Origin of the sequence: Aliiroseovarius crassostreae, assembly GCF_001307765.1 — a bacterium.
In the GTDB taxonomy this organism is placed as follows: Bacteria; Pseudomonadota; Alphaproteobacteria; order Rhodobacterales; family Rhodobacteraceae; genus Aliiroseovarius; species Aliiroseovarius crassostreae.
Genome location: NZ_LKBA01000008.1, coordinates 54,606 through 101,234 on the forward strand (window position 1 = coordinate 54,606; position 46,629 = coordinate 101,234).

Sequence of the window (46,629 nt, forward strand, 5' to 3'; positions counted from 1 at the left end):
GGACCGCCACAGGGTCTACACCATGTGCCCTGTTCACACTGCGGCAGCCCTTCAAGCTTACTCTGATGCCAAAGGGTATAACCAGATGTGGATGGCCATTGACGATCTGCTGCGTAATGCGGAGCTGTACGGCCCTGAGGGCGCTCAGTAGGCCGCTACCGCGCCTTAGGGCCGTTCACGCCTTCAGGCGCCCTCTCAGGCCCTCTCAGGGCGTTTCCGGGCCTCTCGGGAGGTGTGGGTACATTCAGGTTATCGACGGCCTCTACTGACGCTGCTGAAGGCCTCATCATCACGCCGGAACGTCCCAGCTGTCTGCGGCCATAGCTATCTACCGCAGTCCGCGCAGAAGCGTGTCCAAGAAGCGCCGCAGCTCCACCCGTCACCGTACCCAAATTCGCCTTGGCGTCTGCCGCTGCCTGATGCCTGAAGCTGTAGATCGTCAGCTTTAGAAACAGCCTTTGAATGATCCCATTTTCGACCAGTTCCAAAAGGCAGTGATCAAGCTCGCGCCTGAGCCCTTTCTGACACCTTTTCCAAGGCTGTTCTTCTTCGTATTCCAAGAGCTCCCGGATGTCTGCCAGAAGCACTTCGGCCTCGTCTTCTTCGGCATCAAAAACCAACTCACGATAAGGCCCATTTCCACGCCTCGCTGTGGGCATGGTAGACCTGCTGTTTACAGTGCCCGGAGGAACGTATTTCCCATTCACGACGCGCAACCGAAAAGGCTCACCCGTAGGCAGCAAGATCGAGGTGTCAGACCACTCCTTCGGCCTCAAACCAGTTGCGAGTGTGCAGCATAAAAGCACAGCGAGGTGGCGGCTAAATTTGCGCTTCGACCGATGCGCCGTTTCGATCACGGCCGATCCGACATCGGGAGGAACAAACTTCAGCACATGCCGCTTCCTCGGATCAGGACGCTCCACCCCATCCAGCTCAAAGTCGAAGCTTCTTAGCGCTTGGTCATTGCCGCCGTCTTCGAGGCACCACCGGATTGCGGAGGCATACTGCTTAAAGCTTGCCAGCCCCAAATCGCTCTCGCCTAGACCAGCTGCGAGGGCTTGCCCGAGGGAAGGGCTATCATCTTCGCCGTTAACCAACTCACGAGCCTGTTCGAGACGATTGGCAAAGATGACCCGATATTTTTCCGCCGTGTCCGAGGTAACTGTTTGTTCCGATTCCTCAAAAAGATCATCCATGCCAAGTCTCCGTTGCGGGCCATCTGCCACCAATTCTCTCACCGCTGCTAACACCATCGCTATCACTACACCCCAGCGATACACCCTCGAAATGTCCGTTAAACTGTATGTGAGCCACAAACCAGATAACGGGAGCGCGTACCGCTGGGGGATGTCAGAAGTGCTAACACCTATGCTCTCATTACGTTGACACGCGGAATTCGTAAAGTATAAGGTAGAAACAACCTTTAACTTAACGGATGATCACCATGCACAAGCTATCTCGGGTAACATTCCTCATCCTCGCCGCTGGCTCCCTTGCCGCGTGCGCTGGCAACTACAACCCCCATCGCCCTGGCGACCTCGTGAATACGGACACCTTTGTTTCGAATGTTCTTGAGGAGCACGGTGTGATCCGTCGCCAGAACACGAAGCCCATTCCTGGCACCAGCACTGACGAAGAAGAAGTGCCAACAAGCTAAGCGAAGGGCGTCCCAATGATAGGACAAAAAGGCGTCATAATTCTGTGGTCGGCGATCATTGGAACCCTCTGGGTGTCTACCGTGATTTGCGTGCTGGTCATCAGAAGTGAGGCCAATGCGCTCATCGAACGGGCGCGTTTAACTGACCCCAGCATTACGGAACACACTGCGCTCATCTCAGGAAACGGAGGGTTGGGGAAGTTCCTTCTGATCCGTCTCGACGGACCAGTGACAGAGGTGTTCGAGAGGTGCCCAGGGCTGATCGAAAATGCCATCTGCATGAGGCTGAAATGAGAGCCGTTTTAATCCCCTTCGACTTGGCTCGCAAAGCCACATCCTGGGCCGTCACATCACCTACCGAACAGGACATCTGTGCCACCGTTTTTTGCGCTCAGATCATCAGAGGTTTTGACGGCCGGAAAGACATGGACCCCGAGCACTATTTTGTCGGGAAAGATGTCACCCAGATTTCACTCGATGAAGTGTTCACCGTTCGCTCTGAAGACGCGGTTCCAGAGCAACGCAAAGGGGCGCACTTGTCACTCTTCAATGAGATCCGTTCAGCAGAATTTTCAGCTCTCCTCACACACCTAGTTCATGACGCCATGGTGACCGAGGATGTCGCCCTAATCTTCCCCGATGCAGTGAGCTTTGAGTACGGTGATCCGGCTACCTTCATCGCGGCGAATTCTGTCAGTTTGAGGTTGGATGCTGATCTCAATCCTCTGGGTGAACCCGTCAGCCCAGATCGCTTCACAGTCTTCGGCATGGGCGAGTTACTTCTGCTCGATCATGTGCTTCAGGTCTGGGATGACATTCCTGATTGCGCCGCGCCAAATGAGGATATCTGCGGTAGCGACTTTGGAAAGGTTCTGACCGCTCGTGTTGTCACTCAGGGGCACGAAGAAGGAGAGAGAACGGTCTCGCTTTTCGAAGTGACGGTTCTCGAAAACGAAGTTCAGATTTCGATGACAGAGAAGCCCGAAATCGTTCCGACTGAACAGGCGGTCGGCGGGGATGAAGACATCGTTCTGGTCCCCTCGGAATTTCGCGAAGACGGGCAGGTGGTGACCACAGACGGCGAGGTTTTGAACCCGCTTCTCGGTCTCGCAAAAAACAATCTCGCAGGACAAGACGAGCAACAAGAAAACGGAGGCGGCGATGACAGCAGCGGGCAGACCACCCAGCAGTCAAACGAGTTGGATTAAGGTGCAGGAATTTCGCTTTGATCCGAACGACAGCAACGACAAGAGCTTGGCCGTTTTTTTGCGCCAGGCTCCGAAGCGCGGCGTTCGCAGCCGCATGAAGGAGCTGATGGTTATCGGATACCGCCAGCACCTTTTGGCAGTCGAGAAAGAAGTCGGAGAATATGACGAGCCCAAGGGCCGTAACAAGATTGGGGTGATCGGCAAGTTCTCTTTCGATCGCACAGACCCCATTGAGCGCGATTTGTACGAGTACCTTAAGCGGACAAAGAACCGTCGGATGATGGTGAAAGATCGAATGCAGACTTTCATCCGAGACGGCTTCGCTGCGCGCCATTCCACCAAGAAACCCACGCAACAGACTGACGAGGTTAAGTCATGATTCAAGGAACCCTTAAAACGGTCAGCGCAGTTTTGTTGCTGATCACTGTCGCAACCGGTGCCACGGCGCAGTCCACGCCGCAGCAGCCCTTACCAGTCGATATCCGTGATGTCGTAAACCGGCCAACACCGGAGTTCGATCGCAATGATATCGTCAACCCCGACAGCCGCTTTTACCAGAACAACGGGACATTCGCTGCGAGTGGTGCTCGTCGTACACTGATTGAAAATGCTGCCCGTGGGGTTGGTATTCGTGCAGGCTTTGCAGCTGAAGCAGAGCAGATCAATGCGATCGTGATGCAGAAATGGCGTCGGATTCTTGACCAGCACTACAATTTCCGGCCGCTGCTGATGCAGAATGGTGTGGTCGTGCCGCCCGTCATCACCCGTATTCAAGGTGTGCGGGAACTCCCCAGCTCACGACTGCTCTACAGTGCGCAGATCCAATACGAGATTGTCAAAGAGCCCCGGCTGTCAACATTGCCGCCGTCGTGGATGGATTATGCCTTGCTGCCAATCCGCGACGTTCGTCCTCCGAACAACGTCTCGTTCGAGAACAACGCCGAGAAGGATCTGTGGCGCTCTGCTGCGCGGGCTGGTTGGGACGAGGGTGTAAGGGAAGCGCGGCTAGCCTTCGTGGATGCCTTCAATGTTCTGGCGCGAGACTATGCTGGGATGCAGCTCTTTCACGAGCTTGCTCGTAGTGGTTTCGTAAGCGTTCCTCGTGTGGACATTTCGCGTCAGGCAACGCGCATCGACGAAAACGGTCGTCGGGCCTTCGTCAACGAGCAGGCCGTGCGCCTGGTCGCGGGTTCGCGTTTCCGGCTCAGAAACTGATGCCATCTTTCTCCCTTGCATCAATCACGAATGAGGACTTGAGTAATGTTAGACGGTAAGCGCGACGATCACGTCTTTGATAGGCACATTCAGAATTCGGATGACCTGAAGGCGTTTCTCAATCACGCGATCCGGACACAGGTGTCGGATGTCTTCATCCAGGCAGGGAAGCGGATCAGAGGCCAGGTGCATGGCCGTCTGGTCTTCCTAACTCGCTACTCTGTCCAGATCGACCAGATGAACCTTCTTCTACGGCTGGTCATCGGGAGCGACGAGATCCGGACGGCGCTGGCGGCTCAGCGCGACTATGATGCGGCGTTCTCAATTCCAGATGAGACAGAGACGGATGGTCACGGTGTCGCGAAGAAACACCGGTTCCGCCTCAATGCTACAGCGGTATTCAATGTTGGTGCGGACGGGGGACAAGTCGTGTTGCGGCACATTCCGTCCGAACCGCCTTTGCTGAGTGCAATCGGCTTTCCCGAACACCTGATCCCTGAGTTCACCCTTCAGCAGGGGGCTTTCATTATTGCTGGCGAAACCGGGTCGGGGAAAACGACGACGTTTGCTGGCTGCATCCGTTATGTGCTGACGAACGACACGCCCATCAAAGGCAACATCGTAACCTATGAGTCGCCGGTAGAATATCTGTTCACGGGCATCGAAAGCGATCACTGTATCATCGCCCAGAGTGAGATACCGCGCCACTTGCCGACTTTCGAGGATGGTGTTCGCAACGCAATGCGTCGGAAGCCAGCGCTTGTGGTTATCGGCGAAATGCGGGACGCCGAGACGATCCAAGCCGCCGTCGAGGCAAGTAATACCGGTCACCCGGTGTTTGGCACGGTTCACGCCTCACACTCTGGAATGATTATCCAGAGGATGGTTCAGCGTTACCCGTCTTACGCGCAGCACCAAGCCTTCACCGACATCGTACAGATCAACCGCTTGTTGATGAGCCAAACCCTTGTCCCGCGTGTGGGGGGAGGGCGTGTCTGCTTGCGCGATTGGATCGTCATTACACCGGAGCGCCAAGAGGAGCTTTTGGCAGCTGGATACGAAGGACACGCCAGGCTGATGAAGGAATGGATGCAGAACGGCGACCACGCCCAGGACATGCTCACAACCATCAGCAAGGAATTTATCGCGGGCACCATTGATGAGGTAACTCGGGATGAGGCCCTGAAACGCTACGGCGGAACAATCACAACGAGGAGCTGACTGCCAGTCGCTGAGGAGAACACACTATGCTTAACCGAAGAGCTTTCATGACTACCGGGTTGGCCGCAGCTACAAGTGCGTTGGCCGCCCCTGCTATTGCACAAGTCGCATCGTTGTCGGGCCGAAAGGTCGGTCGCGACAGGATATGGATGCGCCGGGCTGGCATCGGTGAGGAAATCTCGATCCGCCTGCAGCATAGGACTGTGCCGGAAGCTCAAGCGGCGATGGCAGAACTCAGCTGGTTTTTCAGGGATTGGAAAGACGATGATAGGGCTCTCTGGATTGATCCGGATCTCATTCATCTGATTTCTGGCATCCAGGTTCGGGCGACACGGCTCCATGGATCTGAAAGGTGTGTGATGCTGACCAGTGGTTATCGGACACCAGAGCGCAACGCCACACTGGAAGGTGCTGCTTTGAACTCGTTTCACCTGAAAGGGCAGGCAGGAGACATCTACTTCAATGGTTTCAATTCACGCCAGGTTGCGCACATGGCCCGTCTTTCCGGGGCAGGGGGCGTCGGCACGTACACAAGATCCGGTTTCACTCATGTCGATACCGGCCCACGTCGAAATTGGGGAAGCTGAGGAGGCTTTACATGAACAATGAATACCACACGATGTCGGATGTTGACTGGCGCTGGTCCAGTCAAAGGGTCAAGGTGTTTGGCCTCGATCCGACGGTCTTGCTCGTTTTTCCCGTCTTGATCCTGTCGGGGATCAGCACTCTTTCGATGGTGTTTTGCGCGTTATGGGTGGCCTTTCTCGTCTATATTGCAGTCCGGACAAAACATGGTTCTGTTGTTGGGTTCCTGGCTGAAAGCCGCACACGTTATTTTCAGAGGAACAAATGGGAAGTTCTTTAACCCAGACCGACCACTTGGTTGAGCTGACCGGTCGCGCGGTCAGCCTGATGACCGTTAGGCACTTTCGGAGTGAGGCCAGCGTAACGATGTTCCGGGCAACATTGGCACGGGAATTTGTCCGGCCAACCGCTGCACAATCACTGACGGCAAATGATCGATTTCGGAGGACCATTTTTCCGTTCAAGGTGGAAGGGGATCGGATTCAGGATGCAGTCAACCCGATTTGGAGCAACCCGGCATTCATCTTGCCTGCGGTTGCTTCCTTGGCCTGGCTGTTTGACGCGATCCTGTCTCCATCGCGCCACGCCACATTCCGGCCGGTTGTCGAGCCCAGCGCGGACGCCCTGTACAAGAAGAGGCTGACAGGAATTGAAACAGGTGATCGATTTAGCGAGGCACGTTTCAACATCATGATTTCGGGAGCAGCAAAGGCCTATCTTGGGGAGCCTGATTTTTTGACCCTTTCACGATGGGCTCTCGCAAGTCTCAACTCAGAGGGTTCCGCGCCTTCTCTCGATCGGATGGTTAGGGATGCTGGGTGACAAACATGGCGACCGTCTTTTGCAGATGTACTCGGAGCGCGTTTGTGTAGCTGAACCTACTGTACAGAAATCGCCCATGATCGGGCACAATAGGCCCCCCAAAGACGTTAAAAAAAAGGGGCCTCAAGCAAGTAAGCTGTTCGGTTTGAAAGCGGCTTGGCTGCGATTTGCAAAAGAGAGAGAGTTGGCGCGTCTGGCAAAGCTGCATGTACGCATTGAACTGAAAGAACGGGCGCTTAAGGATCTGCGCGCAGAGCGCACCATGATCATGAACCGCTGTATTCGGCGTATGAGGCGATCAGCTGGAAAGGACTGACGCCCGTTCACGACTTGTCACCAAGTCCGACCTAACGATAAGACATCTCGTCAAAGTGTAGATTAATAACTAACTATCTGGTAGTTACACTGTGTTTATTCACACGCTGTAATCGCTAGGGGCACCAGGTGGGCTCCGAAAGGTCGGATCGAGGAACCAATGAGAGAAATGAGATATGGGGTAACAACCCGTGTTTTGGACAACATAGACGATACCAGGGTACAAAAACTCCTGAACCGTTACGGCATCGATCCTGACCAAGAAGACAGTGAAATCAAAGAGGCTTTGACCTCTCTTCCCGAAGACGAGTTCAACCGACTTGGTGAGGATTTTCGCCGGACTACGGAATCTGACCTCATTGCCGAGATTTCGCTCAAGATCGAGGATAAGGCGAAAGCTCTTTGGGACCGTCAGATACGAGATCTCGACGACAGGTCTGCGACTCTTCGCAACAAGACGATTCCCGACGCCCTAGCGCTTTACGACAAGGGTGATCGACCTGCGTTCGAAGAGGCCTTGAAAGACATCGATGCTGAATCGGTTTCGATCGTGACTGATGTTCATCAGCAGCGGCTTAATGTCCGAGAGGAGCTTCGCCGGTATGCGCTCGAAATCTCGCCTCACCTCTCACGCCCAGAGCGCAATCAGATCGTGAATGAGAAGGCGAGCGCCGAAGATCTGGCGAACACTGCCTTGTATACGCCGCCCTCGTCTCAACAGCAGGCGCGTGCAGTCGCGGAGCTAAAGCGCAACATCAATCGCCGAGATTTGGAAAGCGACCAGGATATCGATCTGCAGATGGCTGCGAGACGGTCTCACGACCCCAGACCGTAGCAATTCCTTAAGTTAAAAGTTCTTTTGACTTTTAACTTAGCATTGACACTCTGAAGACCCTACAGTTAAAAATGAAACCAGACATTAACTTTTGGTTTCAGGAGAGAGCTGTTGGCCTCAGAGACGATCGCACCCGCCGAGACGGGACACTTCCGCACCTTCGCAATTGCGCTGTCAGTTATCTCTGTCGCGGCCGTCACCGGTCTGACGGTGGTTTCAGTGTCAGCGCTCCGTTCGCCGGCAGGTGAGCCTACCTTCCAGCTTGTACAAGGGGCATCAGTTCCGCAGGTCGCGCAGGGACAACAACCACGCATTGTTCAAGAGCCTTATGTTCCGGCTGCACAGCAACCTCAGCAGGCCGCTATCCCCACACCGCCGACCGTCACTGGTCCGTCTGTCGAGGAGATGGTGCGTGCAGCGCAGGCAGCCGCGATTGCGGCGAACCCGAATGCTGGTGCCAGCGGCGCAGCACCTGAGTTGCAGCCGGTTGTCCAGGCTCAGCCGACCGGTCCAACTTTGTCCGATCTTTTGGCTCACCCTGAGAGTGGTCCTCAGATCGTCGATTCGCTCAAGCTTGCTGCAGGTATTGAAGCGCCAGGAGAGATCGACAATGGCACTCCGATATTTGCCTTCTTCGATCCACGGTGTCCGTACTGCCATGCGGCCTATGAAGACCTGAACGGGAAGTATCGTATCAAATGGCTGCCAACTCTCGCCCTTGGAGTTACGCCAGAGGGTGAAGCAACCATCGCCACCCTGTTGGGTGTGACCGAAGCGGCGATGGAGGGGGATCGGATGATGGCAGCGTCGTTATCCGATGATGATCAGCGGCTCGAACGTCTGAATGCCGTTCTTTCTGGCGGTCGGCTGGACGGTGGGGAAATTACCGAAGCCCAGCGCTTTGTGATCAATGATAATCTGCAGATCGCGTTGCAGCTCTACGAATATCACAATGAGCCATTTGGCGTTCCGACGTTCATCATTCCGAAACCTGATGGCACGGCTGTCTTGGCTCGCGGATGGGATGCGCGCAGCACTCTTGAGACCATCAGCTCAGCATATGGCACTGGCTCATGAACCTTTTCGGACTTGGCAAAAAGAAACAGGTCGCGGTCACACCTTTCGGTGGTGAACTGCGGCCACCTGTCGTTGCCCCGCAACGTGCCATTTCCGGATTTGCTGTGCGCGAGTTCATCATTCTTCTGATGTTGGTCATAGCAATCGTACTGACCATTCTGAATGTCGGACTTGCCTTCATCGCCCAATCAAGAGCGGACGCCACACCTTACGTCGCCGACGGTTCACCGTTCGGTTGCGAAGTCCAGGAGATGCGGCAGTGATCAAGGGGCTTACCACCATTACAATGACTATGGCGGTTCTCGGGACCGTCAGTGCGGCTGTCATGAATTGGATTGCTCTCTACCAGCAAGATCCGGTTGAATACACATGGATCACCACTGGTGACGACGGCAAGCAGACCGTTGCTTGCCCCGCTGTCGTGCTGGATAGACCGATCATCAACAATGCCTCGATCACGGCATTTGCACGAGACGCTGTTCTTTCTATCAACGACTTCACATACCTCTCTTGGGATGTGACGCTGCCAGATGCGCTTGAAGCATATTTCACGCCATATGCAGCCAAGCTGTACCTGCGCGACTTTGAAGCTTCGCGACTACTGACTGCCGTGCAGCGGAACTACTACCGCTCGTCAGCGCTTTCGACGCACCCGTCGGTCATTGTGGAAGAGCTTGACACCTCAGGGCGCCGGGAATGGCTCGTCCAGGTTCCCGTCATCATCAATTATTCCACCGGCAACGTACGGCCAACCGATGACACAGCATCTCGGCGGACGGCTGACAGTCGTTCACGTCGTTCAACATACCGGATCTATACCGTGCGGCTTGTCGAGCAGAAGCCCACGCACCGCAATTTCAGAGGGGTGGCCGTGGTGGACATGACCTCTGTTTCGGTGCGTGGGCCACAAGAGTTCTCCAAGCCCAAGAACCAACTCAACGTCATGGGAACACGTCTATGAAACTTCAAGCTGACATCGACGTTGAAATGCAGGTCTCAGATTCTCTGGCGAGAAACCAAAAGGTTGTATTCGGCCTTTCTGTCTTCCTGCTGTTTGTCGTCATCATCGCCAATATTCAGGTTGCTTCGGCTCTCCTCAATCGGTTCCCGCTTCGGCAATACATCTACACTCAGAACGCTGCGGCCGTTTGCACCTTCGCGCCTGTGGAAGAGCCGGGCATCGTCACAGATGCGATCGTGACGAATTTCGCAGCGGGGATTGCTCTGGAACTGAACTCGTTGGATTTCGCTAACTGGCGGAAGGACATCAACGACATCATGGATGCTTCTTTCACGAAGAGGGGGCGACTGGCGTATCTGGAAGCGTTGGACGATTCCAGCATTCTCAAGACTGTTCTGCAGGAACGGTACGCAATGGCGTCAATCATCCGCGAAGATGAGATGGTCGTTGTCACCGCCAAAGGCGTCGATGGTGGCCGTTATGTCTGGCGGGTCACTGTGCCGGTCACGATTGGTTACGCCACAGACAAAGACTACCGCCCAGAAAACCGGGATCTGGAAATCATCGTCGTCCGCGCTCCGGTGACCGCAGACAACCCATATGGACTGCTCATTGATGCAGTCTTTTCAGCACAAACACTCGCAAATGATAGCGATCGCGCCAGCCTGGCCGTCACCGCTGAACGCGATCAACCGTAAGGAGTCCGCCATGCGCAAATTCATTATGTTGGCTTTGTTGAGCGCCACCGCCATTCCGGCAATGGCCCAACAGGGGGAACAGCTCACACCGGAAGAGCTGAAGACCCTTCGTGAGTTGGCCGTCCAGGCACAGGTCGAGCAGACCAACACCCCGACTGAAATTGAGCAGGTTCGCATCCCTCAGCTTGAAGAGGAGCGGGCGCGAGACACTATCGGCTACCAAAACACGACTCGCCGCGTTCTGCAGCAACGCTCGGTACACATTGTGTCTGGTGGGCCAACAGAGCTCTATCCCATCCAGCCGATGACGCTTTGGCAGGGGACCACCTCATCAGTGGCGTTTTTTGATCATCGTGGGCAACCGTGGCCGGTCCAAAGCGTCTCTCACGAGCGTCAGCTGGTCAGCGTGAATGATGGTGGGTGCGCCGGAAACGGCGGTGGTGATGGCGAGATGCTTCAGGGTGTAGACAACATCATCACATTTACGCCCTGCAGCTTTTGGACCACCACCAGCGCCCAGGTCGTGCTTCGTGGCGAGACCAAGCCGATAGTCTTTGATTTGTCGTCGGGTTCCGACGCCGAAGAGGTCTATGTCGATTCCGGTCTCTCGGTATCTCTGCAATCGTCTGTCGGTCGGCCCTTCGGGCGAACTCATTCGGGCGACGTGGATCTGAGTTGGATTCAACCCGCCGCTCGCGCGCTTTCCATTGATCCGATCGACACTAGCCGCGACCGAACCGCCAATGCGATCGTGCTGGCTCGCGATGTGACGACGGACATTTCGTTTATGGACAGCCGTCGAACACCGTGGCCGATCTCCGAAGTTGTTTACACGAAGGGTATCGTCGCCATTAACGGGGATTGCGCCGACGAGGTTGGCGGGCTCGCAACCTATAAGCCTGAAGAGGGCGTATCGACGTTCTGGGCCACACTTTGCAAGCCAACACGCAACACGATTGGCGTGAAGCTCGAAGGAAGGGCAGGGGCGATCTCGCTTCTGGCCTTGAACGCTACCGGTCCAAGCCGACAGCCGGATGGCACTCTTTCCATCACTGTAAGCGGAGCGTCACCTTCGACCGGGCCGTCGTCTGCAGGTGAGGCGGCAGTTGCCGGGGCTCCTAGAACATCAGCAGCCTTCAACCCGGATGCCGCTCTGGACGACTTCCTGTCTGGCGCACCGCTGGAAGGCTCGCAGCGCGTTCGCATCGGCGGTGGTGGCGATGCAATCCAAGGCTGGATCTACAACGGAGCGCTCTATGTGCGCGGCGCATTCTTCGTCGTGAACCCCGCATACGATGGGACGGCTCGAAGCACGGATGGGACCATGCGGGTCTGGAAATTTGATCCCCCTGTTTCTCGTCTGCTTGTCCAAAACGCACACGGCGCTGAGGCCGTGCTCAGCATTCAATACTGATCGGAGGACATCATGAATATCAAACTGATGCTAGCAGCCGTGGTCGGGATTGTTCTTTCGGTCGGGATTACCGGTGTGGTCCTGGTCACGAGCAAGGACGCCAAGACCAATGAATATGCTGCGATCGATCTTCCAGATGTGAAGGTCAATGAGTACGCGCCGAACTCCAATATTAACCCGATGACGCCAGTGGAAGAGGCGGAGGCTGATCGTCGGGCGACATTGCACGGCGAAAATGCGGATCTGGCTCGGGAAGTGGCTGCTTCGGACGAAACGAAGACAGCCGCTTTCGTTGCAACTCCCGTTGTCGAGAATGTTCTGTCTCTCGGCCAACCAGGTGATGCGCTTGGCGGGAAGCTCTTCGGCAATTTGTTCACACCGGAGCCGGTCGAGGAAGAGATCGAGGTCGTTTTGCAAGAGCCCGAACCCGAGCCGGAACCTGAAATTGAACTTGTCGAGGAGCCGAAAGTCGAGGAGGTCGTGGAGGCGCAGCCTGATCCCCGGCGCGATCTTCTCGTACGCGGTTCGAAGATGATGGAGCAGCTGCAGGTTGCTCCGATGGACTATTTGCCAAACCCTACGGTCAGGATGCTTGACGAACACTCGTTCAACATCCCCGCCGAGTTGCTTGGTCTGGAGTTGGATCAGTTTGCCCGCACGTCTGTTTTCGATGACAGTCGGGCTTATCTTGTGGCCGACGGTACGAACACGATCAATCTGACTGATCCAGTGGTTGTGCCACCACCCTCCTATACGACGGACATCTACAACGGCCTCAACCCCGATGAGCACTCACCGGCTCGGCCCCAGCATGTGGTGGTTGAGCCAGGTGGCACTTATGCCCGCAATGGCTTGCCTGGCCTGCCGCGTTCGGATCGTCAGCTCAGTGGAACGCTTATTGAGTTTGGCGAGATGCGCTTTGCGTCTCTTTCCTACGGTTTCAACAACAAAGAGCCTTTGGGTCTGCCCATCATCGCCACCATGACCGACTATGACGCGAACGGTCGGCCCGGTCCTTTTGATGGCGCAACGCTGCGCGGTGAGGTCCAATACTCAGAGCTCAATGCAAGCATCGTATTTGATACCGCACGGCTGAAGACAGGCGAGGTGTATTCCATTGAAGCGATTGCCGTCGCGGGTCGCAATGGGACAACCGGTGTTGCCGAACGGGTGAACAAGCACACGCTCGCGCGATACGGCAGCCTGTTTCTGGCCGGTCTGATTGAGGGCATTGGTGAAGCGTACCAATTCCGGCTTTTGAACGATGCTGAAAATAGCCCGGTCATCGTTGTTGATGGAAGCGGCAACACCATTGACGCTTCCAACAGTGATGAGCCGACGGACGGCGAGATCCTCGCGGGCGCATTGAGACCGGTAGGACAGAACCTGTCCAACGCAGCGGCGCAGGGCTTCAACAGGCGTCCGACGATCTCCGCAAGGGCAGGTATGCCGTTTGCAGTCGTCTTTGTTGAGACAGTTACCGTTGAGGACATCCAGCGGTGACACTCAGCGAGCTCATAGAGCAATGGACAGGTTATCTGTTTCAGGCGGCTAACCTGGTCCTGATCTTCGCTGGGTTCATTGGCGTGCTCTTGGTCGTTGTTTCGATGCAGCGAGCCTACGCGGACACGCGCGACGGGCGCAGCCCCGTTCGCCATTACATCGCAGCCGGGATTGCCGGGGCCATCACGGTCCTCGGGGTCATTGTCGGATTAATCAGCAATTTAGTCGTGGGATAGTTATGGCAGCAACTGAAGTTTCTTTCATGGCCGGAGGGCTTTTCTCGCAGAAAGACGGAACGGTGACATCTCGGAAGTTCACCTCGGAAGAGCGGGAAGACATTCGGACAATGATGCGGGAGCTGGCAAAGACCGCCCCGCAACTTGCGCGAGCAATGATCGAGCAGCGCATTGTGCTGGCCAATCATGCGGTAGCTGCGAGCTTGTCCAGCGAAGGCGGGAACAATTCGTTCACGGTGGCGGGCCAGAAAGACGATGTTCTGGAAGGTCTCCCATATCTCGAAAAAATTGATGACCTGGTGGACGAGCAGACGATGGAACTGCTCGACGCTGCGGCAGATGTAGGAGTTCACTAATGGCAAAATCTGTCGCTCAATACTGTGATATCGCGGGCATGTCCTTTGCGGCCGATAAGCCGTGCTTTTTTGCTCACGATGGATCGACCTGTTCGCTTATCCGGGTACACGGCACCCCCACGATCCTCGCTGAAGACGAGCTCAAGGAGAAGCTGATCGATTTCGCTGACCTGATTGGCCCACAGCTGGGCAAACGCGGTCACGGGCTCACTATCAGCTACGAACGCAGTGGCAACATTGCCGAAGATCTAGATCGGTTGTTTGATCCACTTGCGCAGGCCTCAGAGCGGAAGGGGCTCAAGATGGAGGCGGGCCTGCGTGAAACCAGGGCTGTGCTTGAAGGCGAGGCCATCGCTGAGCGGGTATTGATTGCTGTCTGGACCTATCGGGAAGCTGCTGTGCCGGAGCAATTCAGAGAGGAAGCAGCACAGCGCCGTTCCAAGATGGGATATCTGCCGGTCTCTGATTTCATTCAGGATGGTGAAGGTCCGTATGAGGTGATCGAGGCCACACATTTTGCGGCCGTCAATTCTGTCCTTCAGGGGCTGAAGACTATCGGCATCATGGCAAAACTGCTTGGCGAAGGGACCAAAGAGGGTACTCGCGAAGATCTGGCAGAAGTGCGCCGGGGTATCCTTTTCCACGAAACGCCGATGGCATGGCAACCGCCGACAGCACCTTCGTTTCCGATGGTTAAGAAGAAGCAGAGCAGCGACGTGTCCTCGCTGTTTGCACCGTCCATCAACAGCGTTCTTATGACTTCCGCAGCGCGTGCGAGCAATGACCTGCGGACCATCTCAATTGGTGGTCGGAGCTATGCGATCGCACAAATGACGATGTTCCCGCGTGAAATGGATCAGTTCGGCAACCTCATCAAGTCGATTGGGACGGGGATGGATCGGAACGCCAAGATGCCATTTCGCGTTGCCATGCACTTCGAAGGCGGGGCTAAGGTGAACGGCTTCAAACAGGCGATTGCCACGATCCTTTCGGCCCTCGGAACGGCCAACAAGAACATCTACCGAAACCTCGAAGCCATCGGCAAGAAATTTGCGCAGGATCAGGACACGTTTGTGAATGCGCGGCTCATTGCAACAACGTGGATCGAGCCAGGAGAGCTGGAAAGCACCCTGAATGATCGCCGTTCGACGCTGATGCGTGCAATGACATCATGGCGTGGCCCTACAATGGCGGACAGCGCCACAGACCCGATGCGGCTTCTTTCGGAAACAGCGCCGGGAATGACGGCCGTGTGCCGCTCCGCCCCGGCAGCCATCGCTCCGATCAGGGAGCTGTCTTTGGCGTTCCCGTTCGGCCGTGATGCCGCGATCGAAGATCAAGGCGAGACGATCTTCATGACGATGGACAGTAAACCAGCTCCATTTCGGGCGCACTCACCGTTGCAGACTTCCTGGCTGAACCTGATCTGGGCACCGCCTGGTTCCGGTAAGTCTGTCCTGATGAATGCGATGAACGTGGATTTCGCCGCGTACCACAATTCAGCCAAACTGCCGTTCATTGGTGTGATCGATGTCGGGATCTCCTCGGACGGGTTCATCAAAACGCTTCGCGCGGCCCTGCCTCCGGAGCGCGCAAAGGAAGTCAAGTACATCAAGCTTCAGAACGAAGCCAACGCCCGCGACTATTTCATCAACCCGTTCGATATCGGTTTGGGCCGGAGAAAGCCGCTCTCGCGCGAAGCTGCTTTTGTGAGCAACTTCCTTGCTGAGATTCTGGGTGCAGTTTCAGATCCAAAAGTTAGCGCTTTGATCGATGCCCTCATCGCCAATCTTTATCGGAACTTTTCTGACCTTGAGGTCACCAATAACTGTCGCCTCTGGCAGCCTGACAAGGACTCTGAGCTGGATGACGAAGTGCGCGGTCTCGGCATTGCGCTCCATGACCACAAGCCATGGTGGGAGATCGTTGACGAGTTGATGCTTGCTGGCCGTCCAGACATCGCCGCGCGCGCACAGCGCTATGCGATGCCCACTCTGAACGACGTGATCACGCTCCTGGTTGAGAAGACTTTGCGGGATCGCTTCGGGGATCTCTGCGAGACCTGCAAGGTTCAGGTCGAGTCCGCGGTTAACCGTTACCCTCTCTTTTCGAACGAAACCCGACTGGATATCGGAGAGGCGCGGATCGTCGCTATCGATCTGGAAGCGGTTGTTCAGAAGTCACCTAACAGTGATGCAGACCGACAGCGGAACACCCTGATGTTCCTGACGGCTCGCGATTTGTTCGTGCGGAAGGTATCCGGATCATCTGACGAGATCGATGCGATGGATCTTCCTCATGATCCGAAGCTGAGAGACCTCTACAAGAAGTATTGGGCGCAGGTCTTCAGCGAAGTCACAACGATCCGGAAAAGGTTCTGCATCGACGAATTCCACATCACGGGTGCGTCGTTGCCCATGGTCAACCAGATCAACCAGGATGTTCGGCACGGTCGAAAGTGGGGATTTGAGATGATCCTTGCTTCCCAGCTGGTCGAGGACTTTTCGAACCTCATCGACATGGCCTCCAACGTGTTCATCCTCAAATCGGATACCGAACAGTCGCTGACTGAGATGGAGCGGATCTTGAACATCTCCTCAGCTACCAAAGACGCCGTGCGTAAACACGTCAACGGGCCTTCCGCAAATGGCTCAACGATCTTGCTGGGGCGCCGGACCAAGAACGGCGACAGCTGGCTCTTGCTGAAGAACAAAATTGGCCCCGTTCGTCTATGGGCCCTGACAACCACATTTGAAGACATGCGAATCCGCGACGCTTTGTACTCGCACACTGGCTCTGTGGATCTCGCTCTCGAAATTCTCGCCCAAAGGTTTCCCACGGGGACAGCCGTTACTCACTGGAACGAAGTCACTTCCAGATCCAGCGCGGGCGAGGATGTACCGGTCAAAATAGCGACCGAACTACTCCTGCAGCACAATGCTCAACAACACCGGGCTGCGTGATGTGCTGTTCCCAAACCAACTGAACTGAGAGGAAAGATCATGTTCAAAACAACCAAACGTGCCCTGGCTGCCATCGCTGCAATGCCTCTGTACGCAACCACCTACGCGATGGCACAGGTCGCAGACGTTCGCGGTGCTCTGGAAATCAACCGGGACGCCTTGGACGAAGTTGCAGCATCCCAGATCAATGAAGACGGTATCGAAGGCGGCATCGTCGCCATCGGTAACATCGTTCTGATCGCAGCGGGCTGTATCGGTGTCATCATGGCTGCGTTCGGCATTTCCAAGCTCTACGCACACTACAAAGAAGGCGAGCAGGCGCGTGGTTCCACCGTCGGCTATTGGGCGATGGTCGGTATCGGTGGTCTGATGACCATTGTTGCTATCGTCACTGCCTTCGTTCCGACCCTGTTCCTCGACGGCGTGTAATGCGTCCTTCGTGGTCCAAGTTCCTCGCCGCATTCGCGGCGGGGATCGCATCACTGGTGGCGGCTGCAGCTTCGGCTCAGTCGCCGCTTGATGTCGTCTTAAATGGGCGTGCTGCAGCGGATAGCACAAACATGACTGAAACAGGCATCACAGCCTTGCTTACAAGCGGTGGGAACCTGGTTCTTTTGGGTGCCGGCCTTTTGGGCATCATCCTTGGAATGGGCGGTCTTCTCACCATTTATCGCGGTCACAGCGATGACGACGATTCCAAAGTTCGAGCAGGATGGATCATGACAGCAATAGGAGGTTGCGTAACGGTTCCGGCCATTATGGCGGCAATTGTGCCGTTTGTGATGGGCGTGTAGGGTAGATTTGAAAATTAACCTTTGAGGGCAACATGACCAGCAAAAAAAAATCCGCCAAGGAAAGCTACCAAGCGCCTGAGGAGTTGACGCGAGAATACTATGAAAGCCGAGGGCTGGAAGAGCCTGAAGGCCGTCCTGGTGACCTTCTTAAGTTCTGCCTTCAGCACACTTATGGCGTACGTGGATATCAAACGGAGATTTCCGACTACCTTACGATCGTTCGCCAGACGGTTTACCAATGGATCAAGCGCGGGATACCGCCAGAGCGTTTGGAAACGGACAAAAACAAGGACGAAAAGCAGTTTGCTGATTTCGTTGCGGACAAGAAAACACGCTTCCAGCTTCCAGAGAATGTCACCCTGAGCGACTTCGAGCGACCTCGGGAAGAGAGTTCCAGGTCTTCGGTTGCGAAACGTAATCAGACCCTGATGAATTTCTTGGTCGATATCGTTGCCTATCGCGGTGATGATGGGAAATTCGGTGTCGAAACTCTCGAAACAATTTCCGTGCGAATGAAGAACGTGACCTCGCCGCATCTGTTCTGGAAGTGGGCGTACACGGATGGTGGCATTCCAGTGACTTATATCGAGGAATGGCTGCGATATGCCATTGAGCTCGAAACCTATCTCATCCTTCCGCCAAAGTATCATGACTCGCAGGTCTTCGGAGCGCTCGTGCGCCGCAAGATGTGCGTGGATGAGGACTACTACAAAGAGTTCTACAAAATCGACGAACAACCGGCTTCGGAGGCGGCGCAAGCGCCCGTCACAGCTGAAGCGGGATAAGTCAGCAGCTTAAGAGGAACAATCATGTCCAACCCCAACGGGTCAAACCAATCTCAGTCTCCAACTGTTGCCATCATGATTGGCATGGGCATGATCATGTTCTTTTGTACCGTGCTGTGGCTTGCCGCACGTCGCCAGATGGCCAACATCTATGGCCTGATAAGGTCGGTGGAGTTCCCTTTCATCTGGGAATATCTGCCCGCAAGCGCAAACTTCAAAACGGAGATCCTTCAGGCGGGGCATAAACCGAGCTTCGCGACGATTTACCTGCATTCCACTTATATCGGCATGTTTTTCCTAGCGATGATCGCTGTCATTATGCTGTTAGCACTGATCCGGTTGGAAAAGTTTGGGATCAAGAAGCATCTGGATATCAAGAGCCCATACGGTCTTTCCCCAGACGATGTGATGACCATGTATGCGGAGGTTGAGCCCAGCGTTCAATTCTTCAAGGATTACCCGTTGTTGGAACTATCGACCACCAGAGGGGACGGTCGTCAGCCAATGAGAGCAATGGAGGTGATCGAGGCAGCCGGGGCTCTGAAGGGCTTGAAGGAAGACTTTGCGTCCGGCGAATTGCCGACACTCAAAGTTGACGAAGGGGCAATGCGGCAGTGGTTTGTTGACCGGCTTGGACCGGAGAACCCGTTTATCGATTTCGAAATCCCCGCCCTGGAAACCGCTCCGGCCGTGGAAGCTGCGATCGACAAACTGCCATGGACCGCCGTGCTCATCCTGTACCCTGCGATTTGGAAGAAGCACTCATTCATTGTCGATTCAAAGGATGGCTTTGATTTAACAGTAGACTTGGTTGACGGCTTTATCGCGGACATCTGGAAGGATCTGAACGCCCTGAAGAGACGGGAAGGGGATCGCCTGGTTCTTGGGTTTGACGACGACGACGATCGAGCCATCAAGAACAGTCTCTATCTGGAAGGTGGTAGCGGGAAAAAGAAGCGGCGCAAACCCAAGAAGGGTGCAGAGCGTCAGGAACTGATCACCTTGGGTGAGTTGCTTGAAGACGAGGGCGCGAACCTTCCTTGCGTTAAGACGGCCACAGAGGGCCTGAAACGCATACTCACACGGCACCTCGGCCGCGACACGAACGAATACCCACTGAGAGAGGGTAGCGACGGTCTGATTGAATATGGACCTGAAGCAAAACAGGCCTCGGAACAGGCCTATATGGAAGCCACTATAAAGAAGCTTACTTTGGCCGCGAAAACGATTTCTTCGGAGACATTGTTTGCGCACCAGTATCTCTATGGTCTCGTTGGTGCTTCCCTTGAGGCGGTACGGAAAACCGGCATCATGCCCGCTCTGAACTTTCGGTGGCTGCGGTTCTACGACAAGCCATTCTGGTACTTTGTCGAAAACCTTGGAATGCCGTCGGCCTTTCCTGAGAATGCCGGGGCCTATGAGCACTATGCGGCCGAGCGCATTGCGAAGATCCGGCTGAGCGTTCCGTACATCGAAACCGCTATTAACGGGTTGCGTATCGAGGCCGAAAAATACCTGGTCGATGAAGAGAAGTCGCGCATTGCCGAGGAATACGGCAGTGAGGCGGTTCGTCGTCGGATGACCGATCTGGATATCGACGGCAAACTGGTCGAGGGATTGATGGGAGCTGCGTCAGGAGGCGTTGGCAACAGCCCTCTGAGCGCTGATGTGGCCGAGGCCGCAGCAAACCACCTTCGCGAAGTCGTGCACGCTTCGAACACCGGCTCAGACGGTGCGGTTGAGGTGGATGACGGTGATGTCTTGGTCGGCGACCGTGGGGTCGATGCCCCCGATCAACCGACAAATGAAACGGCGGAAGAAGCCATGATGCGGGACGCAAAAAGCGGTCTCGGTAAATTCTTCTGATGGGAGCATAACATGAGTGATTGGCAGGAACGGGAACAAGAGCGGCTGAGAGAAGAACAGCGGAAAAAGCAGGAAGAAGACCGGCAGGAGGATCGACGCCGCGAGGCCGAGGCCGCGCAGCGGCGCAAAGCCGAAGAGACTCAGCGCTTTGCAGCTGAGGCCGAGCAACGGCGCAAGTTTGAGGACGAACAACGTCGCAAGGCCGAAGAAGAACAGCGGCGGCGTGCTGAAGAAGAGCGCAAACGTCAAGCTGCAGAAGATCGCCGCAAAGAGGAAGAACAGCGTCAACGACTTGAAGCTGAGGAGACCCGTCGCAAACAAGAAGAAGATCGGCGTCAAGACGCGGCTAAGGCCCAAGAAGAAGAACGACGGCGCGCTGCGCAGGAAGACCAACGCAGACAGGCAATGGCCGCAGCCAACCGATAATTCGTATGTAGTATTAAAGAGGTTTTGAGATGCTGCATGAGGTAGACGTTCGAGTAGGAAAACGTGTCCGCCAGCGCCGCTGGCAAATGGGAATGACACAGCACGATCTGGGAGAAAAGACAGGTGTCAAGTTTCAGCAGATCCAAAAATATGAGACCGGTGCGAACCGCGTGAGTGCATCCCGGCTTTGGGATATCGCATCGGCGCTGGACGTACAGATCACATATTTCTTTGAAGGGATGGACGGGAAGGCAGCCAACCAAAACGGTGAGCCGTGCCTTCCTGATTTCCTTGAAGACAAGGAAGCGATTGAGCTCGTGAGAGCCTACTACAGTATTCCAGAGCCGAGCAGGCGGAAGCTGTACGATTTGGCGAAGGTGCTAGGAGCCTAGCTCAGCAAGGTCGATGGGTTCCAGATCCACCCCTGCTTTCGTGTGCAAGTCCAGAGCAGTTTCGATGGTATCGACGACAACCGGGAAACTGCCAGCATGATTGGCTAAGAAAAACCCGAGATCATCACGACCGGTCAGGATGTAGATCCCTCTGGCTCGTGTGACTTTTATTTGTGGAGCAGGGACCGGTGCCGCGCCGTTTCCAATGTGCGTGTGCATGGCAAACTTGAATGCTGATGTCTTGCGAACCTCAGCGCGCAGTTTGGGTAGTTTGCGCGTGTGCTGGATTGCCGAGCTCGCCCAATAGTCAAAGAAGAGACGACCATCTACGTTGACGAGGAATTGACCACCGTCGCGCCGATCCGCGCGTACATGGGTTTCACCCAAGCCCGGCATCATGACCTTCCAGACACCACCGCCAGTCGTTTCATGATCGAACACTGGTGGCGCGCTGGTATGAGAGAAGCCGCCGTTCAGTTTTGTGAGTTCCGCACGCTGCAGCTCCTTGCGCAGGGCAGTCAGCTTTTCGAGGGTGGTTCCGAGGGCATAGAGGAAAACACCGCCGCCCAGGATCAGAGTTGATGCAATGGCCGCTACATCTGACCGGCCAATGACGAAGCAAAAGATAGCCAGCGGGATCATCGAGCAAACGGCCAGCCCAATCGGGGATTTTACGAAAGCATTTTCGATGCGATAGCGCCGGATTTTGTATTCAGCTTCGTCTAGGAGATCAGGTGTGGCGGGATCTGGCATTCAAGTTTCCTTCCTCAGAAAATTCTACGAGACTGCCGCTTCCTCCCAACAAATGCGAATGTGACCACGGCGCTTAAGAACAGATATAGCGGCAAATAGCCCAAAGTCCTAAACACTGTGTTGCGAGATGACATTGATACTTCTTCGACCAGGACAGCGAAGGTTTCGGCTTTTGCCATGCTGAGCTGTTCACCTGTCTCTCCAACAACCCCTGAAAAAGATGTCGCAACCGACCGGACAACCGGCATACCGAGTTCCATAGAACGGATGCGATGATACTGGTTCACCAGCTCGGGCCCGGCTGTCGTGCCGAACAGAGCTTCGTTAGATAGATTGAGCATCCATTGGCTGTCCCCAACAGCCCGCTGTACCGGGCCGGAGAGCAGGCCTTCAAAGCAAATAGTGATCAGGGCAGGGGGAAGGTCACCTATCCGCACAGGAACAAGCCCCGTGCCTTCTGCCAGGCCACCTGGTGGACCGCCAAGAACGTCATACCCAAGAATGCGGAAGATCCACGGCATGTATTCTCCGAAAAGGACGAGGTGCGATTTCCGATAGCTCCAAATTATGCCGGAACTGTCGAGTAGGTGTACAACATTGAAGGTCTGCACATCGAGACCGGTGTCGATTTCGCCATGGATCTCATATTGTCGCGAACCTGTCAGAAGATAACGACCCTCCGGGATGATCTGAGCGATCTCCGCTGTCAGTTCCGGTTCTGCTGCAAGATCGTCCAGGAATGCGCTCTCAGGCAGCACCACGAGATCGACACCCTTGTCGAAGGCCGTCCGGATAGCATGGATATTGGTAGCAATGCTCTTTTTGTTAAAGTCCTCCCCGGATGGGCCAATGGGTGGGCGAGCGTTTGTTTGGACTGCCGCCAATTTCACCGTGGCAGGGGTGATCTGGTGGTCATCAGCGTACGGGACAACGAGACAAGCTGCAGCAACTGCCGCACTGCCAAGAGCCTGAGGAGTGAAACGGTGCTCACTGACCAGCCTCGCGGTCTCAGCAGCGATCCACACAAGTAGAAATGTGCATCCGTGCAGGCCAATCACTGAATAGATGGGCTCAAACATGGTGCCGGTGATAGACGTACCGAGGACGCCTAGCGGGATGCCATAGAAAAAATCGCTAAGGGCGAGGTCTGCCAACGACCAGAAAGTAGCAAAAAGTAGCGGATTCAGGGCGTTCGAATCAGTTCTTTTCCGACGATATATGTTTATCAATTTGAACAGCAGAACAGCGCCCATCCACCACGGGAAAAAGATAGCTGTGATGCCGATCGAGCCCCATACAGAAAGCCAGGTGTAGGCCGAATGATCAACTGTCAGGCTCTCACCGATCCAATGCAGCGCAATCAGATAATACACGAAACCGGACAACGCGGTTAACCAGAGGCTTTGACTTATTTTTTTGGTACTTGAAAGAACGCTGTATAACAGCGCCATCCCTATGAATGTAAGGGCTAAGCCAGTGACTTCTTGCCATCCAGAGAGGGAGTAGAGACCGCCCCAGCGTGTCTGAGAAAGGTGCCCAGAACCCATGAGCAGTGAGGCCATCAGCACGAAAAAATTTTTGGTGGTCATTATATGTTTAACCCTAACGTCACTCTGTTTTTAATTCTAAATACGATTGACATAAGGAACAAGTGTTATATGTTTACCTCCGACGAAGAAAGAATGATAAGTTGATCGCAAATGAACGCTCTGTGGAGAGAACCAGTGTTACCCAAGGACTATGCCGTTTACGGCGCGATCGATGCTTTTGCAGAATTTGTTGTTTCAACCAGCGCTAAACCAGGTTGGCAGGGCAGGGTTGCCCAGCGGTGGGATCGAGAGATGGCCCACCTGATTGAATATCAGACATCGAAAGGCGGATTTGCGGGCGACCGTACGGCTCTCAATTACGTTTATGGCTTCCGGACCAAGGCTCGGGATCTTCTAGAAGAGCTGCCGTCAGGTGATCCGCGTCGGAAAGTTATCGACGATCTGGACAGCCGCCTTGCAACTCCACAGGTTTTCACGAAGGCCGACGATCGTATTCCGCTCAACCAGTCACTGAAGGAGTTTGCCGAAGAGGCAGCTCGGCTTGTCATTCGCGGATGGAAGAATTGGCTAGATGATCTTGATGCAAAGTGGGTGCTCGAACGAGCTGCCATGAGCACTAAGGCTGAGACGACGCAGAAAAACTACATCTCCCGGTATCGCAAAGCGATCGAGGAAGAGTTCGAACGGAACGAAGATGTTCCTGAGGGCGCGCTGGATGAAGTTTTCAAAGTCGTCAAGCACATCCCGAAAGTGACCAAATCAGTCAATAACGACTACGGTACAACCGTTCGGAAGCAGGTCCGGAACCTGCAGCTGATCGAGAACTGGAAAGAGCTCGTCGAAGTTTTCAACGGGTTTCTGGTCTCCGACAATCCCCGGCTTCGTTTGATCGGCCTGATGGGAGTGACCGGTCGTCGCTTCTTTGAGGTCTGCGTGTCAGGTGACTTCAGTCTTGAGATCTTCGAGTACCCAGAGTCGCATGTCACCGTCAAACAAAAGTGGGTTCTCCGGTTTATCGGGCAGGCGAAGACAAAGGGCCGGGAAGGTACAATGTCCGAAGAGACATATAACATCCCGTGCCTGGCGCCGGCCAAAGATGTTTACAATGCCTTTCAGTGGCTGCGTAACTCGCCTGAAGGCGAGGCATGGAGCCAGATGAATTCCCGCGAGCTCAATGCGCGCGTGAACAACCAGATCAATCGGTATCTCCGGAGCCATGAGGATGTGCAGCGCTTGTGGCCCAAAGGGGTGAAACTCACCACGAAGTGCCTTCGCTCGCTGTACGCGGAGATCGCCTACAAGGTCTTTGCGCCTGGCACCATGGCAAAGGCTCCGTATTTCGCCCAGATCCTCGGCCACAGTGTTGAGGATCTGAACACGGCGCTCAGCTACATGGATTATGTGCTCGACTCTTCTGACGAAGAGGCGGCTCGCAATGACATGCAGGCACTGATCGACGCCACAAACGAACGTGATGCAGCCTATGGCAATCCTTGGTCAGGGAACTTGGACGAGGATGATGACCTGAAGATGGCTGCGAAGGTTGCCGGTGACGGAATGGTCATCGACGACGACGACACCTAGCAAGGGGTTATTCTCATGTCTCCTCATGATGGAAAATTCCGGGTGTCGTTGGAATGGGGAACATCTCCCCGAAACAGCTCCGCGTGCGGGGCATTATCCAAGTCATCATTCGAGAGGACATGACCGTGAATGAAGTAAAATCACCCAACACCTGGACCCTGCGCGGCCGTCTGACTGACGACGCACGGAGCAACGCTCGCAAGCAGGGTGCCGGGAATATCACAAACTTTCGTCTGGCGGTGAACCAACCGGTGTTCATCGGCGGCGAGATCGACAGTCGCGAAAACTATTTCAACGTGACAGTCTATGACGCTGACAAAGCCGACGTGGCCGCTGCCCTGCAGAAGGGCGACAAGGTTGAAGTCATCGGCCTGGCTCAGCTGCGCAAGTCCGAGTGGACCGACCGCGACAGTGGCGAGGCTCGCGAACGCTGGAACATGGAACTCCATGTGACCGAAGGGTTCTCGGAATTCGCCGTCACCCTGCTTGAATCCAAAGCCGCTGCGAAAGATCCGGAACCAGCCGAATAAGCGCAGCGGCAAGCCGCTCCCTCCCTGGCGGCTCGGCCCCCCAATCGCCCCTGGTTGGGGGGCCATATTTTCCAAACCAGTTTCGGAGTCAGAGAAAATGACCGCAACAGCTACCGAACAGACTACCCCTCATATCTCTGAGCAAATCTGGGACATGAAATACCGTCTGAAAGATGCAGAAGGCAAACCCATCGACCACACTGTCGATGACACCTGGCGTCGGATCGCTTCAAGCACGGCCGAGGCCGAAGAAGATCCGGAGCATTGGGCTGATGTCTTCTATGATGCTCTGGCAGACTACAAGTTTTTACCTGCAGGCCGGATCACGGCCGGGGCAGGGACGGGCCGTACCGTCACTCTCTTCAATTGCTTCGTCATGGGCACGGTGCCAGACTCGATGGCAGGCATTTTCGACATGCTGCGCGAAGCAGCTCTGACGATGCAACAAGGCGGGGGGATCGGTTACGACTTTTCGACTATTCGACCAGCTGGTGCGCCGGTAAAAGGCGTGGCCGCTGATGCCTCAGGCCCTCTCTCGTTTATGGATGTGTGGGACGCGATGTGCCGTACAATCATGTCCGCAGGTAGCCGACGCGGCGCGATGATGGCGACAATGCGTTGTGACCATCCGGACGTTGAACAGTTCATTACCGCCAAGCAGGACACCGCCCGCCTGCGGATGTTCAATCTCTCTGTGCTCATCACAGACCCGTTCATGGAAGCTGTGAAGAGCGACGGGAAATGGGAGCTGCGGTTCGACGGTCGCGTTTACAAAACAGTGAAGGCTCGCGATCTTTGGAACTCGATCATGAAATCCACCTACGACTTTGCGGAGCCGGGTGTGATTTTCATCGACCGTATCAACAAGATGAACAATCTCGGATATTGCGAAACCATCGCTGCTACCAATCCTTGCGGCGAGCAGCCGTTGCCTCCGTATGGTGCTTGCCTTCTGGGATCAATCAATCTGGCGCGGCTGGTTTCGAATGCTTTCGAAGACACCGCGAAAATGGATCTCGACGCACTGGATAAGCTGGTCGCTACAGCGGTGCGGATGATGGATAACGTCATTGATGTTTCGAAGTTTCCACTCGAACAGCAACAGCAGGAAGCGCGGAACAAGCGTCGTATTGGGTTGGGCGTTACTGGCCTGGCCGATGCCCTTCTGATGCTCAAGCTGCGATATGGCTCGAAGGAAGCTGCAGCTCAGACGGATCAGTGGATGCACGCGATCGCGCGCTCCGCCTATCTGGCTTCTGTTGAGTTGGCGAAAGAGAAAGGTGCGTTCCCGTTGTTTGACGCTGAGAAATTTCTCGCGTCGGGCAATATGGAAGGAATGGATGAAGATGTCCGGAGTGCGATTGCAGAGCACGGAATCCGAAATGCGTTGCTCACCTCGATCGCGCCGACCGGCACGATATCCCTCTATGCGGGGAACGTGAGTTCGGGCATCGAACCCGTGTTTGCATACGCCTACACTCGGAAAGTCCTGCAGGACGATGGCTCCAGGTCGGAACAAGAGGTCGTCGATTACGCGGTAGAACTGTGGCGGGAGAAATTCGGTGACAAGGAACTGCCGGACTATTTTGTAAGCGCCCAGACCCTCACGCCGAATGATCATGTTGTCATGCAGGCGGCGGCACAACGATGGATCGACAGCTCGATCTCGAAGACGATCAATTGTCCTGAAGATATCAGCTTTGAAGATTTCAAAGAGGTCTACATGACCGCTTGGGATAGTGGCTGTAAGGGTTGCACTACCTATAGGCCCAATGATGTGACGGGCTCTGTCCTGAGTGTGTCTGAGGGGTCTGATACCGCCCCGGAGGCGGATTCCGGAGCCGAGGTGATCTATCTGGCTGAGCCGCTTGAGCGCCCAGAAACAGTCGAAGGGCAAACCTACAAGCTCAAGTGGCCGGAAAGCGATCACGCGATCTACATCACGATCAACGATATCATTCTTGGTGGGCAGCGTCGGCCGTTTGAAATCTTCATCAACAGCAAAAACATGGAGCACTTTGCGTGGACGGTGGCGCTCACACGGATGATTTCCGGGGTGTTCCGTCGCGGCGGCGACGTGAGTTTTGTGGTCGAGGAGCTGAAGGCTGTTTTCGACCCTCGCGGCGGAGCCTGGATGAACGGCAAGTACATCCCTTCGATCCTTGCGGCCATTGGCGGCGTGATCGAGCGGCATATGGTGGCCATTGGCTTCCTCAGCACCGAAGGAACAGGGCTGAAATCTGATCCTGCGGCAGAGTTGAAAATCGCTGTTGGGGAAGGTGCCAGGCTTCCTTCATGCCCGGCCTGCGGTCAGCCCTCGCTCATCAAGTCTGACGGTTGCGAGCGCTGCACCTCTTGCGAGTACGACAAATGCGGAGGTTGACTGCGATCCGGACGACTGTCGCCGTCGGCATGGCCTTTATTGGCACGTTGGTGAGCGCACAGTCATTGATTGAGCGTCCCTTCGAGGGGGCCGCTCGGTCTGTTAATGTCTCTGTTGCCGGGGAACGGGTGAACGTGAATTGGATCTATGGCAGATCCTCGGATGTTGTCCTGACGTACAGGTCAGCGGCGAACATTTCTGATCAAGCGCTGCTGAACGCAGTGTACCAGGCCACAGGGTGCGTGGGGTCCAGTCTCAAGCCATTGAGCCGGTCATCGCAACAAGTGTCCCAGATTTCACGAGCGAACTGCAGAACACGTTGGGGAGATGGGAAGCCACGGGCCATCCAGATCGCCACGTTTCAGTCCAACCGTGCCGCACAGGACTTGTTTTTGCAGCTCAACATCTCGGACGTGCCAGCCGTTGTTTCTCGGCAGCGTTCGGGCGGAAGAACCTACTACCGCGTCACCACGAACAGTTACCAATCACCCAGCCAGGTCGCGGAGCTCTTGGCGTTTGTAAAAGGCATGGGGTTCAGGGACGCATTTATTCTCGATTAGGAGCGCATCGCGCATGAGGTGAACCAATATGGACGGTAGCCACCCTTACACAATCGGAGGAATTAACTACGGGCAGGGCAGCGAAGAACTGCCCCACCTTATCGAAGCAGAACAGCAGCTGCTCGGAGCGCTGCTCACTAATAACGACGTGTTTGACCGGGTTGATGGGATGCTCAAGACAGAGCACTTCTATGACCCGGTACACGCACGCATCTACGACACGATTGCCCAGCGCATCAGGTCGCACCGACTGGCTTCGCCAGTAACGCTCAAAGCATTCATGGAAGATGATGAAGGTTTGAAGGAGTTGGGCGGACCAGCCTATCTGGTTCGCCTGGCCGGTGCCGCGATCTCAAGCTTTGCAATTAAGGATTATGCGCAGCAGATCGTCGATCTCGCTACCCGCCGAGAGCTCATTCTTTTGTCTGCTGATCTTGCCGCGCGAGCTGCAAAGTCGGAAGTGGATGAGACCCCGAAAGACCTCATCGTGGATACCGAGCAAAAGCTCTACCAGATGGGCGAAAAGGGCGAGACTGGACAAGCTTTTCAGAGCTTCCTCAAATCCGTGACTGGCGCGGTGAATATCGCGAACGCAGCGTATCAGAGGGATGGCCAGCTATCAGGTATCTCAACAGGTCTTGTGGATCTCGATATGAAATTGGGCGGGTTGCATCCGTCTGATCTACTGATCCTCGCTGGTCGGCCGTCAATGGGCAAGACAGCGCTTGCCACGAACATCGCCTTCAGCGTGGCGAAGAACTATCAAAAGGGCCTAAAGCCCGACGGGACAGAGGGCGCAGTAGAGGGGGGCTGTGTTGGGTTCTTCTCGTTGGAGATGTCAGCTGAACAGTTGGCTACGAGAATCCTCTCGGAGGTGGCTCAAGTGCCGTCAGAGAAGATCCGCAGGGGGGACATGACAGAGAACGAGTTTCGAAGGTTTATCGAGGCTGCCAAGGATCTAGAAGCCTGCCCGCTGTTTATCGACGACACACCGGCACTGCCGATTTCGCAGGTGGCGGCGCGAGCGCGGCGCTTGAAGCGAACGCACGGCCTGGACGCGGTGTTTGTTGACTACCTTCAGCTCTGCAGAGGTGTATCTGCGAAAGACAATCGAGTGAATGAGATTTCTGAGATCACCCAAGGATTGAAGGCCATTGCAAAGGAGTTGGAGATCCCCGTAATTGCTTTGTCGCAGCTGTCCCGCAAAGTTGAATCGAGAGACGACAAAAGACCCCAGCTTTCTGATCTGCGCGAGTCCGGTTCGATCGAGCAAGACGCGGATGTTGTGATGTTCGTCTACCGTGAAGAGTATTACCGAGAACGCGAGAAACCAGGCGATGATGACCTTGAGGCTATGGCGTCATGGATGGACGACATGGACCGCCTGAAGGGCAGGGCTGAGGTCATTATCGGCAAGCAACGGCATGGGCCCATTGGTACGGTCGATATGGCATTTGAGGGTGAGTTCACCCGGTTTTCCAACCTGGCTCGTAATTACCAGGCCAATCAGCAGAGAGCTTGACCAGAGTGTCTTTGCGTCAATTCGACCAGCGTCCGTTGGCTCATTCTCTCGTCCCACCTGGCTGAGTTCAAACGCCAGCAGGCGATCACGAACATAGCGAGAAGAGTGCAGAGGACTGGACCTGGTGCGATCGGGACAACCCCAAAGAGCCAAGCCGTCGCGAACGCTAGTGAGCTGATGAACAGCGCAAGCACTGCAATCGCCCAATTCCGCGACCGTTGCTTTAGTGCGGAAAGGCGTTCCCGCTTCTGGTTCAGCATTTCGATGACGACATTGCTCATAGTTTGCCCTCCTGATCCTCGTGTTGCAGTCTGCCAATCCGCGTCACTTGTGGCAAGGGCAGGGGCCTGAAGGATCAGTTTGTTGGCAATTCCACTCCGGGGATCTCGACCACCAGGTCTCCAACTTGGATGCCGAGCTCTTCACTAGCGCCACCGGAGATTTCCAGCACAGCGATCACAGGCGACGGTGACGGGCGTGGGGTGAGCGAAAGCGGCCTAGCGTTGGCAGTGATGCCGACGATCCGGCCGGTTTCAGAGATCCAGATCATGTCGAGGGGAATGAGGGTGTTCTTCATCCAGAATGCAGTGCTGACTGGTGTCGGGTAGGTGAAGATCATTCCAGACTGGTCCGGCAGCGCAGTGCGGTGCATCAGACCAATCCGTTGTTCTTCGAACTCATCCGCGACTTCAACTGTGATGGTTCGGATGCCGTTCTCGGTTTTGATCCGGACAATCTCATTTGAAAAAGCTGACGACGCCGCCCAGATCACGCCAGCGGCAATCAAGGCGCTTGCGGCGAACCAACGACGCCGTATTTTTCGACCGAGGATGTTCATTTAGAACTCAAGCTCGACACCGGTAAGTTTCTCGACCTGTTTCTTCATGAAGCCTTTCGCCAAAGCTGAAGCCACTGCTTTCACGTTCTCGATGCCGAAGTTGCCAACGGTATTCATCGTTTCTTTGGTCTTTTCCCAGATCTTGTCGTCGCGCACCGTTTCGATGAACTCGTGACCGTCCCAGGTGATCCTTTCGACCATGATCATTGGTTGCGTTGCCATTGCCTCGACGGCTCTCCGTTCCTCGGGATCAGTGGCCAACAAGATTGTGGATCGGGCGTCGGTGCCGAGGTAGGTGCCGCGCTCACTTGCATTTTGTGCGACTTCCAAAACGGTGCTGCCATCGACACCCCGCAAGTAGTCTGCGTCGAAGAGCAAGCGAAGGTGGTACTGAACTTTGCGCAGATCTTCGTCCGGAACGCCGAAATCTCGATCGGTGATCGTAAAGTGCCCATTGATGTTTTCGTTTGCCTCAATTTCGAGCAGGAGGTTGCGAATAAGATCCATGTCACGTTTCATGCGGGTTTCACCTCTCTATAAAGTTAATAGTAGAACTAATAATATACTTACGATACGATAGAAGCGAAAGCTACAGCGCACTGCATTTGCAAGGTGATTTGATCGACGGAGGCAGCCCATGAACCAGTACACTTCACCTGATGAGTTCCAGCTGCCCGCTGTCGTCCCAGCCCCGTACCTGCCCAAGAGTGAAACAAAGCAACTCAGTGCTGCCGAGGCGGACACACTCAAGTCATTGGCAGAGGGCCTGACCATGAAAGAAATAGCCTACTTGCATGACGTTTCTGAGTCGGCGATCAAGCAGCGGATTTTCCGCGCCAAGAAGAAGCTATCCGCCCGAACAACAATGCAATGCGTGGCAATTGCTGTTGGGCTTGGTCTCTTCCTGTTCAAACCAGCTCAGTAATGCCCGCCATGACAATACTTGCCCCTGTCCTGTCCGCGCTGCCTGCATCAGCTGGTCGCGTTTCGGCGATCGAAGCGAACTGGTGTGCAATACGTGGCGCGGTCGAAATTCATTTCTACGCCTCGGAGAAATTAGTTGCGTCTTGGCTTCTGTTTCAGCGGCCGGAGGACGGTTTGATTGACTTCATGATCGAGCAGGGCAACCCCTATGAACATTTCCGGGCGCCGGTCGCACTCTACGTTGAGTGCCAGAAACAGCACGTCGCGCCCAGCGCGGTCGTGGCACAATTGGAAGTCGCGATCAGCCTGATCTTCGATATCCAAGATCGCAAAAAGCATTGATCTAGAGATGGCCGGCCATTCCACTGAGAAACGCCTGCCTTGCTGCGTCCCTGGATGCAAGAGAACGACCAAAGCAGATGGGAAGTTCGATGAATGGCTATGTGCGGTCCACTGGCCCACGGTTCCTCGAAAACTGCGGGACAGGTACTCAAAAGCCAAGAGACTGCGCAGGAGACGCCCCAGCAGGGCGATGGCGAGGGTTTGTAGCCAAGTGTGGGTTCGGTGCGTAGACGCGGCCCTCTGCGAGGCCTTTGGCCTTGGAAATGCGGACCAAAGACGGAGCTAGCACCATGGCGCAAAACTTGTCCTCTGCGGTCATGCAGCAACGCAGTGAACCCAGCACGTCTTTTGACTACTTTGGAACGCCGCCATGGGCGACACGGGCGCTTCTAGAGCGCCTTCAGATACCCCGCCAGTCGGTTTTATGGGATGCAGCGTGCGGCCGAGGTTTCATGACCAGGCCAATGAGCGAATATTCGGACCATGTGATCGGCTCCGATATTCAAGATCTCGGCTTCGGCCGTGTAATCGACTTCCTGGCTGAAAACGCCAGTGCGATGATCAATGCAAGAAGCAACTGGATCATCACAAACCCACCCTTCAAGCATGGTGATGCCTTTGTGCTTCGTGCATTGGAGTTGGCAGAGGATGGTGTCGCGGTTCTCGTACGGTGCGCCTTTGCCGAGGGCAGAGGCCGCTACGAGAGATTGTTCCGTGATAATCCTCCGACCATGCGGCTTCAGTTTGTCGATCGAGTGGTCATGCACAAGGGTGATCCCCCTGATCCTGATATCCCGTTGCCGGTCTGGGACAAGAAAAAGCGCAAATACGTTATGCGGAAACCGAGCACTGCCACGAGCTATGAATGGATGGTTTGGGACAAGTCCCGTGCTGGCCAAAAGACTGAAACGGATTGGCTCGATACAAAGAGGGCGGAGCTGACCCGTCCTGGTGACTACGATGCACCGAAACTGCCGCTGGCCGCGTGATCAAATCACCAGAACCGATTACAGTAGCCACCCGCTATCAATTGGGCCGCGAGATCTCGGCCGTCTTGCAGCCTACAGTTCCCAATCTTCCTGTCATGGCTCTGGCGGCCGTTTAGATAGCAAGTCAGCGACTGTCCGGACGTGAGGTCTCTCACGCGGCCTGTTGCGGTGCGCCCAGCAGAAGTATCGCGCTCTGGGCAGTCCAGAGATCCAAAGCGGATGGGTGTGCCATTGACTTCAATCGTGTCCCCATCTCGGACTCGTGTGACAGACCCCCATACTCGTTCTAGGCTGCTGATTTCTACAATGGGCCCGGTGAACTCTGGGAACCGTTCGGCAGCCATGAAAAGAAAAAACCCGGCCGCGCCCAGCGCGACCAGGATTGAACGGAAGGGATAGCGTCGTCGTCTACTTCTCAACGCAGATCCCGATGGGCTTGTTGTGGTCACCAGTTTCAGCGGCGAAGGCCTCGATCGCGGCTTCGCACTTTTCCAGTGATGTGAACTCAGCGGACATTCCGCCGCCACCTGGTACGAGCATAAGGAGAACAAAGAGTTTCATGGGATTCCTGTAGTTAGGCGGGGCTCATCCCGCTGTCATATTGTTTGCCCGTGCTAAGAACAGGGGCTTTCTTCATGAACGAGCTTGGCCGCTGTCGCGCAAACTCGACAAGTTGCCGAACATCCTGCAACACAGCAGCGTCGTCATCGGTAATCTGCACAATCCCAAAATCGTACCGCGAAGTGAGATCAGCAAGCATTTGGTTGGCTTTTAATAGAGCGCCAGCGGGAGTTTTCGGATCATCGCTGTGGGCTGTCTTGTCCATGCCTTCGGCGACAAGAGAAAGATAGGTGGCAGCCTTGTCGATGTTACGGACATCGCTTTTGTTTGGCGGACCTGGTTGAAAAGTATGAACCGCTTTTTCCAGGTTCACACTGGCTCGGATTAAGAGATTTTGGTTGGACTGAATAGTTGGCCCATCAAGATCAACTGTGGTGACGCTTTGAGAGGTGTTGGGTTCATCAGAGAAATCCCGTTCAGCAAGGGCAATCACCTGCAGAAGATCTCGATAGGGCAGATCAACCTCAGTCGTCTGTTTGCTGAACAGATCATTATCCCACCAAGTCAAATATGCCGTGTGGGGTTGGTCGGTGGATACGCGCCCTTCGTTTTCGCCGTAAGTGTCGAAAGTCGGCCTGAAGCTGAGCTGGGCCTGTTCGCTGCCACGGCCATGCCAATACAATCCCTGATGCTCATCGTTGAACTTCCATCGGGCATCAGATCGGAACTCTTTGAACGCATCGCGTTCCAGATAGTCGAATAGGGCAAGATGAAACCGTTCGCCAAATACATAGTCGTTTGGGTCGATCTCTGTGGGGCTATCGTGCAATTTGTATGGCATCGGTTCCTCCTTCACATGGATAGCGTGCTGGAAGCGTCAAGGCGCTTCTCACGCGGTTTGGGGTGCTCACCGGCTGTACGCGCGCCTAAGAGGCTGCTGGTGGCGCTGCTGAGCTCATTCAGACGGTTTACGGCAGAGGCCAACAGGTCGCCGTCCTGACGGCTCTCCCCCTTTATTCTGTCTCGGAGGGTGATGAGATCTTCGCGTAGTTGACCTGTTCCGAGATTGGGATCGGCCGAGATTTCTGGCTGGGCCAGAAGCTGAGCTTGATAAAAGCCTTCAGCAAACTCATGGGCGAGCCCCATCTTTATCCTGCGTTCGGCTTCGTCCTGGTAAGTCCACGAGCGAATTTCGCGCCCACCAAATTCGACACGTACCTCATCAACATCGTTGTCGATGACTTTGGTTTTGGTCGCGTCTTGGTCCAGCCATTTTGCTTTTTGTTCTTGACGGGGCTCCGGTATTTGTCCGACGGGGTGACGTTCTCGGAAGAGGCGGCGAGCTGCCATCAGAGAGTTGCTGTTGCTATTCTCAACGCCGTCCAGGAGCTGTGCAAGCTGGGGGTCGGTCTGTACTTCGGTTTGCAACCAGTTTTCCAGTTTCTCGTGCTCAGCTTCAGTGAACGGCCCATAGAGATCGTTTTCTGGAACACCGCAATGTCGAGTATTCCAGCGATCTTGGGCTTCCTTGTATCCCCGCTCTAGGAGCAATTCACGCACGCGCTCGATGTCGAGCTGCAGCATGTCCGTTGTGACCGGCAGTGGTTCACCGCCGCGCCACCGCGCTTCGACTGTATCCATGACCTTCGGATCGATAGGGTGACCTTTGGGATCGGGCAATTTATATGGCATCAGTTTTCCAATCGTTTTGCAGTAGGTCAGGTCGGCCTTACATATCAGGCCCGTCATCACCCATCAGTTTGAATGGCTTCTTCTTTGGTTTATCCGGTTCTTGGGCCGGTGTCGCGGTTTGGGTTGCAACCAGCTGTAGATGCGGCTCAGGCTCTTCCAGCCAATCGAAATCTACATCAGGGTGAACGACCCGCAGGGCGTTTGCTACTTCGGAGGCCTCTGCAAGCGTCAGGTTGTCCCATTCGCGGTAGAGCGGGTGATCTTCGATATGGTCATGGGTTTCAGCATCGCGCACATGAAAGGCTACGTCGTAAAAGTCCGCCTTTTCTCCGAATGTGTCAGCGCTGTTGATCAGGCGGGCATTCCCTTCGCCATCCTCGATCATCGGGAAAACCTGAATTTCGGAGTAGTAGCGAACGCCTTCCGCTGGTTCGACCTCCTTCAGGTCCGCGTCCAGAGCATCGCCTGCAGCTGCAGAGGCGAGCCTGACGGCGGCTGTCCTGTCTTCCTCGGGGATGGGTTCAAGAACTTCATCCGTCGCCTCCTGCAAGGGGGCAGGGACAACGTGGCCGCGTAGAAAGCCTGCCATACTCTTGATGGTTTCCTTGAAGTCGCGTGCCGCTTCACCGAAGCCGATCACTTCTCGATCGTCGTTGTCGATCAGCTGGACCTTGGCATCTATGATCTTGTCTTTTGCCATTCTGAAGAGGCCAGCAACAGACGCGCCCAGCGCTTTGATCCGATCATGGGTATGTTCGTCCCAGAGATGGAGATGAACGTGCCGATTAACGATGTGCTTAATCTCTGAGGTATGTTCGCCGAATTGCAGCTGACGCTCGGCAATCTTGCGGCGGATGTCGGCCACATCCCGGAGGAGATGCGAATCCTCGGGCAAGATGTCTTCTAGAGCGGGGTTAGTTGCTACCAGTGACAAAACCAAGCTGGTTTCATCCATTTCGGCAATCGCCCTGGTGAGGTTGTCTTCTTCCCGGCGTCGATCGAGGATGGCTTGAGCTTTGTCTTCAATGTCGAAGCTGCGTTCGCAGATGTGCGCGCTGCTATAACCCTGACTTCGCATCCGTCGGATGATTTTCTGTATCTCTGCAGATAGCGGATCAATCTGATCAGGCTCTGGTGTCGGTGCCGGTTGTTCCTCGGTCACCAGGTCATCGGGTGCATCGTCGCGAAGCTTATAAGGCACGTCGCTCTCCAAGTTAGGTTAATCTTGGAAGCTATTATTAACTTATTGAGCGGGAATTGCGAGAGGTTTGAATGGGAAGCCGACTAGCGGCCCCCCTGCACTCACACACATAAACTGGTTATTGCGGTCAAATTGAAGACGAGGTGAGGCCATTGCATGGCCGAACGCTGTCAATAGTGTGGAAAAGTTAATAAGAGAAACAGATATTAACAGCGTTGCCCAGCGCCTTTGTCTCGCTCTGGGGAGAGTTATGAGCGCTCTTCTGGACTGTCGAGAGACATGGTGTAGCCACAGCAGGTCGGCCAACCTGTTCTGAAATTTCCTACATCAATTCGCTCAGTGTGGCCGCATTCATGGCACCAAACTGTACCGCGCTTGATCTGCGGGATTTCAGATAGATCGGCGAACAGACGATCAACGCGCTCTGGGAGGGTTTGCAAACTCATGATGATGAGCTTACCAGGCCGAAGGTCAGGTTGTCCAAGAATTGCGTTGCTGCATAGCCTGCCAATGATCCTTGCGTATAGCTGGGTTCAAACTCGAAAACCTTTGGACGCCGCGCGCCTTTTTCGCAGGTGAGTTCGTTTGTATCTGGGTTCACTTTGTCTGTGCCGCCTCGACCGGTGCAGCCGTTGATGAACGCAGTTTGTTGCGCATCCAATTGGGCGGTTCGATTTGCGACGACGCCGTTGGCTGTCAGCAAGCCAGCGACTACTACCCAGAGGAAAATCAAAAGGAGCGCCCAGCGCAGGGGCTTTGAAGGGCTGGTTTTTGTGGTTGATGTCACGATGTGAGTCCTATGAATTTTAGCTGATACTGGCCAACTACGTTTCCGAGGCAGATATCAGCGGCACGGCTCTCCACTCGGATTGTTTGGTTGGGTGCAACGGTGGTGTAATGGGTCATGGCAACAAATCGAGAGCTACGGTTTGTCAGGTACACACAGCCATCATCGTGAATTTGCAGCTCTGCGTGGCCACATGCGTCACCCACGCAGCTTCCGTGGATTTCCTCGGCGGCGAGAGGAGGGGCAATAGCTGAACCGAACAGGCAAGCAAGCAAGGTGCTCTTGAACAGCTGTGTCATCTAGAGTCTCTGCGAATTTGGCGAAGGAGCTCGATGCAGAATAAGGATAGTGACGCCCATCGCGGCCAGCCCGTAAAAAACACCGCGCCCAGCGCTGTGACGGCCAGAAACAGAAGGTCGATCGGGTCTCGGGTTTTGAGGAAGGCGATAATCTTGTCCATTAGTCGTCACCATCCCCATCGTCGCAAGTGCTGTCACAGGGATGAAATGTCGTGCCGTCATCGCTGTAGAAATACTGTCGATTTCGCGGTGCAAAGTTAGGTTGCCAAAGGCCCAGCCGCCACAAAACAACCAACACAAAGAGCAGCAGAACAAGTGAAATGATGCCAAGAATCGAGAGTGTCGTCATGTCATGTTCCTCAGCCGTTGCGACCGCGCCTTGCGTTCCGAGCAGCGACTATACAAAACTCATGTTGCTGCTGGCCTCCGGTCTTTCCATGCAAGTAGTGACCCCACATCCATGTGTCTCCTAGATCGGGCCACCAGGTGGCAATCACAACATGGTCCCAGCGCTCAATAGCGACTGTTACACATACGGCATGGATTTGATGCGATATCACGCGGAACCCGTTAAGCCATTCCGGGACATCGCTTTCGTCACACACACGAGGCCTTTCTTGAACTGCAAGTGTCATTTTTGCTCCTTCGTCGTTCCGGTGTGAGCGAGAAGCAGTTGGGCGTTTTGCTCTTCCAGCTCCTCAATCCTGTCAGCGCAGGCGCGCAGCCATCCAGCGTATCCATCGCCGTCAGGCGCACCGATCTCAATATCGCGCGCCTCGCTCCTTAGCGTCGTGGGGTCAGTTGCGTACGTGCGGTCTGTCATGTCTATCTCGTGGGGTGTCTAAGTGGTCGTTTCTGTCTGAGGCCGCTTGGCGGAGGCAATCCGGGCTGTTGACCAACCTCCGACCTCTTCGTCGGCGATGCTGGCACACAGCTCAGACGGAACCAGGTTGTTGCGTACAGCGCGAGTGGCCACGGCTTGAGATACGGGCTTGTCGAAGGTGATGCGAAGCTCGATCACATGACTTTTTTGCTTTGGCATTTCTTGTTCCGTTCGTAGCCTATGGTGTCGTTTGATGGGGCGAGTGCCATTAAGGAGCCGACAAACCCGAACAGGCCGAGCGCAACTGTCAGGATAGACATCCCAAAGATCATCAGAAGAAGGCTTAGGGCCAGTGTCGCTGCTGTAATTGGCATTGGAGTCTCCGCGCTTGCGTTAATTATTAAATCAATTATTAACGTAAGGAAGGATAACTATCAACTTGAAAATGCCGACACCGGCAGGAGAGTGACCATGGCTGTATGGGTAGCCGACCCACCGGACAATCGTTCCCTAAAGATCGAAATACTGCCTGCGGATTTTGATGCAAACGGGTTCTGTATGCAATGCGGCGGGGCTTTACACATTGACTACACTTGCCAGCGCTGTGGTGCCGACCACTGGCCGGGAGTAAAACGAAACCGAAATAAGAATGGCGCTGACTGATGTCCTATACTGAGTTTGACAAATTGACCGATGAGCGGATGTCTTTGGAGAAGGAAATGGCCGCGCTGGATATGATGTCACATCGCGAAGATATCTCCTTTCGTGAGGCGCAGATTGAGAAGCGTCTGCGCGAAATTCAAGCGCGTCTTGATGAACTAAAGACCGCTTCCAACAACAGTGCTTAGTTGTGCCAAAGCGGGTTCAAATGAGAAGGGACAGGCCGTGGCGACAGGATAATCCTGAGGCCGTGATCGTTGCCAGGCCCAGCAAATGGGGTAATCCATGGCGAGTTGGCGAGATCGACATTCCAGACGCTGAGGAAGCTGTTCGGAGGTTTGCAGCAGCTGTGCTCGGAAATGAATTAGGACCACCCACGGCGCATCCAGAAAGCACTGTCGGAAAAATCATTACAGATGCTCCGAAAGAGCTACGAGGACGTGACCTCGCTTGTTGGTGCCCGCTAGATCAGCCGTGCCACGCGGACGTATTGCTCAAACTGGCCAATGACGAGGTTTGAATGCGCCCAGCGCGTCACGTCTCCTGTTCGATCCGCTGATACGCAGTTGAATCGCGATGCTTGACGGTCTGGTGGCCTTTCTCGGCGAGTAGGAACGCGAAATCCACGGCGCACTGAGTGGTGCAGAAGTACCCGCCTTGATAGGTTTCACCATCCCAGATTGAGATGCGAACGATCCTTCGATCGTGTTTGGGTCCGCCCCATTTGAAGTGGACGATTTGTTGGTTTGTCTGGCGCTGGGCCTCTTCCCGCGTCTTTGGGAAAGCGTCTGGATCATCACCCTCGATGTAGAACCCACGGTGCCGATCCGGGCCGAACTCGATGTACTGCACTGACTTCTTCAGCTTCTTGCCGCAGGTTCGGCAGTGAGCCTGCTTGGCGTGTTTAACAGAGAATAGGGTTGCCATACTGTGCCTCGGTCTGGTTGCTTATGCCGCCATCGGCAATTCTGGGGGTGGAAGTTCATCGCCCCACTGTTCAGCCATGGCCGCAGCGATGCCGGGGAAGAAGGTGCTTCTCTCCTTCCAACGATCGGGACCAGGTGCGGCTTTGTGTACGCTGTCGCGGGCTGTGGTGCCGTCGAGCGTGCCAGTTGGGATCAATAGTTCAAGGTTGCGGAGCCATAGGCATGTGCGCTTCTTCTCATTGTCTGGACCATCCTCGGTTGTCCCAAATTGCCATGGTTGCACGGTTTGCGCTGCAGGCTGAAAGTTTCGAATTCTGGCCTTGGCGTGCTTGTGCATTACAGGATTTTCGATTGCGACACGCTTTATGTGTGGGACGTTCCAGAGATCAGAAAAAAGCTTGGCCCCTTTTTCCAACTCTTCCCACATAAACGCCAGCCGTTGCTCTTCACTCATCACTTCGAACTGCTCGCGCTGCAGATCAGTGTAGTGGGTGGCTTCAAGCTTCTTGGGGGGCTTGATGAGCCAGCGGGCACCCGCATTTGCTAGGCGCGTACAGGGAGGATGCGCGACAAAGAGCAAATCCCATTCTTCATACATCATGACATCTCGGACATCTCCGATGATGTGCCGATTGCTTGGCTTCACAGCCGGTAGCAGATCACAAGAATAGGCATCGTGGCCCAGCGCTACGAAGGCGTCTCGGACGATGCCAGACTGTTCGCAACCTATCAGCACTTTTCCCATGCGAAGGCCCCCGTCAGTAGATGGTCAGGCCGCTATCGACCAGCCATTTCCAGCACAAGCAATCCACCCTTGGTGAGTCCGGCTCGTTTCCAACCGGCACACTCAAAACAGAGACCTGCTCGGGCTGAACGGACGTGTCTCGGATTGACGAATGTGTAATGCCTCTCACTAGGCCAGCATCGATCAGCGATAGCGTCAGCCTGTCGGATAAGGTCTGAGGCGAGATAAGGGCTCTCGTTTCGGAACACGGCACAGTTGATGCCGGTTTGTCCGCTGGCGTCGATGAATTTGCGCCAGACAAAGAGGGCGTCCGCGTGTTGGGTGCGGAGGACAATCTTCTCTCCTGGTCCGCAGAAGAGCTTACGTTTGCGCCCATCCTGGTACTGATATGCTGAGTAGTGTCGTTCATACATTTTCAGGCAAGTCAGATCCCCGTCTTTGGTTATCCACCAGACGGGATCTGGTGTTGTGCCGGCCTTTCTGGTCATGCTGCCATTTGTTGGATCAGTGGTTGGCAATTCGCCTCGACAAGTGCTTGCGCAAGAACGGGTGGAACGGAGTTGCCGCACATCCGGCGCTGTTCGGTGACAGTCAGGAGTCTGCCGTCTGCGCCACGGTCTATTTCGTAGGTGTCAGGAAAGCTCTGGGCACGGAACTGCTCGCGTGGTGTCAGCATCCGCATTCCGATATCCGTGATGATGTATTCGCTTTGGTCGGTATACCGCTGCGCGTCGTCACCATTGAATTTGGTCAGCAGCGCGGCAACCAGAGCGGCGTGGCCACCGCCAGCGCAGATTGTCGTCAGTGGCTCATTGGCTGACCTGGCACTGCGTTTGCTGCCTTTGAGGTTGAGGAGGTGAGCTGCAATGACAGATTGCTGCGTTCCTCTGGCGGTGACGGTGCTGACCGGCTTGCGCACGTCGTGACCAACAACACCCGTGTTGTTCTGAGCCAAGAACGCAGCCACGAGAGCGTGCTTGTTGCCATTGACCATTGTGCCGATCGGGCGATGGAGATCGAGGCAGCGAGGTTTTTGCCCAGCGCGTTCGCCATATCCAGTTTGAACCATCGTCGGTACGATGATGCAGTTTTGGTCTTTTTTGCTGGCAGTGATGGTATGAAGCGGGTCGAAGGCAGAGCGATTCCGGCCGCCATGCTGCGCATAGGTGACAAAAAACGGCTCTTTGGCGTCAATCACAAATCTTTGGATGCCAGCTGCGATCCGGCGCAGGGTATTGTCCACGAGGGGGCGCTTAACCTGAAGGCCGTACATCTCTTTGATGTCGGCTGCCGTGTCGAAGATCGACGGGCAAGGCAGTGACCAGTCGATGATCTCTGCAGCTGTTACCCATGGTTTCAACTTGCCGCTTTTGACGGCAGCTGATGTCGGGCATCCATGTGTCGGCTTTGGCCAAACGATGGGATGACCGTCACAACGCGCAACAACAAAAAGGCGTTTCCTGATCGTTGGAGCGCCGTAGTCGCAAGCGCGCAGTTCTTTCCACTCGACTTTGTAACCCCGGCTCCGCAGTGCTCGGACCCATTTTTTGAAGATTTCGCCTTTCCGCGAAGCGATAGGCTTGTTGTCTGATCCCAACGGCCCCCATGTCAGGTACTCGACAACATTTTCGAGCATTATGACTTCTGGTTTTACGAGTTCGGCCCAATTGATGACCACCCATGCAAGGTCACGGATGTTCTTCTCGACCGGCTTCCCGCCTTTGGCGACAGAGAAGTGCTTACAGTCAGGCGAGAACCACGCAAGGCCCACTCGTTGGCCCTTTTTTACAAGATCGCGGGGATCAACGGCAAAGACACTGGTGGTCAGGTGTTCAGTTGTCGGGTGGTTGGCCTCGTGCATCGCCAAGGCAACTTCGTCGTGGTTGATTGCGACATCCGGGCAGCGGCCCAGCGCGGCAGAGATACCGCTGCTGGCACCGCCGCCGCCAGCAAAGTTATCGGCGACATAGGGCAGATAGGCTGGGTCATGTGAAGGACCGACCGGCAGGTCGAGGGATAGATTATCAAGCACTGGTATCCTCCATCGGAATGACCTCTTGAATTTCATGGGCGCGGACGACGAAGTTGCCCCAACCATGTGCGCGAACAGTCGGCAAACCGTTCGGCCAGAAGCCGTTCACAACGCGGGTGAGCTTGCGATTGCCGTCGCGGGTTGGGGAGCGGAACGTGATCCGGTCCCCTTCTTTGATGTCTTTGATGTTCATGCTGCTTGCTCCGCAGTTTCCTGCGTGGGCGCAGTGGTCTCGAACGTGGCGTCGAACCACAGTTCGGAGACTTCCTCTCCCTCGGGTCCAATCCAGTTGGATGTGTGGGGTTCAATTTCCGTGTTGCAGCTCGGGCAGCGGTCATTGCACTGGCACGACCAATCGTCGGACCATTCCTCTCCGCAGTCGCACTTGTAGTTGTTCTCCCAGACGATGGGTTCGCCTTCGCTATCGCGATCGAGGTTGAAGCCGTGAAGGATGTCCTTGCGAAGAATTGGAGCGCCCAGCGCACCAAGGATTCGAGCACGCAAATCGGTGGAACGATCAAGCGGGAGGATGATGTCACCGTCGCTATCGGTTTCGGTTTGAATTACTTCAGTCAGCAGGGACCGCAGCGCCTTGAACACGGGGTGTTCCTCAAAGCTGATGTCCGAGATGTAGGCATAGTTGTAATCGCCGCCTGAAACCGTCTCATAGGCCTCGTATGGGTCTTCTGGAACAGGTTCATCGTCATGGGGCCAGTGATCGACGCAGAACTGGTGAAACCGTGCGTCACGCTCTTCCGCCGTGAAAAAAGCGTGAAAGTTGGTGCCGTCTTTGTCATCTGTTACGATCAGATAGATTTTGGGTTCTACGGGCATAGCTGTATCGTCCTCTCATTCAAAGAGTTAGTTTTAGAAACAATAATTAACTTAAGAGTGTTTGGCTACGGGTTCAAATCGCGGTTGATCATCGTGATGCGGTGCCGATAGGCGTCAGCTGGATCACCAAAGTATGCGACTATCCCATCGTCATTGCTGACCGCGTGCCAACCCTCTGGGCCGGTGTCGTTTTCCCACATGCCGGGTTCATGAACCTGCCAGCGTTCGAGCGCTGCATCGAGGTCCAGTTGAGGTTTACTATCTGGACGGGTCCAGCCACCATCTTCGCGGGTTTCGTCCCTGAAAAAGTTGCAAGCCACGCGCAGCTCGTTACCAAAGTCAAAGCCTTCACGGTGTGCCCAGTGCATCAGGCCCGCCAGACCATCGCGCAAGGCGTTGTCTCGGTCTGTGCCGGTGCATGTGATGATTTCCTGGATCATGCCTTCGGCCCAATTTGCACGGTTGGTGTTCTCCCCGTCAGGATCATGCCCGCCGTGTGTCGGAACGGTGATGGTTTGTGCTGTAATCATCTCGGGCATAGCTGGTTTCCTAATCGGTTAAGCGTGGTTTCTGTCGGTCAAAAGAAGAAGCCCGGAGGGGCTGGGTGCCAGATTTTTCGGGCAATAGTTTCGCCGTAGGTCATGCAGAGAAGTTCGAAATAGACTCTGTGTATCGGGAACATTTTGTGGTCCTCCATCGTGGTGGAACTGTGTGCGCCGACTGCCGTTGGCTACTTTCTCCTCAGCGCTCCTCAGCGAGCATGACGGTCATGACGCGGTTGGTTTTCTCGGGGTCGGCAGGGTCTTCGGAGAGGCCATTCATGTCCTCGTCGTAGTAATCGATCTTCCAAAAGATCGTGTGCTGTTCGCCCTCGCCTTGGTCCTCGTAATCAAAGCTGCCGAAGTCGTGTTCCTGATACGGATCGTTTTCCGGCTCGAAGTCGTCAAATTCGCGGACGCGGGACATGATTGCTGCGCTCTCGTCGAGTGCTGCGATGCCTTGGGTCAGGATGATCTGCCCGCCGATCTGGCGTTTCCGAAGCAGGTCGTTTAAGCGCCGGATTTCCTCTGTCTTTAGCCGTTTGATGTCCGTCGTGATGTCGTAGGCATCGGCAGCGGCGTGTTCTTTTTCGCTCTCTTCGATCACACGCGCGCCGTCGATGTCCCAACCACCACCGAAGCCCTCAGGTTCGTGGAAGATACCGCCGTCAAGTGTTCTTGCTGCGAGCCGAACGTCGTCAGGATCGGTGCCCTCAGGGGCTTCAACAACCAGAATAAGATCAGTGGTCATTGTCGCGGTGACGAGGAATTTCTGCATCTGTTCAGGCATCGACTGGCTCTTCTTCTTTGATTGTGTAGTCGAGCCACCCGTTGGCAGCGTCTACGCCTGCGAGGAAGGAATCGCGTTCTCTTTCGGTGGTGAACCAGAAGGTTTGGACGCTGCCATATTCGTTGAGCTTTTCGTCATTGGTTTCGCCGTCAGCGTAGCGCTTTGAGGCTTGCTCACCGAAGACGATAGTTGTGCTGAAATTGGTCATTGTTGCTGTTCCTTAGGCTGCTTCGCCTTCGAGGCCGATGACCTCGGAAACGATTGTGTTGCTGTTGCGGTCGAAGATGCGGATCAGTGTGTGATCGGCGTGTTCCTCTGTCTCGATCGGGGCGAGAATGAAGGGGCAGATTTCACGCCCTGTTTTGGCTTCTGTGATGCTGCCATCAGGGCCGAAGACCAGTTGAGATGCGCGGTATCCGAGGCGGTGCGCGCGGATGAGGCGGGTGATTGAGTTGATCAAATTGTTCATGCTGCGTCCTTTGCGCCGTAGGTGCGTGCGCGGTTTTGCCAGTCGGGTTTCAGGGAAAGCCCTTGTTCGGAAAAGCTGATGCAGTTCGCGACAAACCAAGGGGTGAAATCCCAATCGAAGGATTCGGCGATCTCGCCTTGCCGGTAAGCCAGCTCCCATGCGATGTGCAGCGGCTCGATGAAGGGCATAGCGTCGTTGCGCAGCTGTGCCGTGCCGACTGCATCGCGGTAGGCGCCCAGCGCCACGATGTACGCTTCAAGCTGTTCGCCGGTTGTCTGGGCGCTCTGGTACTGCTGAGAGCAATTGTCGATCTCTTCCCAGATGACCATTGCCGCTTCCAGTTCCAGCTCCTTTGTCATGGGCCAAACCATTTGCCCGCGCTCGAAAGGGGAGACGCCTTGCATGTGATGTGTTTGAGTGGCTGTATCGTTCATGGTGGGCCTCCTCATTTCTTGATTTCTTGGAGTTGGTCGAAGGTGCGGCGATAGGCCGGTGCCTCGTCGAAATCCTCACAGTTGCCCGTGTTCTTAACGAGCGCGTCTGTTTCGGTGATCTCGACGATCTTGACCGTGAAAACGCCACCGAGGCCGGAGGGTGTTTTGCAGATCATTCCCACTTTTGCGGTGTCTCTCGTTATCGTCATGGTCGTGATCCTTGCTCCGTCTCTCTATATACAGTTATACATATACACCACGACTAACACAAGAAGAATAAACATATACACTAGAAATAAAGTATATGTAATAATGAAAATAGGGGGTTGATCCAGGGTGCGGGATCAGGTATACATATACATGTAGACACCAGAAATTAGCCACTAAAACACGGAAAAGTCAGAAACCGCCGACTCGCACTTCGTAGTGCAGATGTGGTCCGGTGGACCGCCCAGAGTTTCCAATATCACCGATTCTGTCGCCGCGCGATACCCTTTGGCCCTTTTTCACCCGAATGGCAGATTGATGCGCAT

General features: G+C 55.0%; 63 protein-coding genes (1 of these 63 cut by a window edge). 36 read left to right on the top strand and 27 right to left on the bottom strand.

Annotated features, from left to right (window positions below):
• Window positions 1–151 carry the end of a hypothetical protein gene (locus AKJ29_RS11025; protein WP_055190849.1) on the top strand. Its footprint begins 407 nt before the window's first position, so 151 of the gene's 558 nt are visible here — the last part of the coding sequence; its start codon lies off the left edge, out of view; its stop codon occupies window positions 149–151.
• A 4-nt stretch (window positions 152–155) separates the two neighbouring features.
• On the opposite strand, the gene AKJ29_RS11030 is transcribed toward AKJ29_RS11025, so the two are convergent.
• Complete coding sequence (locus AKJ29_RS11030) at window positions 156–1,196, bottom strand: site-specific integrase (RefSeq protein WP_040175942.1); 1,041 nt, start codon at window positions 1,194–1,196, stop codon at window positions 156–158.
• A 239-nt stretch (window positions 1,197–1,435) separates the two neighbouring features.
• On the opposite strand from AKJ29_RS11030, the gene AKJ29_RS11035 reads away from it, so the two are divergent.
• The 25 genes from AKJ29_RS11035 to AKJ29_RS11160 all read left to right on the top strand — a co-directional run bounded on the left by AKJ29_RS11035 (window position 1,436) and on the right by AKJ29_RS11160 (window position 21,329).
• Window positions 1,436–1,657, top strand: a complete 222-nt coding sequence (locus AKJ29_RS11035; protein ID WP_055190851.1) for a hypothetical protein — start codon at window positions 1,436–1,438, stop codon at window positions 1,655–1,657.
• Between the two features lie 290 nt (window positions 1,658–1,947).
• Window positions 1,948–2,865, top strand: a complete 918-nt coding sequence (locus AKJ29_RS11045; protein ID WP_055190854.1) for a hypothetical protein — start codon at window positions 1,948–1,950, stop codon at window positions 2,863–2,865.
• Entirely contained in the window at window positions 2,819–3,244 is a 426-nt protein-coding gene (locus AKJ29_RS11050; RefSeq protein WP_139231473.1) for a hypothetical protein, read from the top strand. Before AKJ29_RS11045 ends, AKJ29_RS11050 begins: the two co-directional genes overlap by 47 nt.
• The gene (locus AKJ29_RS11055; RefSeq protein WP_055190858.1) at window positions 3,241–4,080 is read left to right on the top strand and encodes a type IV secretory system conjugative DNA transfer family protein; all 840 of its coding nucleotides are present in this window, start codon (window positions 3,241–3,243) and stop codon (window positions 4,078–4,080) included. The genes AKJ29_RS11050 and AKJ29_RS11055 overlap by 4 nt, the downstream gene beginning before the upstream one ends.
• 45 nt (window positions 4,081–4,125) lie before the next feature.
• The gene (locus AKJ29_RS11060; RefSeq protein WP_055190860.1) at window positions 4,126–5,301 is read left to right on the top strand and encodes an ATPase, T2SS/T4P/T4SS family; all 1,176 of its coding nucleotides are present in this window, start codon (window positions 4,126–4,128) and stop codon (window positions 5,299–5,301) included.
• A gap of 47 nt (window positions 5,302–5,348) precedes the next feature.
• A complete protein-coding gene (locus AKJ29_RS11065) occupies window positions 5,349–5,888 on the top strand; it encodes a YcbK family protein (RefSeq protein WP_161805404.1) in 540 nt (179 codons plus the stop codon).
• A gap of 11 nt (window positions 5,889–5,899) precedes the next feature.
• Window positions 5,900–6,166, top strand: a complete 267-nt coding sequence (locus AKJ29_RS11070; protein WP_055190864.1) for a hypothetical protein — start codon at window positions 5,900–5,902, stop codon at window positions 6,164–6,166.
• Window positions 6,167–6,180: 14 nt separating this feature from the next.
• Entirely contained in the window at window positions 6,181–6,708 is a 528-nt protein-coding gene (locus AKJ29_RS11075; RefSeq protein ID WP_139231472.1) for a hypothetical protein, read from the top strand.
• Window positions 6,698–7,024: a hypothetical protein gene (locus AKJ29_RS11080; protein WP_055190868.1), complete on the top strand. Its 327-nt coding sequence runs from the start codon at window positions 6,698–6,700 to the stop codon at window positions 7,022–7,024. Before AKJ29_RS11075 ends, AKJ29_RS11080 begins: the two co-directional genes overlap by 11 nt.
• Window positions 7,025–7,183: 159 nt before the next feature.
• Window positions 7,184–7,858 (top strand): hypothetical protein, encoded by a 675-nt coding sequence (locus AKJ29_RS11085; RefSeq protein WP_074963791.1) that lies wholly within the window; start codon window positions 7,184–7,186, stop codon window positions 7,856–7,858.
• A 111-nt stretch (window positions 7,859–7,969) separates the two neighbouring features.
• Entirely contained in the window at window positions 7,970–8,935 is a 966-nt protein-coding gene (locus AKJ29_RS11090) for a DsbA family protein (RefSeq protein WP_055190872.1), read from the top strand.
• Window positions 8,932–9,198: a hypothetical protein gene (locus AKJ29_RS11095; protein ID WP_040175925.1), complete on the top strand. Its 267-nt coding sequence runs from the start codon at window positions 8,932–8,934 to the stop codon at window positions 9,196–9,198. Before AKJ29_RS11090 ends, AKJ29_RS11095 begins: the two co-directional genes overlap by 4 nt.
• Complete coding sequence (locus AKJ29_RS11100) at window positions 9,195–9,896, top strand: DotI/IcmL family type IV secretion protein (RefSeq protein WP_055190874.1); 702 nt, start codon at window positions 9,195–9,197, stop codon at window positions 9,894–9,896. The genes AKJ29_RS11095 and AKJ29_RS11100 overlap by 4 nt, the downstream gene beginning before the upstream one ends.
• Window positions 9,893–10,594 carry a DotI/IcmL family type IV secretion protein gene (locus tag AKJ29_RS11105; protein ID WP_040175923.1) on the top strand — a complete coding sequence of 234 codons (702 nt, stop codon included), beginning with the start codon at window positions 9,893–9,895 and terminating at the stop codon, window positions 10,592–10,594. The genes AKJ29_RS11100 and AKJ29_RS11105 overlap by 4 nt, the downstream gene beginning before the upstream one ends.
• A gap of 10 nt (window positions 10,595–10,604) precedes the next feature.
• Window positions 10,605–12,008 carry a DotH/IcmK family type IV secretion protein gene (locus tag AKJ29_RS11110; protein WP_040175921.1) on the top strand — a complete coding sequence of 468 codons (1,404 nt, stop codon included), beginning with the start codon at window positions 10,605–10,607 and terminating at the stop codon, window positions 12,006–12,008.
• A gap of 12 nt (window positions 12,009–12,020) precedes the next feature.
• Window positions 12,021–13,511 (top strand): DotG/IcmE/VirB10 family type IV secretion system protein, encoded by a 1,491-nt coding sequence (locus AKJ29_RS11115; RefSeq protein WP_055190879.1) that lies wholly within the window; start codon window positions 12,021–12,023, stop codon window positions 13,509–13,511.
• On the top strand, window positions 13,508–13,747 hold the full coding sequence (locus AKJ29_RS11120) for a hypothetical protein (protein WP_055190881.1): 240 nt from the start codon (window positions 13,508–13,510) through the stop codon (window positions 13,745–13,747). Before AKJ29_RS11115 ends, AKJ29_RS11120 begins: the two co-directional genes overlap by 4 nt.
• 26 nt (window positions 13,748–13,773) lie before the next feature.
• Window positions 13,774–14,103, top strand: a complete 330-nt coding sequence (locus tag AKJ29_RS11125) for a hypothetical protein (protein WP_139231471.1) — start codon at window positions 13,774–13,776, stop codon at window positions 14,101–14,103.
• On the top strand, window positions 14,103–17,066 hold the full coding sequence (locus tag AKJ29_RS11130) for a hypothetical protein (protein WP_055190883.1): 2,964 nt from the start codon (window positions 14,103–14,105) through the stop codon (window positions 17,064–17,066). Before AKJ29_RS11125 ends, AKJ29_RS11130 begins: the two co-directional genes overlap by 1 nt.
• A gap of 39 nt (window positions 17,067–17,105) precedes the next feature.
• Window positions 17,106–17,495: a hypothetical protein gene (locus AKJ29_RS11135; protein WP_055190885.1), complete on the top strand. Its 390-nt coding sequence runs from the start codon at window positions 17,106–17,108 to the stop codon at window positions 17,493–17,495.
• The gene (locus AKJ29_RS11140) at window positions 17,495–17,860 is read left to right on the top strand and encodes a hypothetical protein (protein WP_040175913.1); all 366 of its coding nucleotides are present in this window, start codon (window positions 17,495–17,497) and stop codon (window positions 17,858–17,860) included. The genes AKJ29_RS11135 and AKJ29_RS11140 overlap by 1 nt, the downstream gene beginning before the upstream one ends.
• 32 nt (window positions 17,861–17,892) lie before the next feature.
• Window positions 17,893–18,645: a hypothetical protein gene (locus tag AKJ29_RS11145; RefSeq protein WP_055190887.1), complete on the top strand. Its 753-nt coding sequence runs from the start codon at window positions 17,893–17,895 to the stop codon at window positions 18,643–18,645.
• A gap of 24 nt (window positions 18,646–18,669) precedes the next feature.
• Window positions 18,670–20,511: a secretion/conjugation apparatus DotM-related subunit gene (locus AKJ29_RS11150; protein ID WP_139231470.1), complete on the top strand. Its 1,842-nt coding sequence runs from the start codon at window positions 18,670–18,672 to the stop codon at window positions 20,509–20,511.
• Between the two features lie 12 nt (window positions 20,512–20,523).
• A complete protein-coding gene (locus tag AKJ29_RS11155) occupies window positions 20,524–20,937 on the top strand; it encodes a hypothetical protein (RefSeq protein ID WP_055190892.1) in 414 nt (137 codons plus the stop codon).
• Window positions 20,938–20,966: 29 nt separating this feature from the next.
• Complete coding sequence (locus AKJ29_RS11160; protein WP_055190894.1) at window positions 20,967–21,329, top strand: helix-turn-helix domain-containing protein; 363 nt, start codon at window positions 20,967–20,969, stop codon at window positions 21,327–21,329.
• On the opposite strand, the gene AKJ29_RS11165 is transcribed toward AKJ29_RS11160, so the two are convergent.
• Together AKJ29_RS11165 and lnt are read right to left on the bottom strand one after the other, a co-directional pair.
• Window positions 21,318–22,082 carry a ParB N-terminal domain-containing protein gene (locus AKJ29_RS11165; protein WP_055190896.1) on the bottom strand — a complete coding sequence of 255 codons (765 nt, stop codon included), beginning with the start codon at window positions 22,080–22,082 and terminating at the stop codon, window positions 21,318–21,320. The two genes, AKJ29_RS11160 and AKJ29_RS11165, sit on opposite strands and share 12 nt — an antisense overlap.
• A gap of 14 nt (window positions 22,083–22,096) precedes the next feature.
• On the bottom strand, window positions 22,097–23,671 hold the full coding sequence (lnt, locus tag AKJ29_RS11170; protein WP_055190898.1) for an apolipoprotein N-acyltransferase: 1,575 nt from the start codon (window positions 23,669–23,671) through the stop codon (window positions 22,097–22,099).
• A gap of 111 nt (window positions 23,672–23,782) precedes the next feature.
• Here lnt and AKJ29_RS11175 point away from each other — a divergent pair, with 111 nt between their 5' ends.
• The 5 genes from AKJ29_RS11175 to AKJ29_RS11195 all read left to right on the top strand — a co-directional run bounded on the left by AKJ29_RS11175 (window position 23,783) and on the right by AKJ29_RS11195 (window position 30,211).
• On the top strand, window positions 23,783–25,216 hold the full coding sequence (locus AKJ29_RS11175; protein WP_082392579.1) for a protelomerase family protein: 1,434 nt from the start codon (window positions 23,783–23,785) through the stop codon (window positions 25,214–25,216).
• A gap of 119 nt (window positions 25,217–25,335) precedes the next feature.
• On the top strand, window positions 25,336–25,746 hold the full coding sequence (locus AKJ29_RS11180) for a single-stranded DNA-binding protein (protein WP_235477460.1): 411 nt from the start codon (window positions 25,336–25,338) through the stop codon (window positions 25,744–25,746).
• 97 nt (window positions 25,747–25,843) lie between these two features.
• A complete protein-coding gene (locus AKJ29_RS11185; RefSeq protein WP_055190904.1) occupies window positions 25,844–28,129 on the top strand; it encodes an adenosylcobalamin-dependent ribonucleoside-diphosphate reductase in 2,286 nt (761 codons plus the stop codon).
• 29 nt (window positions 28,130–28,158) lie between these two features.
• Window positions 28,159–28,689 carry an SPOR domain-containing protein gene (locus tag AKJ29_RS20575; RefSeq protein ID WP_175502322.1) on the top strand — a complete coding sequence of 177 codons (531 nt, stop codon included), beginning with the start codon at window positions 28,159–28,161 and terminating at the stop codon, window positions 28,687–28,689.
• Window positions 28,690–28,717: 28 nt separating this feature from the next.
• On the top strand, window positions 28,718–30,211 hold the full coding sequence (locus AKJ29_RS11195; RefSeq protein ID WP_055190908.1) for a replicative DNA helicase: 1,494 nt from the start codon (window positions 28,718–28,720) through the stop codon (window positions 30,209–30,211).
• On the opposite strand, the gene AKJ29_RS11200 is transcribed toward AKJ29_RS11195, so the two are convergent.
• The 3 genes from AKJ29_RS11200 to AKJ29_RS11210 all read right to left on the bottom strand — a co-directional run bounded on the left by AKJ29_RS11200 (window position 30,196) and on the right by AKJ29_RS11210 (window position 31,568).
• On the bottom strand, window positions 30,196–30,492 hold the full coding sequence (locus AKJ29_RS11200) for a hypothetical protein (RefSeq protein WP_040175898.1): 297 nt from the start codon (window positions 30,490–30,492) through the stop codon (window positions 30,196–30,198). The genes AKJ29_RS11195 and AKJ29_RS11200 overlap by 16 nt on opposite strands.
• A gap of 74 nt (window positions 30,493–30,566) precedes the next feature.
• Window positions 30,567–31,049: a DUF192 domain-containing protein gene (locus AKJ29_RS11205; protein WP_055190910.1), complete on the bottom strand. Its 483-nt coding sequence runs from the start codon at window positions 31,047–31,049 to the stop codon at window positions 30,567–30,569.
• Window positions 31,050–31,568 (bottom strand): DUF2513 domain-containing protein, encoded by a 519-nt coding sequence (locus tag AKJ29_RS11210; protein ID WP_040175897.1) that lies wholly within the window; start codon window positions 31,566–31,568, stop codon window positions 31,050–31,052. It abuts the gene before it with no gap.
• 118 nt (window positions 31,569–31,686) lie between these two features.
• Between AKJ29_RS11210 and AKJ29_RS11215 the strand changes: the two genes are divergently transcribed.
• The 3 genes from AKJ29_RS11215 (at window position 31,687) to AKJ29_RS11225 (ending at window position 33,304) form a co-directional block, all read left to right on the top strand.
• The gene (locus tag AKJ29_RS11215; protein ID WP_055190912.1) at window positions 31,687–31,974 is read left to right on the top strand and encodes a helix-turn-helix transcriptional regulator; all 288 of its coding nucleotides are present in this window, start codon (window positions 31,687–31,689) and stop codon (window positions 31,972–31,974) included.
• An 8-nt stretch (window positions 31,975–31,982) separates the two neighbouring features.
• Entirely contained in the window at window positions 31,983–32,315 is a 333-nt protein-coding gene (locus AKJ29_RS11220; protein WP_152972448.1) for a hypothetical protein, read from the top strand.
• 464 nt (window positions 32,316–32,779) lie between these two features.
• Window positions 32,780–33,304, top strand: a complete 525-nt coding sequence (locus AKJ29_RS11225) for a hypothetical protein (protein WP_139231528.1) — start codon at window positions 32,780–32,782, stop codon at window positions 33,302–33,304.
• A 408-nt stretch (window positions 33,305–33,712) separates the two neighbouring features.
• Here the strand turns inward: AKJ29_RS11225 and AKJ29_RS19685 are convergent, their stop codons facing one another.
• The 9 genes from AKJ29_RS19685 to AKJ29_RS11270 all read right to left on the bottom strand — a co-directional run bounded on the left by AKJ29_RS19685 (window position 33,713) and on the right by AKJ29_RS11270 (window position 39,041).
• Window positions 33,713–33,865 carry a hypothetical protein gene (locus AKJ29_RS19685; protein WP_161805406.1) on the bottom strand — a complete coding sequence of 51 codons (153 nt, stop codon included), beginning with the start codon at window positions 33,863–33,865 and terminating at the stop codon, window positions 33,713–33,715.
• Window positions 33,866–33,878: 13 nt separating this feature from the next.
• On the bottom strand, window positions 33,879–34,706 hold the full coding sequence (locus AKJ29_RS11230; protein ID WP_139231527.1) for a hypothetical protein: 828 nt from the start codon (window positions 34,704–34,706) through the stop codon (window positions 33,879–33,881).
• An 11-nt stretch (window positions 34,707–34,717) separates the two neighbouring features.
• The gene (locus AKJ29_RS11235) at window positions 34,718–35,614 is read right to left on the bottom strand and encodes a hypothetical protein (RefSeq protein WP_055190921.1); all 897 of its coding nucleotides are present in this window, start codon (window positions 35,612–35,614) and stop codon (window positions 34,718–34,720) included.
• Window positions 35,595–36,758: a hypothetical protein gene (locus AKJ29_RS11240; RefSeq protein ID WP_055190923.1), complete on the bottom strand. Its 1,164-nt coding sequence runs from the start codon at window positions 36,756–36,758 to the stop codon at window positions 35,595–35,597. Before AKJ29_RS11240 ends, AKJ29_RS11235 begins: the two co-directional genes overlap by 20 nt.
• A gap of 442 nt (window positions 36,759–37,200) precedes the next feature.
• Window positions 37,201–37,545, bottom strand: a complete 345-nt coding sequence (locus AKJ29_RS19315; RefSeq protein WP_139231519.1) for a hypothetical protein — start codon at window positions 37,543–37,545, stop codon at window positions 37,201–37,203.
• On the bottom strand, window positions 37,542–37,844 hold the full coding sequence (locus AKJ29_RS11250) for a hypothetical protein (protein WP_055190928.1): 303 nt from the start codon (window positions 37,842–37,844) through the stop codon (window positions 37,542–37,544). The genes AKJ29_RS19315 and AKJ29_RS11250 overlap by 4 nt, the downstream gene beginning before the upstream one ends.
• A 160-nt stretch (window positions 37,845–38,004) precedes the next feature.
• On the bottom strand, window positions 38,005–38,193 hold the full coding sequence (locus AKJ29_RS11255) for a hypothetical protein (RefSeq protein WP_055190930.1): 189 nt from the start codon (window positions 38,191–38,193) through the stop codon (window positions 38,005–38,007).
• A gap of 282 nt (window positions 38,194–38,475) precedes the next feature.
• Entirely contained in the window at window positions 38,476–38,667 is a 192-nt protein-coding gene (locus tag AKJ29_RS11260; protein ID WP_055190932.1) for a hypothetical protein, read from the bottom strand.
• Between the two features lie 194 nt (window positions 38,668–38,861).
• Entirely contained in the window at window positions 38,862–39,041 is a 180-nt protein-coding gene (locus tag AKJ29_RS11270) for a hypothetical protein (RefSeq protein WP_055190936.1), read from the bottom strand.
• A 288-nt stretch (window positions 39,042–39,329) separates the two neighbouring features.
• Between AKJ29_RS11270 and AKJ29_RS11275 the strand changes: the two genes are divergently transcribed.
• Window positions 39,330–39,515: a hypothetical protein gene (locus tag AKJ29_RS11275; protein WP_055190938.1), complete on the top strand. Its 186-nt coding sequence runs from the start codon at window positions 39,330–39,332 to the stop codon at window positions 39,513–39,515.
• A 20-nt stretch (window positions 39,516–39,535) separates the two neighbouring features.
• Window positions 39,536–39,847 carry a DUF4326 domain-containing protein gene (locus AKJ29_RS18795; protein WP_200909153.1) on the top strand — a complete coding sequence of 104 codons (312 nt, stop codon included), beginning with the start codon at window positions 39,536–39,538 and terminating at the stop codon, window positions 39,845–39,847.
• Between the two features lie 14 nt (window positions 39,848–39,861).
• Here AKJ29_RS18795 and AKJ29_RS11280 read toward each other — a convergent pair whose 3' ends face one another.
• The 12 genes from AKJ29_RS11280 to AKJ29_RS18805 form a co-directional block, all read right to left on the bottom strand.
• On the bottom strand, window positions 39,862–40,254 hold the full coding sequence (locus AKJ29_RS11280) for a hypothetical protein (protein WP_055190940.1): 393 nt from the start codon (window positions 40,252–40,254) through the stop codon (window positions 39,862–39,864).
• Between the two features lie 21 nt (window positions 40,255–40,275).
• Window positions 40,276–40,998, bottom strand: coding sequence for a hypothetical protein (locus AKJ29_RS11285; protein WP_055190942.1), 723 nt, complete (start codon window positions 40,996–40,998; stop codon window positions 40,276–40,278).
• A gap of 484 nt (window positions 40,999–41,482) precedes the next feature.
• Window positions 41,483–43,030 carry a DNA cytosine methyltransferase gene (locus AKJ29_RS11295; protein ID WP_235477463.1) on the bottom strand — a complete coding sequence of 516 codons (1,548 nt, stop codon included), beginning with the start codon at window positions 43,028–43,030 and terminating at the stop codon, window positions 41,483–41,485.
• Window positions 43,023–43,223, bottom strand: coding sequence for a hypothetical protein (locus AKJ29_RS11300; protein ID WP_055190945.1), 201 nt, complete (start codon window positions 43,221–43,223; stop codon window positions 43,023–43,025). The genes AKJ29_RS11295 and AKJ29_RS11300 overlap by 8 nt, the downstream gene beginning before the upstream one ends.
• The gene (locus AKJ29_RS11305; RefSeq protein ID WP_055190948.1) at window positions 43,220–43,864 is read right to left on the bottom strand and encodes a hypothetical protein; all 645 of its coding nucleotides are present in this window, start codon (window positions 43,862–43,864) and stop codon (window positions 43,220–43,222) included. Before AKJ29_RS11305 ends, AKJ29_RS11300 begins: the two co-directional genes overlap by 4 nt.
• Before the next feature lie 65 nt (window positions 43,865–43,929).
• On the bottom strand, window positions 43,930–44,403 hold the full coding sequence (locus AKJ29_RS11310) for a hypothetical protein (protein ID WP_055190950.1): 474 nt from the start codon (window positions 44,401–44,403) through the stop codon (window positions 43,930–43,932).
• A 202-nt stretch (window positions 44,404–44,605) separates the two neighbouring features.
• Window positions 44,606–45,193: a DUF3768 domain-containing protein gene (locus tag AKJ29_RS18800; protein WP_235477466.1), complete on the bottom strand. Its 588-nt coding sequence runs from the start codon at window positions 45,191–45,193 to the stop codon at window positions 44,606–44,608.
• Window positions 45,186–45,401 (bottom strand): hypothetical protein, encoded by a 216-nt coding sequence (locus AKJ29_RS11320; RefSeq protein ID WP_055190952.1) that lies wholly within the window; start codon window positions 45,399–45,401, stop codon window positions 45,186–45,188. The genes AKJ29_RS18800 and AKJ29_RS11320 overlap by 8 nt, the downstream gene beginning before the upstream one ends.
• Before the next feature lie 12 nt (window positions 45,402–45,413).
• Complete coding sequence (locus AKJ29_RS11325; RefSeq protein WP_055190954.1) at window positions 45,414–45,662, bottom strand: hypothetical protein; 249 nt, start codon at window positions 45,660–45,662, stop codon at window positions 45,414–45,416.
• Complete coding sequence (locus tag AKJ29_RS11330; protein ID WP_152972449.1) at window positions 45,659–46,096, bottom strand: hypothetical protein; 438 nt, start codon at window positions 46,094–46,096, stop codon at window positions 45,659–45,661. The genes AKJ29_RS11325 and AKJ29_RS11330 overlap by 4 nt, the downstream gene beginning before the upstream one ends.
• An 11-nt stretch (window positions 46,097–46,107) precedes the next feature.
• A complete protein-coding gene (locus AKJ29_RS19320; protein ID WP_131551049.1) occupies window positions 46,108–46,305 on the bottom strand; it encodes a hypothetical protein in 198 nt (65 codons plus the stop codon).
• Window positions 46,306–46,495: 190 nt separating this feature from the next.
• A partial coding sequence (locus AKJ29_RS18805) for a M23 family metallopeptidase (protein ID WP_152972450.1) occupies window positions 46,496–46,629 on the bottom strand: 134 nt, incomplete at its 5' end.

Coding starts and splice junctions, on each gene's coding strand:
- AKJ29_RS11030 (WP_040175942.1), bottom strand. CDS start 1,196: ATGGATGATCTTTTTGAGGAATCGGAACAAACAGTTACCTCGGACACG.
- AKJ29_RS11035 (WP_055190851.1), top strand. CDS start 1,436: ATGATCACCATGCACAAGCTATCTCGGGTAACATTCCTCATCCTCGCC.
- AKJ29_RS11045 (WP_055190854.1), top strand. CDS start 1,948: ATGAGAGCCGTTTTAATCCCCTTCGACTTGGCTCGCAAAGCCACATCC.
- AKJ29_RS11050 (WP_139231473.1), top strand. CDS start 2,819: ATGACAGCAGCGGGCAGACCACCCAGCAGTCAAACGAGTTGGATTAAG.
- AKJ29_RS11055 (WP_055190858.1), top strand. CDS start 3,241: ATGATTCAAGGAACCCTTAAAACGGTCAGCGCAGTTTTGTTGCTGATC.
- AKJ29_RS11060 (WP_055190860.1), top strand. CDS start 4,126: ATGTTAGACGGTAAGCGCGACGATCACGTCTTTGATAGGCACATTCAG.
- AKJ29_RS11065 (WP_161805404.1), top strand. CDS start 5,349: ATGACTACCGGGTTGGCCGCAGCTACAAGTGCGTTGGCCGCCCCTGCT.
- AKJ29_RS11070 (WP_055190864.1), top strand. CDS start 5,900: ATGAACAATGAATACCACACGATGTCGGATGTTGACTGGCGCTGGTCC.
- AKJ29_RS11080 (WP_055190868.1), top strand. CDS start 6,698: ATGCTGGGTGACAAACATGGCGACCGTCTTTTGCAGATGTACTCGGAG.
- AKJ29_RS11085 (WP_074963791.1), top strand. CDS start 7,184: ATGAGAGAAATGAGATATGGGGTAACAACCCGTGTTTTGGACAACATA.
- AKJ29_RS11095 (WP_040175925.1), top strand. CDS start 8,932: ATGAACCTTTTCGGACTTGGCAAAAAGAAACAGGTCGCGGTCACACCT.
- AKJ29_RS11105 (WP_040175923.1), top strand. CDS start 9,893: ATGAAACTTCAAGCTGACATCGACGTTGAAATGCAGGTCTCAGATTCT.
- AKJ29_RS11110 (WP_040175921.1), top strand. CDS start 10,605: ATGCGCAAATTCATTATGTTGGCTTTGTTGAGCGCCACCGCCATTCCG.
- AKJ29_RS11115 (WP_055190879.1), top strand. CDS start 12,021: ATGAATATCAAACTGATGCTAGCAGCCGTGGTCGGGATTGTTCTTTCG.
- AKJ29_RS11125 (WP_139231471.1), top strand. CDS start 13,774: ATGGCCGGAGGGCTTTTCTCGCAGAAAGACGGAACGGTGACATCTCGG.
- AKJ29_RS11130 (WP_055190883.1), top strand. CDS start 14,103: ATGGCAAAATCTGTCGCTCAATACTGTGATATCGCGGGCATGTCCTTT.
- AKJ29_RS11135 (WP_055190885.1), top strand. CDS start 17,106: ATGTTCAAAACAACCAAACGTGCCCTGGCTGCCATCGCTGCAATGCCT.
- AKJ29_RS11140 (WP_040175913.1), top strand. CDS start 17,495: ATGCGTCCTTCGTGGTCCAAGTTCCTCGCCGCATTCGCGGCGGGGATC.
- AKJ29_RS11145 (WP_055190887.1), top strand. CDS start 17,893: ATGACCAGCAAAAAAAAATCCGCCAAGGAAAGCTACCAAGCGCCTGAG.
- AKJ29_RS11150 (WP_139231470.1), top strand. CDS start 18,670: ATGTCCAACCCCAACGGGTCAAACCAATCTCAGTCTCCAACTGTTGCC.
- AKJ29_RS11155 (WP_055190892.1), top strand. CDS start 20,524: ATGAGTGATTGGCAGGAACGGGAACAAGAGCGGCTGAGAGAAGAACAG.
- AKJ29_RS11160 (WP_055190894.1), top strand. CDS start 20,967: ATGCTGCATGAGGTAGACGTTCGAGTAGGAAAACGTGTCCGCCAGCGC.
- AKJ29_RS11165 (WP_055190896.1), bottom strand. CDS start 22,082: ATGCCAGATCCCGCCACACCTGATCTCCTAGACGAAGCTGAATACAAA.
- lnt (WP_055190898.1), bottom strand. CDS start 23,671: ATGACCACCAAAAATTTTTTCGTGCTGATGGCCTCACTGCTCATGGGT.
- AKJ29_RS11175 (WP_082392579.1), top strand. CDS start 23,783: ATGAACGCTCTGTGGAGAGAACCAGTGTTACCCAAGGACTATGCCGTT.
- AKJ29_RS11180 (WP_235477460.1), top strand. CDS start 25,336: ATGACCGTGAATGAAGTAAAATCACCCAACACCTGGACCCTGCGCGGC.
- AKJ29_RS11185 (WP_055190904.1), top strand. CDS start 25,844: ATGACCGCAACAGCTACCGAACAGACTACCCCTCATATCTCTGAGCAA.
- AKJ29_RS20575 (WP_175502322.1), top strand. CDS start 28,159: ATGGCCTTTATTGGCACGTTGGTGAGCGCACAGTCATTGATTGAGCGT.
- AKJ29_RS11195 (WP_055190908.1), top strand. CDS start 28,718: ATGGACGGTAGCCACCCTTACACAATCGGAGGAATTAACTACGGGCAG.
- AKJ29_RS11200 (WP_040175898.1), bottom strand. CDS start 30,492: ATGAGCAATGTCGTCATCGAAATGCTGAACCAGAAGCGGGAACGCCTT.
- AKJ29_RS11205 (WP_055190910.1), bottom strand. CDS start 31,049: ATGAACATCCTCGGTCGAAAAATACGGCGTCGTTGGTTCGCCGCAAGC.
- AKJ29_RS11210 (WP_040175897.1), bottom strand. CDS start 31,568: ATGAAACGTGACATGGATCTTATTCGCAACCTCCTGCTCGAAATTGAG.
- AKJ29_RS11215 (WP_055190912.1), top strand. CDS start 31,687: ATGAACCAGTACACTTCACCTGATGAGTTCCAGCTGCCCGCTGTCGTC.
- AKJ29_RS11220 (WP_152972448.1), top strand. CDS start 31,983: ATGACAATACTTGCCCCTGTCCTGTCCGCGCTGCCTGCATCAGCTGGT.
- AKJ29_RS11225 (WP_139231528.1), top strand. CDS start 32,780: ATGAGCGAATATTCGGACCATGTGATCGGCTCCGATATTCAAGATCTC.
- AKJ29_RS19685 (WP_161805406.1), bottom strand. CDS start 33,865: ATGAAACTCTTTGTTCTCCTTATGCTCGTACCAGGTGGCGGCGGAATG.
- AKJ29_RS11230 (WP_139231527.1), bottom strand. CDS start 34,706: ATGCCATACAAATTGCACGATAGCCCCACAGAGATCGACCCAAACGAC.
- AKJ29_RS11235 (WP_055190921.1), bottom strand. CDS start 35,614: ATGACGGGCCTGATATGTAAGGCCGACCTGACCTACTGCAAAACGATT.
- AKJ29_RS11250 (WP_055190928.1), bottom strand. CDS start 37,844: ATGACACAGCTGTTCAAGAGCACCTTGCTTGCTTGCCTGTTCGGTTCA.
- AKJ29_RS11255 (WP_055190930.1), bottom strand. CDS start 38,193: ATGACGACACTCTCGATTCTTGGCATCATTTCACTTGTTCTGCTGCTC.
- AKJ29_RS11260 (WP_055190932.1), bottom strand. CDS start 38,667: ATGACAGACCGCACGTACGCAACTGACCCCACGACGCTAAGGAGCGAG.
- AKJ29_RS11270 (WP_055190936.1), bottom strand. CDS start 39,041: ATGCCAATTACAGCAGCGACACTGGCCCTAAGCCTTCTTCTGATGATC.
- AKJ29_RS11275 (WP_055190938.1), top strand. CDS start 39,330: ATGTCCTATACTGAGTTTGACAAATTGACCGATGAGCGGATGTCTTTG.
- AKJ29_RS18795 (WP_200909153.1), top strand. CDS start 39,536: ATGAGAAGGGACAGGCCGTGGCGACAGGATAATCCTGAGGCCGTGATC.
- AKJ29_RS11280 (WP_055190940.1), bottom strand. CDS start 40,254: ATGGCAACCCTATTCTCTGTTAAACACGCCAAGCAGGCTCACTGCCGA.
- AKJ29_RS11285 (WP_055190942.1), bottom strand. CDS start 40,998: ATGGGAAAAGTGCTGATAGGTTGCGAACAGTCTGGCATCGTCCGAGAC.
- AKJ29_RS11300 (WP_055190945.1), bottom strand. CDS start 43,223: ATGAACATCAAAGACATCAAAGAAGGGGACCGGATCACGTTCCGCTCC.
- AKJ29_RS11305 (WP_055190948.1), bottom strand. CDS start 43,864: ATGCCCGTAGAACCCAAAATCTATCTGATCGTAACAGATGACAAAGAC.
- AKJ29_RS11310 (WP_055190950.1), bottom strand. CDS start 44,403: ATGCCCGAGATGATTACAGCACAAACCATCACCGTTCCGACACACGGC.
- AKJ29_RS18800 (WP_235477466.1), bottom strand. CDS start 45,193: ATGCCTGAACAGATGCAGAAATTCCTCGTCACCGCGACAATGACCACT.
- AKJ29_RS11320 (WP_055190952.1), bottom strand. CDS start 45,401: ATGACCAATTTCAGCACAACTATCGTCTTCGGTGAGCAAGCCTCAAAG.
- AKJ29_RS11325 (WP_055190954.1), bottom strand. CDS start 45,662: ATGAACAATTTGATCAACTCAATCACCCGCCTCATCCGCGCGCACCGC.
- AKJ29_RS11330 (WP_152972449.1), bottom strand. CDS start 46,096: ATGAACGATACAGCCACTCAAACACATCACATGCAAGGCGTCTCCCCT.
- AKJ29_RS19320 (WP_131551049.1), bottom strand. CDS start 46,305: ATGACGATAACGAGAGACACCGCAAAAGTGGGAATGATCTGCAAAACA.